The organism is Paenibacillus sp. Dod16 (assembly GCF_049893405.1).
Taxonomy (GTDB): Bacteria; Bacillota; Bacilli; order Paenibacillales; family Paenibacillaceae; genus Paenibacillus_AQ.
In genome coordinates this window covers 1-57,671 of sequence record NZ_JBNDYG010000010.1, presented here as the reverse complement: position 1 = coordinate 57,671, position 57,671 = coordinate 1, and the positions used below count along the sequence as shown (strand labels likewise).

General features: G+C 51.4%; 44 protein-coding genes and 1 pseudogene (1 of these 45 running past the window's edge). 7 read left to right on the top strand and 38 right to left on the bottom strand.

What is annotated here, in order from left to right:
- The 3 genes from ACPV3A_RS10340 to ACPV3A_RS10330 form a co-directional block, all read right to left on the bottom strand.
- Positions 1 to 456 carry the beginning of an ABC transporter substrate-binding protein gene (locus ACPV3A_RS10340; protein ID WP_426199428.1) on the bottom strand. 831 nt of this gene lie to the left of the window's left edge, so only the first 456 of its 1,287 coding nucleotides appear in the window; it begins with the start codon at positions 454 to 456; its stop codon lies off the left edge, out of view.
- A 68-nt stretch (positions 457 to 524) separates the two neighbouring features.
- Positions 525 to 1,364 (bottom strand): carbohydrate ABC transporter permease, encoded by an 840-nt coding sequence (locus tag ACPV3A_RS10335; protein WP_426199426.1) that lies wholly within the window; start codon positions 1,362 to 1,364, stop codon positions 525 to 527.
- On the bottom strand, positions 1,365 to 2,246 hold the full coding sequence (locus ACPV3A_RS10330; RefSeq protein WP_426199424.1) for a carbohydrate ABC transporter permease: 882 nt from the start codon (positions 2,244 to 2,246) through the stop codon (positions 1,365 to 1,367).
- A gap of 124 nt (positions 2,247 to 2,370) precedes the next feature.
- On the opposite strand from ACPV3A_RS10330, the gene ACPV3A_RS10325 reads away from it, so the two are divergent.
- Positions 2,371 to 4,215 carry a cache domain-containing sensor histidine kinase gene (locus ACPV3A_RS10325; protein WP_426199422.1) on the top strand — a complete coding sequence of 615 codons (1,845 nt, stop codon included), beginning with the start codon at positions 2,371 to 2,373 and terminating at the stop codon, positions 4,213 to 4,215.
- Positions 4,193 to 5,830, top strand: a complete 1,638-nt coding sequence (locus ACPV3A_RS10320) for a response regulator transcription factor (protein WP_220687309.1) — start codon at positions 4,193 to 4,195, stop codon at positions 5,828 to 5,830. The genes ACPV3A_RS10325 and ACPV3A_RS10320 overlap by 23 nt, the downstream gene beginning before the upstream one ends.
- A gap of 146 nt (positions 5,831 to 5,976) precedes the next feature.
- On the opposite strand, the gene ACPV3A_RS10315 is transcribed toward ACPV3A_RS10320, so the two are convergent.
- The 8 genes from ACPV3A_RS10315 to yicI all read right to left on the bottom strand — a co-directional run bounded on the left by ACPV3A_RS10315 (position 5,977) and on the right by yicI (position 20,550).
- Positions 5,977 to 8,010 carry a beta-galactosidase gene (locus ACPV3A_RS10315; RefSeq protein WP_194544627.1) on the bottom strand — a complete coding sequence of 678 codons (2,034 nt, stop codon included), beginning with the start codon at positions 8,008 to 8,010 and terminating at the stop codon, positions 5,977 to 5,979.
- 73 nt (positions 8,011 to 8,083) lie between these two features.
- Positions 8,084 to 10,459, bottom strand: coding sequence for a glycoside hydrolase family 95 protein (locus ACPV3A_RS10310; RefSeq protein WP_426199419.1), 2,376 nt, complete (start codon positions 10,457 to 10,459; stop codon positions 8,084 to 8,086).
- Positions 10,460 to 10,659: 200 nt separating this feature from the next.
- Entirely contained in the window at positions 10,660 to 12,372 is a 1,713-nt protein-coding gene (locus tag ACPV3A_RS10305; protein WP_220683859.1) for an ABC transporter substrate-binding protein, read from the bottom strand.
- A gap of 76 nt (positions 12,373 to 12,448) precedes the next feature.
- Positions 12,449 to 13,357, bottom strand: a complete 909-nt coding sequence (locus ACPV3A_RS10300; protein ID WP_194544629.1) for a carbohydrate ABC transporter permease — start codon at positions 13,355 to 13,357, stop codon at positions 12,449 to 12,451.
- Between the two features lie 14 nt (positions 13,358 to 13,371).
- Positions 13,372 to 14,334, bottom strand: a complete 963-nt coding sequence (locus tag ACPV3A_RS10295) for an ABC transporter permease (RefSeq protein ID WP_426199416.1) — start codon at positions 14,332 to 14,334, stop codon at positions 13,372 to 13,374.
- A gap of 328 nt (positions 14,335 to 14,662) precedes the next feature.
- Entirely contained in the window at positions 14,663 to 16,219 is a 1,557-nt protein-coding gene (locus ACPV3A_RS10290; RefSeq protein WP_426199414.1) for a response regulator, read from the bottom strand.
- A complete protein-coding gene (locus ACPV3A_RS10285) occupies positions 16,194 to 18,002 on the bottom strand; it encodes a cache domain-containing sensor histidine kinase (protein WP_426199412.1) in 1,809 nt (602 codons plus the stop codon). The genes ACPV3A_RS10290 and ACPV3A_RS10285 overlap by 26 nt, the downstream gene beginning before the upstream one ends.
- 220 nt (positions 18,003 to 18,222) lie before the next feature.
- On the bottom strand, positions 18,223 to 20,550 hold the full coding sequence (gene yicI / locus ACPV3A_RS10280; RefSeq protein ID WP_339294928.1) for an alpha-xylosidase: 2,328 nt from the start codon (positions 20,548 to 20,550) through the stop codon (positions 18,223 to 18,225).
- A gap of 171 nt (positions 20,551 to 20,721) precedes the next feature.
- Here yicI and ACPV3A_RS10275 point away from each other — a divergent pair, with 171 nt between their 5' ends.
- On the top strand, positions 20,722 to 21,600 hold the full coding sequence (locus tag ACPV3A_RS10275; protein WP_426199409.1) for an AraC family transcriptional regulator: 879 nt from the start codon (positions 20,722 to 20,724) through the stop codon (positions 21,598 to 21,600).
- Here ACPV3A_RS10275 and ACPV3A_RS10270 read toward each other — a convergent pair.
- Positions 21,595 to 22,998: a glycosyl hydrolase family 18 protein gene (locus ACPV3A_RS10270; protein ID WP_426199407.1), complete on the bottom strand. Its 1,404-nt coding sequence runs from the start codon at positions 22,996 to 22,998 to the stop codon at positions 21,595 to 21,597. The two genes, ACPV3A_RS10275 and ACPV3A_RS10270, sit on opposite strands and share 6 nt — an antisense overlap.
- Before the next feature lie 320 nt (positions 22,999 to 23,318).
- Positions 23,319 to 24,074 carry a YqcI/YcgG family protein gene (locus ACPV3A_RS10265; protein WP_426199405.1) on the bottom strand — a complete coding sequence of 252 codons (756 nt, stop codon included), beginning with the start codon at positions 24,072 to 24,074 and terminating at the stop codon, positions 23,319 to 23,321.
- A gap of 184 nt (positions 24,075 to 24,258) precedes the next feature.
- Here ACPV3A_RS10265 and rnjA point away from each other — a divergent pair, with 184 nt between their 5' ends.
- Positions 24,259 to 25,977: a ribonuclease J1 gene (gene rnjA / locus ACPV3A_RS10260; RefSeq protein WP_426199403.1), complete on the top strand. Its 1,719-nt coding sequence runs from the start codon at positions 24,259 to 24,261 to the stop codon at positions 25,975 to 25,977.
- 169 nt (positions 25,978 to 26,146) lie between these two features.
- Here the strand turns inward: rnjA and ACPV3A_RS10255 are convergent, their stop codons facing one another.
- Both ACPV3A_RS10255 and ACPV3A_RS10250 read right to left on the bottom strand, forming a co-directional pair.
- Positions 26,147 to 27,370: an MFS transporter gene (locus ACPV3A_RS10255; protein WP_426199401.1), complete on the bottom strand. Its 1,224-nt coding sequence runs from the start codon at positions 27,368 to 27,370 to the stop codon at positions 26,147 to 26,149.
- Positions 27,371 to 27,431: 61 nt separating this feature from the next.
- The gene (locus ACPV3A_RS10250) at positions 27,432 to 28,505 is read right to left on the bottom strand and encodes an ATP-binding protein (RefSeq protein ID WP_426199399.1); all 1,074 of its coding nucleotides are present in this window, start codon (positions 28,503 to 28,505) and stop codon (positions 27,432 to 27,434) included.
- 309 nt (positions 28,506 to 28,814) lie between these two features.
- Here ACPV3A_RS10250 and ACPV3A_RS10245 point away from each other — a divergent pair, with 309 nt between their 5' ends.
- Positions 28,815 to 29,435, top strand: a complete 621-nt coding sequence (locus tag ACPV3A_RS10245; protein WP_071219685.1) for a hypothetical protein — start codon at positions 28,815 to 28,817, stop codon at positions 29,433 to 29,435.
- 128 nt (positions 29,436 to 29,563) lie between these two features.
- Here ACPV3A_RS10245 and ACPV3A_RS10240 read toward each other — a convergent pair whose 3' ends face one another.
- From ACPV3A_RS10240 to ACPV3A_RS10170, 15 genes are all read right to left on the bottom strand, one after another.
- On the bottom strand, positions 29,564 to 30,226 hold the full coding sequence (locus tag ACPV3A_RS10240) for a YqaA family protein (RefSeq protein WP_194544640.1): 663 nt from the start codon (positions 30,224 to 30,226) through the stop codon (positions 29,564 to 29,566).
- Positions 30,227 to 30,487: 261 nt separating this feature from the next.
- Positions 30,488 to 31,300, bottom strand: coding sequence for a pyridoxine/pyridoxal/pyridoxamine kinase (pdxK, locus tag ACPV3A_RS10235; RefSeq protein ID WP_426199396.1), 813 nt, complete (start codon positions 31,298 to 31,300; stop codon positions 30,488 to 30,490).
- A gap of 381 nt (positions 31,301 to 31,681) precedes the next feature.
- Positions 31,682 to 32,428, bottom strand: a complete 747-nt coding sequence (gene map, locus ACPV3A_RS10230) for a type I methionyl aminopeptidase (protein WP_426199394.1) — start codon at positions 32,426 to 32,428, stop codon at positions 31,682 to 31,684.
- 842 nt (positions 32,429 to 33,270) lie between these two features.
- Positions 33,271 to 33,900, bottom strand: coding sequence for a hypothetical protein (locus ACPV3A_RS10225; protein WP_426199392.1), 630 nt, complete (start codon positions 33,898 to 33,900; stop codon positions 33,271 to 33,273).
- 168 nt (positions 33,901 to 34,068) lie between these two features.
- A complete protein-coding gene (locus ACPV3A_RS10220; protein WP_426199390.1) occupies positions 34,069 to 34,635 on the bottom strand; it encodes a class I SAM-dependent methyltransferase in 567 nt (188 codons plus the stop codon).
- A 319-nt stretch (positions 34,636 to 34,954) separates the two neighbouring features.
- On the bottom strand, positions 34,955 to 36,352 hold the full coding sequence (locus ACPV3A_RS10215; RefSeq protein WP_426199388.1) for a (Fe-S)-binding protein: 1,398 nt from the start codon (positions 36,350 to 36,352) through the stop codon (positions 34,955 to 34,957).
- A gap of 16 nt (positions 36,353 to 36,368) precedes the next feature.
- On the bottom strand, positions 36,369 to 37,838 hold the full coding sequence (locus tag ACPV3A_RS10210; protein WP_426199386.1) for an FAD-linked oxidase C-terminal domain-containing protein: 1,470 nt from the start codon (positions 37,836 to 37,838) through the stop codon (positions 36,369 to 36,371).
- A 127-nt stretch (positions 37,839 to 37,965) separates the two neighbouring features.
- Entirely contained in the window at positions 37,966 to 39,156 is a 1,191-nt protein-coding gene (locus ACPV3A_RS10205; protein ID WP_426199384.1) for an anhydro-N-acetylmuramic acid kinase, read from the bottom strand.
- A 3-nt stretch (positions 39,157 to 39,159) separates the two neighbouring features.
- Positions 39,160 to 40,338, bottom strand: coding sequence for a DUF1343 domain-containing protein (locus ACPV3A_RS10200; RefSeq protein WP_339294935.1), 1,179 nt, complete (start codon positions 40,336 to 40,338; stop codon positions 39,160 to 39,162).
- The gene (locus tag ACPV3A_RS10195) at positions 40,335 to 41,030 is read right to left on the bottom strand and encodes a hypothetical protein (protein ID WP_426199382.1); all 696 of its coding nucleotides are present in this window, start codon (positions 41,028 to 41,030) and stop codon (positions 40,335 to 40,337) included. The genes ACPV3A_RS10200 and ACPV3A_RS10195 overlap by 4 nt, the downstream gene beginning before the upstream one ends.
- 26 nt (positions 41,031 to 41,056) lie before the next feature.
- Complete coding sequence (locus tag ACPV3A_RS10190) at positions 41,057 to 42,163, bottom strand: ABC transporter ATP-binding protein (RefSeq protein ID WP_194544647.1); 1,107 nt, start codon at positions 42,161 to 42,163, stop codon at positions 41,057 to 41,059.
- A 14-nt stretch (positions 42,164 to 42,177) separates the two neighbouring features.
- Complete coding sequence (locus ACPV3A_RS10185; protein WP_009590118.1) at positions 42,178 to 43,011, bottom strand: carbohydrate ABC transporter permease; 834 nt, start codon at positions 43,009 to 43,011, stop codon at positions 42,178 to 42,180.
- Between the two features lie 33 nt (positions 43,012 to 43,044).
- Positions 43,045 to 43,962: a carbohydrate ABC transporter permease gene (locus ACPV3A_RS10180; RefSeq protein WP_071219698.1), complete on the bottom strand. Its 918-nt coding sequence runs from the start codon at positions 43,960 to 43,962 to the stop codon at positions 43,045 to 43,047.
- A gap of 131 nt (positions 43,963 to 44,093) precedes the next feature.
- Positions 44,094 to 45,488: an ABC transporter substrate-binding protein gene (locus tag ACPV3A_RS10175; RefSeq protein ID WP_426199380.1), complete on the bottom strand. Its 1,395-nt coding sequence runs from the start codon at positions 45,486 to 45,488 to the stop codon at positions 44,094 to 44,096.
- A gap of 46 nt (positions 45,489 to 45,534) precedes the next feature.
- A complete protein-coding gene (locus tag ACPV3A_RS10170; RefSeq protein WP_036643553.1) occupies positions 45,535 to 46,371 on the bottom strand; it encodes a MurR/RpiR family transcriptional regulator in 837 nt (278 codons plus the stop codon).
- 225 nt (positions 46,372 to 46,596) lie between these two features.
- On the opposite strand from ACPV3A_RS10170, the gene ACPV3A_RS10165 reads away from it, so the two are divergent.
- Together ACPV3A_RS10165 and murQ are read left to right on the top strand one after the other, a co-directional pair.
- Positions 46,597 to 47,553, top strand: coding sequence for a BadF/BadG/BcrA/BcrD ATPase family protein (locus ACPV3A_RS10165; RefSeq protein WP_426199377.1), 957 nt, complete (start codon positions 46,597 to 46,599; stop codon positions 47,551 to 47,553).
- 51 nt (positions 47,554 to 47,604) lie between these two features.
- Positions 47,605 to 48,516 carry an N-acetylmuramic acid 6-phosphate etherase gene (murQ, locus tag ACPV3A_RS10160; protein ID WP_339219982.1) on the top strand — a complete coding sequence of 304 codons (912 nt, stop codon included), beginning with the start codon at positions 47,605 to 47,607 and terminating at the stop codon, positions 48,514 to 48,516.
- Between the two features lie 150 nt (positions 48,517 to 48,666).
- Here the strand turns inward: murQ and ACPV3A_RS10155 are convergent, their stop codons facing one another.
- The 8 genes and pseudogenes from ACPV3A_RS10155 to ACPV3A_RS10120 form a co-directional block, all read right to left on the bottom strand.
- Positions 48,667 to 49,533 carry an SDR family oxidoreductase gene (locus ACPV3A_RS10155; protein WP_426199375.1) on the bottom strand — a complete coding sequence of 289 codons (867 nt, stop codon included), beginning with the start codon at positions 49,531 to 49,533 and terminating at the stop codon, positions 48,667 to 48,669.
- 454 nt (positions 49,534 to 49,987) lie between these two features.
- Complete coding sequence (locus ACPV3A_RS10150) at positions 49,988 to 50,950, bottom strand: MraY family glycosyltransferase (protein WP_071219702.1); 963 nt, start codon at positions 50,948 to 50,950, stop codon at positions 49,988 to 49,990.
- A 455-nt stretch (positions 50,951 to 51,405) separates the two neighbouring features.
- Complete coding sequence (locus ACPV3A_RS10145) at positions 51,406 to 52,707, bottom strand: pyrimidine-nucleoside phosphorylase (RefSeq protein ID WP_426199372.1); 1,302 nt, start codon at positions 52,705 to 52,707, stop codon at positions 51,406 to 51,408.
- A gap of 181 nt (positions 52,708 to 52,888) precedes the next feature.
- A complete protein-coding gene (gene deoD / locus ACPV3A_RS10140; protein ID WP_194544652.1) occupies positions 52,889 to 53,596 on the bottom strand; it encodes a purine-nucleoside phosphorylase in 708 nt (235 codons plus the stop codon).
- Between the two features lie 23 nt (positions 53,597 to 53,619).
- A complete protein-coding gene (deoB, locus tag ACPV3A_RS10135) occupies positions 53,620 to 54,798 on the bottom strand; it encodes a phosphopentomutase (RefSeq protein ID WP_426199370.1) in 1,179 nt (392 codons plus the stop codon).
- Positions 54,799 to 54,882: 84 nt separating this feature from the next.
- Positions 54,883 to 56,061 carry a NupC/NupG family nucleoside CNT transporter gene (locus tag ACPV3A_RS10130; protein ID WP_194544954.1) on the bottom strand — a complete coding sequence of 393 codons (1,179 nt, stop codon included), beginning with the start codon at positions 56,059 to 56,061 and terminating at the stop codon, positions 54,883 to 54,885.
- A gap of 79 nt (positions 56,062 to 56,140) precedes the next feature.
- Positions 56,141 to 56,806: a deoxyribose-phosphate aldolase gene (gene deoC / locus ACPV3A_RS10125; protein ID WP_071219707.1), complete on the bottom strand. Its 666-nt coding sequence runs from the start codon at positions 56,804 to 56,806 to the stop codon at positions 56,141 to 56,143.
- Positions 56,807 to 57,196: 390 nt separating this feature from the next.
- A pseudogene (locus ACPV3A_RS10120) lies at positions 57,197 to 57,655 on the bottom strand (sugar-binding transcriptional regulator); the annotation flags it as partial.
- Positions 57,656 to 57,671 lie beyond the last annotated feature (16 nt).

The window sequence follows — 57,671 nt, the reverse complement described above, 5'->3', positions numbered from 1 at the left end:
ACCCCATCCTTCAAGGTTCATCGGCATGCCATATACTTTACCGTCTTTGGTCATCGGCTCTTTCGCCATGGGCACCAGATCGTTCACCCAAGGCTGATCGGATAGATCCTCCAGGCGATCAATCCACATCTCCATCTCGGCGTCGCCGCCATTGGAGAAAATATCAGGCGCATCGTTGGATGCAAATTTCGTTTTCAGAGCAGCACCATAGTCTGCACCGCCGCCCACGGTTTGAATATCAAGCTTGATGTTCGGATGTTCCTTCTCGAATTCAACCTTGAGTTCATTCAGGCCGTCCACGATCTCGGTTTTGAATTGGAAAATCTTAACCGTCTTCACTTCGCCGGAAGCTCCATCCGAGCTTCCGCCTTGGCCCCCCTCCGACTTGCCGCCGCAGGCCGCAAGCAGCAGCGAGAAAGCCAGCAGCATTACGAGTGATAATTTCATTTTGTTCATCTTTACTACCCCCTAATATTGTTTATATATAAAGATGGAATAACCGATTTGGGTGAAGCCAGGCTGCCTTACCCCTTAACGGAGCCGGCAGCGACGCCTTCAACAATGTATTTCTGTAATGACAGGAAGAAGATGATGATCGGCGTAATGCCAAGCACGAGGGCCGGCAGCGCCATATCCCACTGCTTCGAATACTGCCCGAAGAAGGCAAATGTCGCAAGCGGAATCGTCCGCAGTTCCGGACTTTGCAGAATCAAGGACGGCAGCAGGTAATCGTTCCATACCCACAGACAGTTCAAGATGATGACCGTCACCATCATAGGTTTCAGCATCGGCAAAACGATACGGGCAAATACTCTGAACGGAGAAGCTCCGTCAACCGTGGCGGCCTCCTCGATTTCAAGCGGAATGCCTTTCACGAATCCGTGGAACAGGAAGACCGACAACGGGATGCCGAGCCCCAGATAACTGAGAATCAAACCTACGATACTGTTGTTAACGCCCAGGAAGTTAATGACCTGCAGCAATGGAATCATAATGGATTGAAATGGAATGACCATGGCCGATACGAACAGCATGAACACGATTTGATTGAATCTCGTATTGGACCGAACCATTCGGTAAGCCGCCATCGCACTCAGCATGGCGATGATTAGATTACTGATGATCGTAATGATGACGGAATTCGTGAAGGCTTCCGGGAAGCGGGTCATTTCCCAAGCCTTGCTGTAGTTGTCAAAATGAAAGGCGGTTGGCCAGTTGGCCGCGTCGACCATAATATCGCCCAGCGATTTGACCGAGTTCACCAGCAGGAAGTAAAACGGCGCCAGGAAGATCAGCGCAATAATGACCATCACAATCTGCAATACGATCGTGGAAGCCGACATAGGAGGTTTCTTCGATCTCATTTAAGCTTCAACCTCCTTCTGCTTCGTTAATCGGACTTGAATGAGCGTGATGACGGCAACGACCAGGAAGAAGATCAGAGACTTGGCCGTCCCGAGTCCATACCGGTTGTTCAGGAATGCCTCATTGTACACGTTCATGGCCAGTGACTCTGTGGAGCGGTATGGCCCGCCCTTGGTCAGCGACAGGTTCAGGTCGAACATTTTGAAGGACCAGGATATCGCCAGGAATAAACATACGGTGACCGCCGGCATGATAAGCGGAACGATGATGCTCTTGAGCACTTGAAACCGGTTCGCTCCATCAATCTCGGCAGCTTCCATGACTTCCTTGGACACATTCGTAATGGACGCGATGTAGATGACCATCAGATAGCCTGACGATTGCCATACAAAGACCATGACAATGCCCCAGAAGCCGGTCACTTCGTCTCCCAGCCACGGAAGATTAAAGAACGGAATCCCCGTAGCCTCGCCAACGGTGGCAAAGCCCTTTATGAAGATAAACTGCCAGATGAAGCCAAGCAGCAATCCGCCGATCACGTTCGGCATGAAGAAGATCGTCCGCAGCCAGTTGCGCGCCCTAATATTTTTCGTTAAGAAGTAGGCCAGGAAAAAACCGACCAGATTCGTTAAAAGCACGCCCACGACCGTAAACTTGGTGGTAAACCAGAAGGACTGTGCGAATGCGCTGTCATTTGTGAAAATCTGTTTGAAATTGTCCAGCCCGACCCATTCGACATTCCCCGAGACACCATTCCAGTTGGTAAACGAGTAATACATCCCCATCACAAATGGGATAATGATCGTAATGCCGAAAAACAGCAGCGCGGGTCCGATATAAACCAACTGCTGCGTCAAGGCAGCCGTTCTCTTGCTGTTCATGTAAATCCCCCTCCGCTTGTCCTATCGTTTCTCTATCCATTTCTCTATGATTTAATTATGCTAAGATGTAGACCTTGGGACTACCACAGGATGTGAACTAAATGGTATAGAAAATTGATCGGCGGTGAATTTATTGAACTGGAATCGGAACAGCATTCGCACCAAATTGATTACTTTCATGATCATGGCTACCATCATTCCGACCACCATCTCCATGATCATCAGCTATGTCATGACAACCAACTCGCTCAAGGAACGGGCCGTTGTTGAGAATATGAACCTTCTCTATCAGGGACGGTTGAATTTGGAGAGCTATTTGGAAGACATGAACCGTAATTCCCTTACGGTTTATTCGGATCCGGATTTTTTCCGCAGTCTCTATTATGGTCATGAGAACATCAATGCCAGCGGCAGGCAGTCCGCCACGCTGCAGTCCATTCAAAAAGCCATCAGCGGCTCCAGACAGGTCTATCTTTATGTCGACGGCAAAAGAGAGGCCACATTGTTCGCCCAGGATATCGCCAGAAAAACAAGTGACGTCAACCTCTATCCCGAAATTCCCGATCTTAGCAACGATACGGTGGTCTTGCAGCCGCCCCATCCCCTGCACACGTATGGCTTTCAGTTAGCTTATCCCTACGAGGCCGATAAACAAGTATTCACGATGTACCGGGTCATAGAACGCGTCCCTTCTACCGAGCGATTAGGCATTCTCGCCATCGATCTGGATATGAACTTCCTGAGCCGGATCAGCAATCAGCTGTTCCAGCCCGAACATGAGCAGCTTTATATTACGAATGAAGCCGGCTATATCATGTATGCCGGCCATGACGAGAGGCTTGGACAGCAGATTCAAACGGAATGGTACGACACCATCAAGCAGTCCGGCAAGAAGGAAGGCCATTTTGAGTATAACAACAAAATCTATCTGTATAACAATATCAAGACGTCGATCAGCGACTGGACGATGATTAAGGAGATTCCTTCCTCCTATATTCTGAGCAGCGCGGACAAAGCAGCCTTCGTCAATATTTTGCTGATCGGCGTATCCCTTATTCTCATCATCGCTGCCACGATCTGGATTTCGGTCTATGTTACGGCGCCGATCCGGGAATTGGTGGGCCTTATGAGCCAAGTCAAAAGCGGACGAATGAGCGTGGATATCTCCTCTAACCGCAAAGACGAAATCGGAACCCTCCACCGCAGGTTCGGCAGCATGATGGATACGATCAACAACCTCATCTTGCAGGAATACAAGCTGAAGCTGGCGAACCGGACCAACCAGCTCCGGGCGCTGCAGGCTCAGGTGAACCCGCATTTTATGAACAATGCGCTGCAAACCATCGGCACCCTTGCGCTTGAGCATGGCATGAAGAGGATTTACTCCCTGATCTCCGCTCTTGCCCGGATGATGAGATACAGCATGTACAATACGGACAAGCCGGTCACGCTGGCCACGGAGCTCGATCATATCAAGGATTACGCGGAGCTGCAGAAGGAACGATTTGAGAATCAGTTCGACTTCCGTTACGATGTGGATGAGTCGACTTTGCAGGTGTTGATCCCGAAAATGCTGGTTCAGCCGCTGATCGAGAACTTTTTCAAGCATGGCATGAACCCCTTGGCGGAAAACAATTACATCGCGTTAAAAAGTAAGCGCCTGTCGGCCTCCATCGTGCAGATCACGGTTGAGGACAACGGAAATGGAATGCAGGATGAGCCGTTTCAAACCCTGCAGGAGCAATTGCTTCGGATGGAAGAGATGGATCTGGAACAGCTTCAGGTTCATTCCGAAATGGAAACGGAAGACAGCAGCGGGATCGGACTCATCAACATCATGACAAGGCTGAGACTGTATTATCGCGGAAAATCCAAGTTCAGCATCGAAAACAACAAGCCGCATGGCTTTCGAGTTGTACTGACTATAAATGTGGAAGGTGAAACGGATGAAGGCATTGATCGTGGATGACGAGTCTCGCGTGCGTAAAGCCATACGACTGCTGGTCCAATGGGAGACGCACGGGATTACCGATATTGAGGAAGCCGCCAATGGCCTTGAGGCGATGGAGCTGATTCCGGCGTTCCGACCGAGCCTCGTGCTCATGGATATGCTGATGCCGCTCAAAAACGGCGTGGATCTCATGGAATGGATTCATAAAAATTACCCGGATATTAAATTCATTGTTATCAGCGGGCATGACGACTTCGAATTCGTACGCAACACCATCTGGTACAGCGGCACGGATTATATCCTGAAGCCCATAGAGGAAGCCGTTATCAACCAAGCGGTAGCCAAGGCGACTGCCGCCTGGAAAGCCGAGGAACGGGAGCGCCTTGCGGCGCGGCAGCAGCATGTTCAGGTGAACGAGTACCGGCCGGTCTATTCCGAGAAGCTGTTATCCAGCCTTATCGATGACAAAAGCGCCCATTCCCAGGTGGTCCATCGCCTCAAGGATGAAGGCATCGTACCGGAGCATGCGCAGACGATACGTCTGGCCGTCATGCAAATGGACAAGTCTGACCACGCGCTTTATAGCCGCTTTGGCCATCATCAGGACTTGCTTATGTTTGCCCTGCTCAATATTTGCAATGAATTTCTGCAAAAGGACCGGATCGGGATCGCTTTCCGTCACTTTGGTTCACCTCACCAGCTGGTTATTTTGCTGTGGGATCAGCTTGCCACACTTGCCACGCTGCTACAAGAGATCAATAACGGGATGCACCGCACCTTGTCGCGCCACATGCATTTTGGCGTGAGTCCCGACGGTCAATACCCGGCAGACATTCCGGAATTGTATGCCCGAAGCTCGTCCGCCCTGCATCAGCGCGATTTAACGGTGCTTAATCACTTTATCCATGATACAGAGGAGCAGCGCCGATCGGGGGTTGACCATCATAGAGGCTTGCAGTTCAGCGGATTTGAGGATACCTGGAAGCTCGCCATACTTAGCGGCCAGCCCGCTCCCATAACCGAAGCCGTAGAGTCATTCATCGCAGCTATTCGGAAAAGCGGCGTTCTCACGCCGGAACTTCTGGAGCGTTGGGACCGCGATATCGAAAGATTCGCCAATCACGTCATTCATGAAACGGCTAACCCGTCGTCTGAAGCTTTGTTGAAATTGTACAAAGAGGAAAGCGCCACCATCGAGCGGCCAAGCCCCGACAAGTATGTGTGCTCGCTGTCCGAGTGGCAGCAGTATTGGATTGAATTAATGAGCCTGCTGGCCTCGGCTGTCCAGTCTCAGAAGCAAACGGGTCAGGACCTGATCCATGACATTACGGCGTTTATCGAGCAAAATTATCAGAACGATGTCTCGCTGTATGATATTGCAAATCGATTTCACGTAAGCCGTGAGTACATTTCCCGCAAATTCAAGCAAAGGCACGGCATTAACATCCCGGAACATCTGAACCGCATCCGCATCTCCAAGGCCAAAATCCTGCTGCAAAACCCGGGCTTGAAAATGGCAGCGATTTCCGAAATGATCGGCTTCAAGAACGAGAAATATTTCAGTCTTGTCTTTAAGAAGCAAGAGGGCATTTCGCCGAAGGAATTCCGCAAGCTGCATGAGCAGGAAGCGTAGACTGGGCAGCGGTTTGCCGCTAAAGGCAAGCAGTCTGAGTTGGGCATATAAAATAAAGCAGAGAGAGCATGGGAATCCCCCGCTTTCTCTGCTTTTTTATGTGAACCCTTAGATTAATGCCTTCGCAGAAACTTCATGCACTCCTTCTACCCCTGCTGCTTCTCCAAGATCATGACTCCGCGTGCCGGCACTTCGCAGGAATCTCGATGCTCCTCTCCTGTCAGCAGGTCAACGTAGGTCTCCCCTGCCAATGGCACGAGTTTGCTCTCCGGCATGTGATTAAGTACAAAGGTGAACTCCACGCCCTCCTTCACGCGTTTTGTCACCTCAACGCCTTCCGGAGCCTTCAGGACGGGCTCAATGCCATGGTCATTGCATATCGTTTGCATCAGGTCCTTCAGGAATTGAGGCTCCGGACTTGTGGCCACATACCATGCCTTCCCCTGCCCGAAGGAATTCACGGTTAACGATGGCATCCCCTGATAGTAATCGGAGCCGTATTCGGCAACGACTTCCGCTCCTTCAGCATGGATCACGTCGCATAGAATGCCGCAGTCGTAGGTGCCCTCCAGTTGTCCCTTCCGGCCTCGCAGCACCATCTGATTCTGCTGGCCCGGAAGCAGCGCATCAATCTCCTCGGCCCAAACTCCCATCACCTTGCGCAGCTCGCCCGGATAACCGCCCAGCGTCACCAGATCATTCTCGTTCACGATCCCGCTGAAGAAGGTCGTCACAAAGGTTCCGCCTTGCGACACAAAGGCCTCCACGCGCTCTGCAAATCCCTGCTTTGCCATATACATCACAGGTGCGATGACAACGTCATACTTCCGGAAGTCCTCTTCCACGCTGATCATATCGGTCTGAATATGCAGCTGGTGCAGAGCATCATAATATTTATGGACCTCATTCACGTAATTAAGGGCAACGGTCGGACCGCTCGACAGGTCAATGCCCCATCGATTCTCCCAGTCGTAGATGATCGCGACTTTGGCGTCGGAACGGGCATCCAGGATTCGGTCCCCCAGCTGCTGCAGCTCCTTGCCCAGCTCCGCGCACTCGCGGAATACGCGGGTATGTTCATGCCCTACATGTTCGATGACCGCTCCGTGATATTTCTCGCAGGCTCCGATCGAACGGCGCAGCTGGAAGAACATCACCGTATCCGCGCCATGGGCGACCGCTTGGTAGCTCCACAACCGCATGACCCCAGGTCGCTTGGCCGAGTTGTACGGCTGCCAGTTCTGGACGCTCGGCGTCTGCTCCATGAGCATAAAAGGCTGTCCTCCCTTAAGTCCCCGCATCAAGGCATGCGCCATGGCCGTATAGCTGTATGGCGTATCCAGAGACGGGTAGTTGTCCCAGGATACAACATCCATCTCTTTGGCCCATTTGAAGTAATCCAGCTCGGGATAGAAGCCCATCAGATTCGTGGTCACCGGAATATCTGGTGTGATTCGCTTCAATTCATCCCGCTCCAGCTTATAGCAGTCCAGCAGGCTGTCCGACTGGAAACGGCGGTAATCCAGGGATATGCCTTGAAAATTGGTCCGATTACCGGACCACTCCTCGCTTAATGCGTTAGGTACGACAATGTCTTCCCAGTCGTAGAAGGTATGTCCCCAGAAGCGGGTATTCCATGCCTTGTTCACGGCATCCAGCGTGCCGTAGCGCTGCTCGAGCCAAGTCCGGAATGCCGCGGCGCAATTATCGCAGTAACAGTATCCGCCGTATTCGTTCGATACGTGCCAGATCAGGACGGCAGGATGATCCTTATAACGTTCCGCCAGCTTGCCGGCCATGATTTTGGCGTATTTACGGTAAGTGGGGCTGTTTGGGCAGGAGTTATGGCGACCTCCGAATTTGCGTTTACGTCCCTCGTAGTCGACGCGCAGCACATCCGGGTATTTACGGGCCATCCAAGCCGGATGGGCCCCTGTGCTGGTTGCCAGACAGATATATACCCCGTTCCGGTACAGCCGTTCGATCGTCTCGTCCAGCCAGGCAAAATCGTACGTATCCTCATTCGGCTGACTCAAAGCCCAGGAGAATACATTGATGGTGGCCACATCGATGCCCGCCAGCTTAAACATGCGGTCATCTTCCTTCCACGCTTCTGCATCCCATTGCTCGGGGTTATAATCGCCGCCATACCACATTTTGGGTAACTTTTCGTTAATCATTTAGGGTTCAGCTCCTTTAGCTTCTTAATTCCGAATCCAGTTCGCCATCAACAAAGCGTTCTACGTTGTACGATCAATCGTGTTCGCGGCTGCCTTCGGAAGTCGCTGGCTTGATCAGGTATATCGCCCCGCTGACCGTTTCAAATGAGCCCTGCTCATCCATCGTCACCGCACTTCCGTCTTCCCTTTTAACGGCGAGAGGCACGGAACAGCTAATTCTACAGACTCGGCCATGCGTAGAGATTACGCGCGCAGACGTTAGGATGCCTTTGCTCCATTCCATGTCCACAATAAACCCGCCGCGAGCCTTTAATCCTCTTGCGGCTCCTGCTGCCCACGCTTTCGGCAGCGCCGGCAGCAGCTGAATAGCACCCAAGTGGCTCTGGAGCAGCATTTCCACAAGTCCGGCCGTACCTCCAAAATTCGCATCGATCTGGAAGGGAGGATGGTCCCCAAGCAGATTAGGATGCATGGAACGGGAAATCAGCGTCCGGACATAATCATACGCCTTGTCCGGCTGCTGTAGCCGGGCAAACAGGTTGATCAGCCATACGCAGCTCCACCCCGTATGCCCTCCTCCATGGTCGATCCGCGACATCAGCGTACGATAAGCGGCTTCCGCAAGCTGCGGCGTATCCTGAAGGGTAATGTCGGAGCCGGGGTACAGCCCATACAAATGCGATACGTGCCGATGTCCGGGCTCCGCTTCCGGGTAAGGCTCGCTCCATTCCATGAGTTTGCCCTCGGCATCAATGGCGTAAGGCAGCAGCCTCGCTGCCGCTGCCCTCCACTCCTCCCGCAGCTCAGCATCCTGGTCCAGCAGCTGCGATGCTTCAATACAATTCTGGAATATATCCCGGATGATGGCCATGTCCATAGTGGAGCCTGCCGACACGCTGCAAGGCAGGCCTTCCGCGGTAAGGAACTGATTCTCGGGCGATGTCGACGGGCTGGTCACGAGATGCCCTTTCCCGTCTTCAATAAGCCAATCCAGGCAAAACAATGCCGCATCCCTCATCAGCGGATAAGCCGTTTCTCGCAAGTATTCAAGATTCGGCTGGAATTGGTAATACTCCCATAGATGCCGGCACAGCCATGCGCCGCCCATTGGCCAGAAAGCCCACATGGCCCTGCCATCGCTCGGGCTGGCCATTCGCCACAGATCCACGTTATGGTGGGCAACCCATCCACGGGCGCCGTAATGAATTTTCGCCGTCCGGGCACCGCTTACGCTAAGCTCCCGGATCATCTGGATCAGCGGCTCATGACACTCGCTCAGATGCGTCGTCTCTGCGGGCCAGTAGTTCATCTCCGTATTGATATTCGTTGTATAATCGCTGTTCCATGGCGGCTGTACATGCGGATTCCATATGCCCTGCAGATGTGCTGGCTGTGTACCTGGCCGAGAGCTGGCAATGAGCAAATACCTTCCGAATTGAAACATCAGCGCCTCTAGAGCAGCATCCTCCCGTCCTTCCCGGTACGCTTCCATCCGCTCATCGGTGGCTAAAGCTTCTATGGAACGTCCATTCTCTGAACGGCCAAGCTGAAGGTCCACGCGTCTGAACAAGGCTTGATGGTCTTGGACATGCCGTGAGCGCAATTCTTCAAAGCCACGCCCCATCGCGTCCTGAAGCCTTCTCCTGCATATACCGGACGGATCGGTTCCTCCAGAACCCGGAGAGCGATCGAAGCCTTCAAAATTCGTGGCAGCCGCAATCAGCAGCGTGACCGAGCCTGCGCCGTGAATACGTATACCGCTGTCATCCACCGTAACCTGCCCGCTATCCGTTAAGGCCAGCAGCCTCATTTCATACCGTATGCCAAGCCCGTCTTCATAGAGCACCGCCCCGGGGTGATCACCTCTGTAATTCTCAGCGATATGGGTGGGAGCGTGTCCGTACAACACCAAGGATCCGTCTTCTGCGCTGCAGGTACCATGCTGCAGCGGTGAACGAAGCCCGATCTCCAATTGGATGGTTCCAGCGTTCGTGGTCGTATAACGAATAACCGCTACCTGATCAGGCGCACTGATGAATACTTCCCTACTGAAGCGACCATCTGAGCCACCGGCTCGAAAGTGAGTGGATGCAATTCCTGTATCCAAATCCAGTTCGCGCCTATAGTCCGTCCAATCATCCCCAACACCGCTCTGTCTGATAACCAAATCTCCTAAAGGTAAAAAGGACTCCGTGCTTCTGCCGACCATCTTGCCCTCAATCAACTGTTCGGCTTCGGTATACTTTCCGGACGCAATCAGCTCTCTTGCCGATGCCAAATGCCGGAGAGCCTCATAATTATTCGTGTCCCGGGGAAACCCGGACCAAAGTGTATCTTCATTCCATTGAATGCGTTCTTCCTGTACGCCCCCGAACACCATGGCGCCAAGACGGCCGTTTCCAAGCGGAAGCGCTTCTTCCCACTTGGCCGCGGGCTTCCGATACCACAATGTTGAGGCCTGCTGCTGTACTGAATTCAGTGTAATCCCCCCTTATTCCAATTTGATAAAGGTCTTCTCGAAAAACACCTTAAATCCTTCATCTTAGGTTGTATTTATTCGAATAACTTAAGGCCCGCCGCTAGCAGCAACTGCCTTGAATAGCGGTAAAAGGGGCCGCATACAGCCGGCCCCTTCTATTCGCCTCTACCTTAATTATTCCAGAGTTCCACGCGTTCGCGTACCAATTGGGTGTATTCCTGCTCCATCTTCTCGGCGCCGGCATCATTCAGTTCTTTGATGAACTGATCATACAGCGCATCGAATTTCGCAGGATCGGCAAGAATGACTTCCGGAATCCGCTTCCGGGTAATCTCTTCCACCTTTTTGTACGTGATATTGATATTGGAGTCGCTCGGTACCGGAATGTTGTAAGCAACGCCCCACGGCTTCACTTCAAATTCTTCTTGTTTCGGCCACAGGTCTTTCCACATTTCCGCGCCGTACGCTTTCAGCGTTTCCTTCGCGGATGGCGTATAGTTCTCTATGATCGTCTCCGGGAAGTTCGTTGTGTAATAGTTGTCCGTCGAATCCTTCACGCCGTCGCCGTAACGAGGGAACATGGCGTTGTACAAGCCGATTCCTGTTTCCTTGGTGAAGTTGGCGTTGTCATAGGTTTTGCGCTCTTGGACATCTTCCGGAATGACGCGCTTGCCGTCCACCACGTTGTAATGCTCGCCTTCGATTCCCCAATTCATCAAAACTTGCCCTTCTTCAGAAGCCAGATAATCCAGGAACTTGATGATTCGAACCGGATCCTTCGCGGATGTCGTAATGCCTACGCCCCATCCGGCGACGTAACCCGTGTCTTGGAATGTTGCATCCTTGGTMGACTCATCCAGTTGGATCGGGAATCTCGCATAGGTGCGGTTTTCCTTACCGGAAGATCTTAGCGCGTTGGTTGCATTGCCGAAGCCCCACTCCTGATCGATGACGCCAAGAACACGGCCAGAGGAGATTTTAGCTTCGTATTGGTCCGTCTTCTGCACGAACGTTTCTTTATCCAACAAGCCCTCGGCGTTCATATGATTCAGCCAGCGGAAGTATTCCTTCTCTTCCGGCCGCTTGTAATGAAGCTTCGCCTCGGTTGTTTCCGGGTCGATATAGTACTCGCCGTCATCCGATACGCCTGTCGCGATAAACGCCGGGTTTGTTACCGAGATCATGATTCTCCATCCGTCCGCATTCAACGTCAGCGGAATCGTCGGCTGGCCGTCAATGGTCGGGTGTTTCTCGGCATACTCTTTCAGTGCGTTCTCATAATCCTTCACCGTTTTCAGTTCAGGGTAACCGAGTTCTTTCAGCACTTCATGCTGGATCTGGAACGTGCCGCCAGCATCAAGGGCCTGATGGTCCACCGCTGCAAGTGTCGGGAGGACATAGATGGCCTCGTCCTCATTGCTCCATTTCAGACGGCTCATATATTCTCCATACACCTTCTTGATATTCGGCGCATGCTCTTCGATCAGATCTGTCAGATCAATAAACGCTCCGGAATCCACAAACAAATTGGCGTCACCCTTGGCAAATACCAAGTCCGGATATTCCCCGCTCGCCACCATCAGCGGGAGCTTCTGATTGGAGCCATCCACCGCGTATTCGGCCTGGATCGTAATGCCGGTTTTCTCGGTCAGCTTCTTGCCGACCGCGTCCTGCATGTTGGCCCAGTTTGCATTGGAATCCGCGCTGTAATACGTCATGGTCATCGGCTCGAGCTTCTCTTCCTGCTGCGTATCGTTGCCGCTGCTTCCTTCTTCGCCGCCGTTTGCGCTATTGTTGCTGTCGCCGTTGCCGCATGCCGCAAGAACGAATGTGGCCATCATCATGATCGCGAGCAGCAGCGACAATCTCTTCTTATGTTTCATTGCTATACCCCCTAAATCGATTTTTGATCATCTATCGTATAACAGGACATGTTGCCTGCTGATACCATACTTGCGCTTAGCTTTTTACGGCTCCAAGCGTCATGCCTTTCACAAAATACCGCTGCAGGAACGGATAGACGAGCAATATGGGAACCGTAACCACAATCGTGATCGCCATTTTGATCGATTCCGGCGACACCTGCTTCACGATATCGGCCATGTTCTGCCCCGACATCATGCCGCTGGTTTGTCCCTGCGTGCTCTGCAGCACCTTCATCAGCTCGAATTGAAGCGTCGTGAGATGGGGTGCGTTGCCGTTATAGAGATACGTATCGAACCATGAGTTCCACTGCCCGACGGCCAGGAACAAGGCGATGGTAGCCAGTACGGGCTTACAGAGCGGAAGAATGATTTTGTAATAGATCGTGAAATCGTTGGCCCCGTCAAGCTTAGCCGATTCCTGCAGCGAATAAGGCAGGCTGTCGATGAAAGACCGGATAACGAATACGTTGAACGCGCTTACCATTCCCGGAATGATGTAGACCAGAAACGAATTCATCATGTTCAGGTCGCGGATCAGAATGAACACTGGAATCATTCCGCCGGAGAAGTACATCGTCAGCGCAAGAAAGGTCGACATGAACTTTCTTCCCTGAAAGTCCACCCTGCTGAGGACGTAACCCAGCATTGTGCCGCTTAACAAGCCCAAGAATGTTCCTGCCAGCGTACGGAGAATCGTAATTTTGGCCCCTGTAATCAAACCGTCGTATTTGAAGATCTGCACGTAATTCTCAAGCGTAAACTCCCGCGGCCAGAGATAGATCCCCCCACGTACTGTATCTACGGAATCGTTCAATGATATCGCAAGAACATTCAGGAACGGATACAGAGTAACGATCATGACCAGTGTCATAAAAGTAAAGTTAACAATATCAAACACGCGGTCGGAGAGCGTGGGCTTGAATGCTGTTTTAGTTCGTGCCATGCTGCTTCCCTCCCCTACATAATCGATTGCTTCGTGAATTTTTTGAATACGCCGTTAGCGATCAGCAACAAGAGGATACTCACAATGGAGTTGAACATCCCGATGGCCGTACCGAATGAGAAACGCCCCATCCCAAGGCCATAATTCAGCGCATACAGATCCAGCACCTGGGAATAATCCACCACCAGCGGGTTACCCAGCAGGAACTGCTTCTCGAAGCCGATGCTGATCAGATGTCCGATGGACATGATCATTAGAATTGCAATCGTAGGGGCGATGCTTGGCAGCGTAATATGCCATATTTGGCGAAGTCGGCTCGCGCCGTCAACCTTGGCTGCTTCGAATTGCTCCTGATCAATGCCTGAAATCGCTGCCAAATAAATGATCGCGCTCCAGCCCATTTCCTTCCATATATCGGAGCCCGTTACGATGTACCAGAACAGGTTCCCTTGAGCCATGAACTGTATGGGCTGATCAATCAACCCCAGCCACATCAGCAGCTGATTGACAGCGCCTCCATCTGTGGACAGCATTTTGGTCACGATACCGGCAACCACGACCCAGGACACAAAATGAGGCAGATAAGATATCGTCTGTAAGGTCCTCTTGAATACGCTTCCACGAAGCTCATTCAACAAGACTGCGAATAGGATCGGAATCGTGAACCCAACGATCAATCCCATGAAACTCATGGCGAGTGTATTCCGCAACACCAGATAAAACTTATCGTCCGCGAAAAGTGCTGCGAAATGGTCCAGGCCCACCCATTTTTGCTCGAATATCCCTTTGCCTGGCTTGTAATTCTGGAATGCCATCAACCAGCCCCACACCGGCAAGTAGCTGAAAATAAATACAATGACGATGAATGGAAGCGACATTCCGTACAGTACTTTCTGCTCTTTGAAAGTGGCCCAAAAGCCTTTCTTTTTCTTTGCGGCAGGTTGGATGCTACCTTCTGTCTTTGTTACCGCTTTCAAACCAACCCCTCCTCTCTTGTATATCCTGATGATAAACCAAGCTGGGGCAGGGAAGTACCCGAAGGATTGGCTTAAAAATCATATAAAAATTAGACATTAACGGGGGGAGAGAAATGCAGAAGAGCTATGTGCCGCTCCGTGTCCGGATCGTATCTCCGATACGATTCCGGCCCCTCCGCTCTATGCTTCGCAGCATTTGAATTCCCCGATAATGCCTTGGGGAAGGAAAGGGGGAAAACAAAAAGACGCGTACCTTAGTCGCGTCTAAAGGGCACGATATGAAAGTACTTATGTTTAGTCTGGTTGTAGGTGAGAATGTGACGACTGATTACAGGTCCAGCTCCTTACGGAAATTGGATGGAGAGGTACCGACGTATTTTTTAAACTTGCTATGAAAATAGTCGACATTCGTATACCCGACCTTCTCCGCAACCTGATACACCTTCATGCCCTGCTTCAAATAATCCTTGGCTTTGTCGATCCGGACCTTATCGAGGTACGTATTGAAGTATTCTCCTGTTGTATTTTTGAACATCTTCCCCAAGTAGGCGCTGTTGTAATTAAATACGGAGGCTAGTGTTTCCAGTTTAAGATTCTCATTATAATTACGCTGAATCAGATCCATGATCCGCTTCATCTCCTGATCCCGTCCGCCATTGCCCGCCTGCCAGATCAGCTCCTCCAGGAATTGGGACGAATGGCGGCACAAATCATAGGCCGTGCGCTGGCGGAATATCGCCGCAATCCGATCCGAGTATTCCTTTGTGCGGGACTGCAGCTCGGCGTGATGCTGCATCAGCTTGTTGTGCACCCCGGTCAGAAGCTCCACGAAGGCGCTTTTCATCCTATCCTCCGTGTAATCTTCATTCACCATGGCATACGCTGCAGCATGCAGCAGCTTCCGCTGCACCTCCACATTGCCCACATCCACGGCGTAATAGAGCTGTTCCATCAGCCGCTCCGGATCATAGGGCTGCCGTTCTTCATCCGTTATGCTGCCGGCAAACCGCTCGGATTCAGGGAATAACAACTCGCCGGGAGCATAGAAGAAGCGTTCGCGAATCCGTTCCTTGGCACAACGGTACGAATCCGCCACATCTTCCAAACGGTGGACCTGACGGCCCAAAGAGGCCGTTATCGACGTACCAGCCCGACTTGCGGCTTCCTCCACCAACTGCAGCAATTCTTTACGCCCACCTGCCGTCAAGACCGGCGTATGCATTAGGACGCCGAGCTGTCCATGCATGGAAAAGACCGCGCCGTGGCCGTTCTCTTCAAAAGCTTTAATCAGCTGATTTTTCAACCGATCGTCGGCCCCCTCAACGGATTCATCGTAGCCGTTACGATGAACAAGCAGCACTTGGTAATGGTTCCATAACAGTCCCGACCGCTCGGCCATATTCCGTAAAGCTGACGGATCGGGATTGCCCTCCGGGCTGAACCATGTCTGAATGAACTGCTCGCGGTTCATATCCGAGGCTGCTCTATTCAGTGCCTTCCTCTCCTGTTCCTGCTCGACGGCTTCTTTAATCTGAAGCAAATACATGCTCAGCTCGTCCTCATCCACCGGCTTCAAAAGGTATCCGTCCACGCGGTGGGACATCGCCCGCTTGGCATAATCAAAATCGGCATATCCGCTCAGGATGAGCAGATGGATCTCGGAATCCAGGCTTCGGATGGCTTCGATCAGCTGCAATCCGTCCATTCCCGGCATTCGGATATCAATCAACATCAAATCCAGGTCGTACATCCCGTGCTTCTCCAGCGCTTCGCTCCCGTTCGCTGCGGTTCCAACAACCTGATACCCAAGCTCGGTCCATGGCACAATGCTCTTCAGCCCTTCGCGCAGCTTGGGTTCGTCATCCACGATTAACACTTTCATCATCGCTCTCTCCTCCTGTCGGGATACTGAATTCAATACGTGTTCCTATGCCCGGTTCGCTGTAAATGATCAGACCTGCATCAGGGCCGTAGGTAAGCTGCAGGCGGACATGAACATTCCGAAGCCCGATCCGTCCTCCGTCCTTCTCATCGGTATCGTTCAAATAACCGTAGATCATCTGCAATCTCTCCAGGGTTATACCCGCCCCATTATCCTCGGTAATCACGTGCAGTTTTCCTTCACTTGCCGTGACCCTCACCCTGATGAAAGTGCCCTCTTCCTTGTGATCCATCCCATGTATGACCGCATTCTCCACAAGCGGCTGTATGATCAGCGGCGGGATTCTTACCCGATCGGCTTCGGGATCCACCAGCAGTTCATATTTCAGACGATCCTCATAGCGGAACTTTTGAATATCCAGATAACACTGCACCATCTCGATCTCGTCTTTTATCGTTGTTTTTCCGCTCCCGATCTCAAGATTGCTTCGCATCATTTTACCGAGCAGCCGCACAATCCGGGCGATTTCGTCTTCACCCTTGAGATGTGCTTCCATGCGAATAGACTCTAAGGCATTAAACAAAAAGTGCGGATTGATCTGACTGGCCATCATTTTGAATTTAATTTCGTTCTGCTTTTGCTCCATTAACCTTTTCTGTTCATTGGACTCCTGCACTTCGTTCATCAGGTCGTTAATGTTACCCACCATGGAGTTGAATTGGCGGGATAACTGACCGATCTCATCCTTACCGTCAATTTCCATGGCAACGCCGAGGTTACCGGTACCCACCTTCGTAATATGCTTGCTGAGGCGCAGCAGCCGGTTAGAGATCAATGAAGAGAAGCTATAGATCAGAAGAACGGCCAGCAGCAGGCTGATGATGATGACTGTCATCGCCAGCTTGCTGATTCGATTGGCTTCCGCCACAATGCTATCAATTGAAAATATGGAAATAATGCGCAGACCGTTAACCCCGGATTCCGTATTCAACGGTTCAATCAGCACCTTGGAGGCTTCCTCATGTATGACGGATTCATAGCTTCCGCTCGCATTGTAGACAACCCCGCTGGTATCTTGAATCTCGGCTAGCGTTTTCCCGTACAACTCCGGACGGTTAGCGGCGACAATATTGTTATTGCTGTCCACAATAATGGTGTCAAACGTTTCCTGGCTCAGGATCGTGTTCAGCATGCCCGTATTGACATTGATTACAAGCACGCCACGGTTGTCCTTGCTTCCAAGATCAACCCCCTTGATTAAGCTGAGGTACACTTTCTGATCGCGTTCATCCGTAATATAATCCCAGTAGATGACGCCGATATCATCCTCGGCTCGCCGATACCATTCCGTTCTCTTGATTTCCTCCTCGGGATAAAGGAATTCCCAATTGTTCAGCATGGTGGGGTTCTCGCTGTAGAAACGGATATTTGAAATTTCCTTGTACATCAGAATCGCCTGCTGTAAATCGGGATACTCCCTGTATGCTACGAACACATCGTATACGCTTTCATATTGTCGGTTGGCCAGATTTCTCAGACGCTCGTCGTAGGATAGCCGATAGGATAAATCGTCTGCCACGTTGATGACTTCGGTTGACCGTTTCTTGACCCGGTCCACGTTCTGGTAAGCTTGCTCCAACGCATTGTTGAAAGCAAATTTGCGGAGCTCGCCCGTAAGGAATATCCCCACGATGGCTACCGGGACAAAGACCACGACAACAAAAGACAATATCAATTTGTTGCGGATTTTCATGTCATTCACAAGTTGAATGAAATAAGATAACATCGGACCGTCTTCGCTCCTGTCCTTTAATCTTCGGCAAGCCCTTTAAAGGAAAACGGTTACAACCATTTGTGAATAAACCTGCCGCAGGCCTATTATATCAGCATTGCCTTTAGTCCAGGGCCAGCTAAAATATGGAAGAAGCCCGACTCCAGCATAAGGCTGGTCCGGGCTCATCTTCGCTATGCTTTTTTTCCTTATATCGAGCAGGCGTTCCCAGAGCTTACCCTTCCAGAGTTGCTGTGAAATTCACCGCTTGTTGTCCGGCTTCCACTTGAATGCTGCCTTCTTGCAGGCTCACTCCCGAGCCCTCTACAGATGAAACGGCCCCGGTGTCATGCAGCTTCACGGAGAATGGCTTGCCGCTGCCTTCCACCGTAAAGTCGATCCGACTGCCTGCACGGACCGCCCGCACAACCAGCTCGCTCTCCCCGTTCATGTTGCGAACGGTGACCGAAGCTTCGCTGCCGTCCTCCAATGCATACAAGCCAAGCTCAACTCCGTCGGCATAATCATATTCCGGACGGGTGTCGTTTGCGCCCAAAGCCAGGAACGAGTTGCCGCGTACAAACAACGGCAGCCCGAGGAAATCGTACGTTTCCTTGCGCCAAGTTCCGCCATCCACCGTTTCTCCGGTTAACAGATGCGTCCAGCGGCCCTTCGGCAGATAGTACTTCACGTCGCCCTTCTCGCTGAACACCGGTGCCACAAGCAGGGAATCTCCCAGCATGTATTGACGATCCAGCATTTCAACGGCCGGGTCTTCGGGGAATTCCAGGAACATGGCGCGCATGCTTGGCACCCCTTGCTCCGATGCCTGTACGGCGGTATGGAACAGATAAGGCATCAGACGGCTCTTCAGCTTCGTGAAGAAGCGCGTAACGTCCACAGCCTCCTCGTCGTAAGACCACGGCACCCGGTAAGAGCTGCTGCCGTGCAGACGGCTGTGGCTGGACAGCAAGCCAAATGCCAGCCAGCGTTTGAATACATGCGCCGGAGCCGTATTCTCGAAACCGCCAATATCATGGCTCCAGAAGCCGAAGCCGCCGAGACCGAGGGACAAGCCGCCGCGCAGACTCTCCGCCATCGATTCATAATCCGCATAGCAATCGCCGCCCCAGTGAACAGGGAACTGCTGTCCGCCTACGGTTGCGGAGCGTGCGAATACCGCCGCCTGATTCTTGCCAAATTTCTCCACCAGCACATCAAAGACCACTTTGTTATAGAGCTGGGTGTAGTAGTTATGCATTTTATGAGGATCGGAACCGTCAAAATACACAACGTCCGTCGGAATGCGCTCGCCGAAATCCGTCTTGAAGCTATCAACGCCCATATCTGCCAGCTCGCGCAGGTATCCTGCATACCATTCGCATGCGTCCGGATTCGTGAAGTCCACCAGCGCCATACCCGGCTGCCACAGATTCCACTGCCACACATCGCCATTCGCTTTCTTCACCAGGTAGCCTTTTTCACGGCCTTCCTCAAAGAGGCGCGAGCGCTGCGCGATATATGGATTGATCCACACGCAGATTTTCAAGCCTTTTTCTTTCAAACGCTTCAGCATGCCTTCAGGATCCGGGAACACCTCTTCATCCCATTGGAAGTCCGTCCAGTTGAGCCCCTTCATCCAGAAGCAGTCAAAGTGGAACACTTCCAGCGGGATATCGCGTTCCAGCATACCGTCGACAAAGGAGTTGACGGTCGCTTCATCATACTGGGTTGTAAAGGAGGTTGAAAGCCACAATCCGAAGGTCCATGCCGGCGGCAGTGCCGGTTTGCCTGTCAGGTTTGTGTATTTGTCCAACACGCCTTTCGGATCAGGCCCGTCAATAACAAAGTACTCCAGTGACTCGCCTGGCACGCTGAACTGCACCTTCTTCACTTTCTCCGAAGCCACTTCAAAGGATACGAGGTCCGGTTGGTTGACAAACACGCCATAGCCTTTGTTCGTCAGATAGAACGGAATATTTTTATAGGCTTGCTCGGAGCTTGTTCCGCCATCCTGATTCCAAATATCCACGACCTGGCCGTTCTTCACAAACGAAGTGAATCGTTCGCCAAGTCCGTATACCCACTCGCCTACGCCAAGATCCAACTCTTCGCGCATGTAGGTCTGTCCGCCATCTTCCACGATATGTGCCATGGATTTGGCTCTGCTGCCGGTTATGCGTTCTTCTCCTCTATAGAAGTGAACCGACCACTCCGGACCTTTCTTGATCACGACGCTCAAATTGCCGCTGCGAAGAACCGCTTCCTGATCGTTCTCTTCAATGACCGTATGGTCACCTTCCTGTTTGTACAACTCGAATGCAGGTCCTCTATCTCTTACGCCCGCATAGTGAACCAGCTTTACGCCGATGACGCCGGGTGCCGGAGAATGAAATTGCACGGTGATCAGCTGGGCGTTAATCGTTGCTCCTCTGCCCGGAATCGGGGCCGTGGAGGCATAGGCTGTCAACGTATCTCCTTTTACCGCAAAATCATAAGCCTGAACCGCTCCCGAAACGGAATATCCTTCCCGGATAAGCCAGTTGCCGTCTGTAAATTTCATTTTTTAATCCGCCTTTCTATATTATGAAAATTGAACTTTAAGATGAAAGCGTTATAATATCATTATACTGATCTATTTTAAGCCAATCTAACAGTATTCTATTGTTTTATAGCACAATTTTGATATAAGATGATATCATTCAAACGGCAATTCATTCCAAGGAGGTACTTCATGGATCAATCCTTTCGCCAGTCCTTAAAAGAAAGCACCGTTCACGGGAATGAACGCTTCCCGTTTGGTGCCTACTGGTATCAATTTGCCCCCGGGGCCCATGTGGTAGACTCCCATTGGCATAAGGAAGCGGAAATTTTCCACGTGCTGGAAGGCGAGGTTCTGTTTCAGATCGACTCGGAATACATCCCTGTCCGGGCGGGTGAAGCGATATTTATCGATGGAGGAGATCTCCATACCGGTCATGCCCGGGGCGACCAAGGGTGCAGCTTCTGCGCCATGGTGTTCGATCCCGGCATGCTTGCCAGCAGCAGCTACGATCTTGTACAAGAAGGAATGATTGTTCCCTTTCAGGAGCGAAGAGCCACCTTTCCGAGATGGATGACATCTGAAACCGATGAGCAGCTGCTTCAGGATATAAAGGAAATGACGCGGCTGTCGAAGCATAAACCTGCCGGTTATGAGGTCGCTATTAAGGGACATCTGTTTCTCATGTTGTTTCAGGCCGCATCCTCTGGCCGACTGGTCAACAGAAGCCGGAGCGAAGCAGCAGATATGGTGAGAACGGAACGATTGAAGAAAGTCATTCTCTACATCCAGAATCATTATCACCGTCCTATCCGGCTGAGTGAGTTGGCTGATCTGATCCCGATGAGCGAAGGCCAGTTCTGCCGTTTCTTCAAATCCATGACCGGGCAAACGCCCGTGGATTATATGAATTCCTATCGCGTTCGCCAGGCTGCTGAACTCCTTCGTCAGCCAGACAATAAAATATCCGACATCGCACTCGATGTCGGATTCGGGCATATCAGTTATTTTGTTCGGGTCTTCCGTAAGATCATGGACTGCACGCCTTCGGAGTATCGGAGAAAATTATAATTTCGGCAGGCTCGGTATGGTCTGATTGCAATCTCCCGGAAGCGGCAGGTTTCGGCATACGTACTGGCCCGCACTGTTCTCATTCGCTGCACCTGACGGGGCGGGCTGGTGAACGCGCTGTTTCCAGAGCTGCCACAGCATGAATCCATCATTCGCCCTTCCCTTATTTTTCATATAGTTCACCATCGTTTCTACATTATAATAGGATGTCGCGATATTATTCTGACCGTTCATCATGTCGGCATCGTATACCGTGCCCGGTGCGGCATTCAGTTGCAGGACGGCCCCGCCGGATCCCTCCGGCGCAATTTGCATGCCCATGTTGATAGGTCCATTGTAGATTGCCTTATACGATTCATAACCTTCACGCGGATCGTAATAAATACCGCCATCGTAGGACATCAGATTGATGAAGTCGATCTTGCCGCCATGATCCTTAACTACGCGGTACATGGTACCGCCAAAAGGAGATCCCCATTGAACCTTGCCTTCCTCAAACGGCGTTCCTTTCACGTAATAAGCGCCCGTAGACCAACCGGCGATGGAAATCTGCAGATTCGCGTTTCTTGCATGAATTTCATTATAGAGACTCGTAATAATACCCGCGATCTCTCCATCCTTGGTGCAGCTGAACTGGGAGGCTGTTCCTTTGTTGCAGCTGCTGCCGCTGGATTCCCAGTCAATATCGACTCCGGCAGCGCCAAGATCGAGAGCCAAATCCACAATGTTCTTGGCATTGAATCCGGACCACTGTGAACCTTGGCTGTATGACCAGCCTCCTACCGATAGGAACGCTTTCGTTCCGCGGGCTCTGAGAGATGCGATATGGTTACGCAGATCCTGAGACTGCTGGGCTGTAAATTTACGTTGACCGTTCGGGGTGGTCGCCCCTTCCACAAATTCCAAGCCCGCAACGGCTTGATCAAACGCGTAGGACCCTTGAATATACGTGGTATCCGGCCTTACGAATGCAAGATTGAGATGGGTGATGTAATTGGGAATGCTCGCGGTCGTCAGATCGTAAATACTGGTGTTCCAAGAACTCGCATAAGCGACATACATACGGTCACCAGGCAGCGGAGGATCTACAGGAGGGTCTACTGGCGGATCCACCGGGGGATCGACGGGCGGTGTCCCGGGAGTGCAATTTCCAAGGTCCTCCCATACACCCCATGGTCCGGTCGTTCCAGGCACCTCGCCCTGTGTCCACCATTTCGCTTTCCAGGCATGACCGTTGAAGGATACGATATTTCCCCCGCCATATACGGCAGAACTGCTCCATGCAGGCTCCGTACAGGCCTCAGCGGCTTGAGCCTTGTGCACAGGGAACATACCAAGCACCAGCACGGCGATGAATCCGAGAATCCATCCTCTCATCGTTCTGGACAACCTTGTCATTCATCAAACAACTCCTTCGCCAATGGATTTTGTTCATTAAAGCGGTTTCAAAGCTGGTGAAAGCCTCGTACCTTGCACACCTCCTAACACATATAGATGAAATGATATGACGCACTTTAAGTGTAACTTGGTCATTTTTTGTACAACAAGGATAAGATTTACTTATTCAGGGGCAAAATCCTATACCATGGCCACTCAGCACTTTTACGCAAAAAAAAGCTGTCACACTACGGATTACCGCGAATGAGGCAGCTCTTAAATAGAAAGCATGGTTAACCCTGACTCCAATTTAGGGTATGATGATAGCAACGTGTTATTTCTTATCGTTGATTGATCTCTTTGTGCCGCCTTGCAAACGGACATTTCGATAGTGACTCCGTGTTATCTCGCAATAAATATTGTTTCCATTCATAGTTATCCTCCGCCCCGTAGAGCTTTAAGTCAGGGTGCGGTGGTACGGGATCATATTGGGCCAATCGCTGACGAATCAATCCCTTGGTGTGTTCTGCTTGCCTTGTTCGGGCATTGAACTGCTTCAGAACCCAACGAGGCGTAAAAGCAAGCATCATGTAGGGAAAGTATCTGCTCTGGCGAAGTTCATGTGCCGGTGTAGCGCAATAAACAAAATAAGGCTCGCCTGCAAAACAAAATTCCCATAGATGATTCGTCGGTTCCTCCGGCAGATCCGCCGGCCAAGGTTCCGTATCATATTCGGTTGTTCGGCTTAAAAGCTGCCAGAACAAGCGCTCATAATACTGGACGCCTTCCAGGCTATCGCGGCCATGCTCCGTATAAATCATGACGACAAGTGAAGTATAGGGCCCAAAGTCCCTGGAGCCGAGCCCGAACTCGCGCAGCAGAGCAGCCAGCTGTTCCGCCGCAGCCTGTGATTCACCCTGATGAATAAAGCCGTATCTAAAATGATTCAGTGCATGTCCTTGCACAGCCGGAATACAGGGGAATTTGGCGTAACGGTCCGTCATTTTCTCGGTCAGCTTGGTTATCGCTTTCCGCTGCCATTCCTCATGCAATCCATGGACAGCATCCATATGATCCAACCTCAATAAACCGCTCATTACCAGTCCTCCTCTACTACAGCATATAAGAGTGAGTAAAAATAGGTGACTGTCACGAGCGAAAAGCACATGAATTTCGAAAAGCGTTTCCCAAAAGCTTGAACTTTCTGATATCTTAAGTAGAGAAGAAATTAAAATGACCAGGCTTATGCCTTAATTACCATAGAGAGGATTCTTTCACATTATGTCTAAACCCCTGCTAACAGATAAGATTCAAAGTGCCAAGCCCGCCAAAAAACCGAGGCCTTCCGCTCCACCTGTGCGCATCTTTGCGCTGGGGGGGCTTGGCGAGATCGGCAAGAACATGTACGGTGTGGAATTCAAAAATGAGATCATTATCATCGATGCCGGCCTGAAATTCCCGGATGCCGAAATGAGCGGCGTCGATTACATTATTCCAGACATTCGTTATTTACTTGATAACAAACATAAAGTAAAAGGTATGTTCCTGACCCATGGTCATGAAGATCATATTGGGGCTATTCCCTATGTGCTTCGTCAAATCCAGATGCCGATCTATGGCGGGGCCCTGACCATCGGCCTGGTTCGTGCGAAGCTGGAAGAGCATCGGCTGCTGGATCAGAGTGATCTACGAATCTTCCATGAAGACGAAACAATTGCATTCCGTCATCTTTCCGTTCATTTCTTCAGAACCACCCACAGCATTCCGGATGCCTTTGGGGTCGTAGTGGAAACACCGTACGGGCCGATCGTACATACCGGAGACTTTAAATTTGATTTTACGCCGGAGGACAAGCCCGCCAATCTGCATAAAATTCTGCATATCGGCGCACGGGGCGTCCTGGCCCTGATGGCTGACAGCACCAATAGCGAGCGGGACGGGTTTACCCCTTCTGAACGCACCGTCGGCGATTCCATCCTGCGTCTGTTCCGGGAATGTCCCGGACGGATCCTGTTTGCTACCTTTGCATCGAACGTTCATCGTTTGCAGCAGGTTGTTGAAGCTGCCATCCGGACAGGCCGCAAAATCGCCATCGTCGGCCGCAGCATGGAGAAGGTGTTTGTGATCGGTCAGGAGCTTGGTTATATTCGCGTACCGGACGGCATGATGATTGATGTAAAAGCCGTTAACCGTTATCGCGACGACCAGGTGCTGATTATTTGTACAGGCAGTCAGGGCGAACCTAATGCGGCGCTGACACGCATCGCTTCGGGTGCCCACCGTTCGATCCAGATTCATCCGGAGGACACCGTTATTTTCTCGTCTTCACCGATTCCTGGGAATACCCAGAACGTCAACCGCAGCATCGATCTCTTGATGCGGGCAGGAGCGGAGGTTAAATACGGCTCCATTCTCGATATCCACACTTCGGGTCACGGCTGCCGCGAGGATTTGAAGCTTATGATCAGCAGCTTGCGTCCCAAATATTTTGTACCGATCCATGGGGAATACCGGATGATGCTTAATCATCGTCACCTCGCCGTGCAGGTTGGGGTTCCCGACAGCAACGTTTACTTGATGAACATCGGGAATACACTGTCCCTATTCCGCAACTATGCGCGTAAAGGGCGGAACATCCCCTCCGGAGATGTCTATATCAACAATGGTGAGCTGCGTACCCATGAGAAGGAATTGCTCGAGGAACGAGTACAACTCGCTCACGATGGCGTTGTCATTGTCGCTATCACCATTAATCGCGAGACCCGCAAGCTGCTCTCCGGGCCTGAGCTGATTACCCGCGGATTTGTGTATATGCAGGACTCCAAGCCTCTTCTGCGCCGGGCTGAAGCGATGCTGCGCAAGCAGCTGAACAAAGCCGGTGAACAGCGTGAATACAACCGCGCTGCCTGGGAACAGATGACGAATAACACACTCAATCGTTATTTTAAAAGGGAACTGGGCCGGAGCCCGTACATTATGCCTTCCATTATGGAGGTATAAGTCTCATTGACTTTGAGCCTTAACTGTATCTCAAACATAAAAAGGGTGGATCCAAGGTAATTTGAACCTTTGGATCCACCCTTTTGTTCAGATATCAGAAAGCATACACTTCGAAGCATGTCCTGCTTGATTCGCAAGAAAAACGCCATCTAAACGGGGCTCTTTAGCCTTAGTCCGCAAGCTCCAGCCCTTTCGTTTCCTTGCCAAGTACCAGTACGCCGAGCGCACCGATCAGGATGGTCACAAAAAACATCACGAAAATGAATTCGATAGGGGTGCCATTTTGCTTCAGCACACCCACGAGCAGCGGCGCAATAACGCCGCCGATCCGTCCAAACGAAGTGGCAAGCCCTACCCCCGTTGAACGAACCTTCGTCGGATAGAGTTCCGGACTGTAGGCATATAAACCTCCCCATGCTCCCAGATTGAAGAATGACAAGGAAATGCCTGCTGCGAGCAGCGAACCTTCCGTGTTGGCGTAGCCAAACCAGATTGCGCTAAAGGCCGTTAGCACCAAATAGGTAACGAGCACGAATTTCCGCCCGAACTTTTCTATAAAATACGCGGCTGTAAAATAGCCCGGCAACTGGGCAAGCGTCATAATCAGCACATATTGAAAGCTCCTGACCAGACTGAACCCTTTATCGACCATGACGGTCGGAAGCCACAGGAACATGCCGTAATATGAAAATACGACCGTAAACCACAGCACCCAGAGCATAATGCTCGTACGCCGATGTTCCACCGACCAGACCGAAGCCACTCGCTGCCCGAAGGTCAGCTTACGGGTAACCTTGGCTTTCTGCTCGATATACCTTGGCGGATCCTCGATGGCACGCCGTAGATAGAGCGCATAAAAAGCAGGCAGAGCTCCAATAACAAAGGCTGTCCGCCAGCCGTAATCCGGAATGACGAAGTAAGCAATGAGTGCGGATAGTATCCAGCCTGCCGCCCAGAAGCTTTCCAGCAGCACAACCGCTCTTCCCCGTTCATGAACCGGCATGCTTTCCGATACCAGCGTGGATGCAACCGGAAGCTCTCCTCCGAGTCCGAAGCCGGCAATAAAGCGCATCAGACACAGCATAATAAAACCGGTAGCCAGCGCGGATAGACCACTCGCAATCGAGAATATGAGCAGCGTCCACAGCAGAACATTTTTCCGTCCATATTTATCGGCCAGGAATCCTGCCATAGCCGCGCCGAATACCATTCCGATCGATGTGGTGCTTGTCAGAATACCAACCTGCTGTGAGCTCAACGACCATTCTGCTGCCAGTGCCGCAACAACAAACGAAATCATGCCGACATCCATCGCATCGAACATCCAGCTGGCACCCGCACTGAACAGCAGCTTGCGCCGCTTCGGTTCTTTTAACAATTGCATATTGCCCATATTAGCCGCCCCCTCTCCTATATCTTTCTATAATGTAGAGCGAACCATACGTCTGGTCAAGCTAGATTATGCTGAGCGGCAGGATAACCTTTATGGTCGTTCCCACCTGAAGCTTGCTGGACACGTGAACCTGCCCCTTGTGGTCCTCGATCATTTTTTTGCTGATCATGAATCCCAGGCCATTCCCTTTCTCCTTCGTCGTGAAGAACGGTTCCCCTAGACGGGAGAGGATCGCTTCCGGAATCCCGCAGCCATTATCCATGAAGTAGATGGCCACGGTGTGGTCATCGCCTCTCTCCAGCCGAATGGTCAATTCCCCGCCACCCGGCATGGATTCCACGGCGTTTTTAATAAAATTGATGAACACCTGCTTCAGATGATTCACATCACCCTCCACATTGGCCTCTCGCTCTCCGAAATCCGTTATAATCTCGACGTTATGTATGATGGCCTGCGTATTTAGTAGCGTAATCACTTGGTCCAGGAGCTGCCGGATATCGGCACGCTCGAATTTCACGCTTTGCGGTTTCGCCAAAAACAGAAGCTCACTGACGATCAGCTCGATCCGTTCGATCTCCGAGGAGATAATATCGAAATATTCATCCTTCCGACCAGCGCCGGAGCGAATGAGCTGCACGAACCCTTTAATGGAAGTCATAGGGTTACGAATTTCATGGGCGATCCCTGCCGCAAGTTGACCGGCCATGGACAGCTTATCGGACTGGATCAGCCGCTCCTCTTCTTGATGGGCCGCCTTTTTCATGTCGGTAATATCCGTAAAATGCGCCACATAGCCGAGTGTAGTTCCTTCCCTGCTGCGAGCTGTGCTTAGCATACAAGATACCCACCTGATATCGCCTTGTTTATGTATCAGTCTCTTCTCCAATTGCAAAGAAGCGGTCTTACCCGACTTTAGCTTCTCCATTCTATCTTTGTCCTTATTCACATCCTCCGGATAAATCCAATTGTAATAGGGATGATGCAGACACTCTTCTGCCTCATACCCCAGCATGACGCAGGCAGCGGGATTAATTTTGATAATGCTCCCCTCTGAATCGATGAATACCGTTCCAATCGGCGCTACTTCAATCGCTTGGACCATAAAATCATAGCTGAGACTTTCACTATTCATCATCGTTTGGAGATCCTCCTGTCTTTCATTGTTCCATCGTTTTACCTATTTCGAGATATCGGATTGCTTCTCCTTTCCTATCGCCTATTGAAAAATATAAATAAAGCAAACCAAAGGATAATTTGGACATGAAGCGAATATATTGTTATGAGGTTTCTAATTTTTGGTGGCAATCCCAGCGCTATTCTAGTGAAATTGAGAGAAAATGGTTTTTTTTGACTTGAACGCTATGGCTTTTTCGTTTATTGTGAAAGAAAGCAAGTCATTTACAATTGCTAGTCGTTAGGACCGTTAACAAAGGAGTTTGCGAGTATGTACACGGAACAAGATATTTGGATTGTGCTTACAGGCACGGGCACCTGGTTCAGCAGAATGATCCAATATTTCACGAAGGCCCCACTCAACCATGCATCCATCGCGTTTGATTCCGAATTACGCGAAGTGTACAGCTTTGGGCGAAAGAAGGCGAACAATCCGTTTGACGGCGGTTTAGTTCGCGAAAATCTGCGCGACCCCTTCTTCTACACTTCGGAATGCGCGGTTTATCACTTCCGCGTTAGTAAGGAAGACTATCAACGCATGCACAACCTTGTCAAAGAGATGATGCGTGATCAGGACCGCTACAAATATAATCTGCTAGGGCTGCTGGGTATATTGTTTCGGATTCATATTGATCGTGACGATGCTTTCTTCTGCTCCCACTTTGTTGCTACGGTGCTGGAGCAAGCAGGCCTGCGGCCTGTAAACAAGCCTTGTCATCTCGTAACGCCGGAGGATTTCTCCCATTCACCGCAGTTGAATGAAGTCTACCGTGGACCTCTCCACGGGTATCTTGCTCAAGACATGACATCCCCGCTATCCCCATCACCGACGTTTACTCCTGTGACAACGAAAGGCCGAGGCAAGTTCTTCAGATTCGGAAAAACGGGTTAATACCGAAATATTTAGCTATTATATAAATATGTTTCTCTGATACCTTGGAAAAAAGCAGCCGGGCTCTCACCCGGCTGCTTTTTTATATGATTCTCGCGGGAGGGTAGCCCCCACGTCAATGTTCAGCGTTAAGCCGATGGAGTCTGGTCCGACGTTTGCTCCAGTACCGTCTTTTCGACCACAACAGAACTAGGTTCACCAGCAGTTTCAGCGAGCTTTTCCTGCTCCATCTTCTTGCGCTTGCGTTTGCGGTTAAAGTACACACCGATCAACAGAAGCGGAACGGCAATAAGCGCAATATATAACGATACGTCCTTAACCATGCCTTCAGCGGCGTTACCGTACAGGTAAAACAAGGTACCTACAACGTAAAACTTGGTGGCTCTGCCTAAAGCGGCATAAGCCAGAAGTCTCCACAACGGGAAGTTCAAGCACCCCGATAGAATCGTGAACACCTTAAAGGGTACCGGCGTGAAGGAACCAATCAATATCGCGGCCTCGCCGTTTTTCTGAAACATGTTCGTTGCAGCGTCAATCCACTCTTTTTTCAAGATCTTGTATAGTACCGACTTCCCAAGCAGCTTTCCGATTAAATAACCCAGCGGCGTCCCCAGCAAGCACCCGATAAAACCGTACGTTGCGAGCCATAGCGCATCCTGCGGATGCATGATGCTAAGCGAAACCTGCAGAAAAAAAGCGGGAACCGGAAAAATTACAGCATCAGCAAACGAATGAATAAACAATCCCCATGGACCAAAATTTTTCAAAAATTCCAAAATGTCCTGAAACATGTCTCAACCCCTAAACATTTTCTTCCTTCTACTATCAGACCCTTTATAAATTATAGCACATAATTATACTGGAAAGGACCTAAGCGGCTCTATCCCTGTGTAAAAACCGCGTAAAACGAAGCATGCCTTAGCTCCTATACACTATATGCAGCGAGTTCAACTAACAACAAAAAAACCTTTCTTCTTGGAAGAAAGGTTTTCGTTCACTCCCTGCAAGCCGAATTCGATGCATGAATAAGCTTGCAAAAAAGTGCATTTGGTTTAATTTGCAGATAAACTGCGGTGCGCGGAATGTCTTGTCGGACCTACGAATTCATTCAGCTGGAAGCCATTGGAAATGGCTTGGGTAATGAATGCCTTCGCTTGCTGTACCGACTCGCGGACGGTCAAGCCTTTGGCAAGATTAGCTGTAATGGAAGCGGATGACGTGCAGCCCGCACCATGGGTGTACTTCGTTACAATGGTGTCGGCCTCGAACCATTCAAAGCTGTTTCCGTTATAGAGCAGGTCCATCGCTTTGCCTTCGCGGATCTTGCCTCTGTCTTTAATCAGCACATTCTTCGCGCCGCGCTCGTGAATGATGGCCGCCGCCTCCTGCATTTGATCCAGGGTCGTGATCGGGCCGGACTTCGCCAGCTGGGACGCCTCGAACAGGTTTGGCGTTACCAGATCGGCGCGCGGGAGAAGGAACTCCAGCATCGCTTCCGTATTTTCCGGCTGCAGCACTTCATCCGTGCCTTTGCAGACCATCACCGGATCGATGACGATCCGCTCCAAATTATAGCGGTCGATATACTGGGACACGAGCTCGATGATCTCTACGGATCCGAGCATGCCGGTCTTCATGGCGTCGATGCCAATGCCCTCAAGCACGGTTTTCAACTGGGTTTCTACAATATCAAGCGCCACCGGGAAAACTTGATGATCCCATGTCTTTGGTTCCATGCAGACAATCGTGGTCAGTGCGGTCATACCGTATACGTCAAATTCCTGAAACGTCTTCAGATCAGCCTGGATGCCAGCGCCCCCGCTCGTGTCCGAGCCGGCTACGGTTAGTGCTTTTCGTATCGTCATGTTCCATGTTCCCTTCGCTTGTAAAATGATTACTCTATTATAAGAAAAACTGGGAGTGGCGTCTATTCATTGATCGCGTATTCGCAGATGTCGAATCGTAGTCTATTCAAAGACGAATTCTGAGCTAATGCATCACTCCGCATGCGGATTGTTCTTCCGATCGCTGTTGCCCCCAGATTTTCACTGAATCACGATATATATCGTTGAAATCCGGGGGCAAAGGCGAACGCTGCGCTTCTACAGAACAATTCCGCCTGCTCCGTTGGAGTCTTACTGTAGGCACAATCTCGGATGCGTATGTATACGCATTGCCTGAACACAGCCTCGAAGCTTGTACATCCGCTTACCTCCATAGGAGCAACGCCCCTACGGAGTCGCATCTTATTGTTCTGTCAAGATCACCGGGCCATCCTTGGTAATGGCAAGCGTATGCTCATACTGCGCGGACCATTTGCCGTCCACCGTTCTTGCGGTCCATCCGTCTGAATCGATCTTGCATTGATACGTGCCAAGATTCAGCATCGGTTCAATGGTAATGACCATGCCTTCTTTAAGACGCGTCCCGCGGTGGGGCGGGCCGTAATGCGGCACTTGGGGCTCCTCATGCATATTTTCGCCGATGGCATGCCCTACGAAGTGGCGGACGACCGATAAATTTTGGGATTCCGCATAGGTTTGAATCGCATGGGAGATGTCTCCGATTCGATTGCCGATCACCGCTTGCTCAATGCCAAGATACAGGGATTTCTTCGTTACGTCCAGCAGATGCTGCGCTTCCTCGGACACGTTGCCGACCGGATAAGACCACGCGGAATCAGCGAGCCAGCCATCATACTTCACCACCATATCAATGGTAACGATATCCCCGTCCTTCAATGGCTCCTTGCTCGGAAAACCATGGCAAATCACATCATTAACCGACGCGCAGGTGGCATATGGATATCCGTGATACCCCTTCTGCTCCGGCGTCGCGCCGCGCTCTGCCAGAAACCGCTCGACAAATTGATCAATCTCCAATGTCGTCACGCCCGGTTTAATCATCTTGGCAACCTGCCGGTGGCATTCGGCGAGAATGTCCCCTGCCTTATTCATCTTGGCGATTTGTTCTGGTGTTTTAAGGATTATCAATCCTGCTCACTCCTTCTCATATGGCTGTTATCTCCTATTCAAATCAAAAAGCCTTAGCTGACCGAAGATTCTGAAGGACAGGCATCTGCCTCTCCCCACTCCCCGGCCAATAAGGCTGATTCACAATCACAAGGTGTATCTGCTTTCTTCTGGTCTGTATCCAAAAAAAGAAAAGCGAAAAGCGCCCTACCTCATCTTATTCTACTCCTAAGCCAAAGGAACCTCAATCATTTCCATTAGGAATGTCTGCCTTTCGGTTTACACGCGGGCAGGCAAGGAAATGGAGGCGTATGCTTGTTGCATCCTCGGAGGCAGCTTCAACTCGGCTGTAACCCAGAAAGTTATATGACTCTCAATGACCATGAACAGAATCAGGGCACGCAGCATTTTATCTAACTTCGAACTTCATTTATCCAATGACAATCGTTTCTCCTCATATCATAAATATAATGTAAGGTTGCGCAGAAACGATAATTTTACACGCGAGATCACAATTCCTTTCTTTTTTTCCTATGTTCATTATATCAAACGGACCGTTTCTTTAGCTTTCCACTTGTTTCCGGCAGCGTCAGCGCAGGGCAACGACAGCCAAAGCCACATCAACTGCAAATGTAATATCGCAAGCTCTACCTTTAATACGAATCCAAAGGCAGAAGGAAACAAAAAAACCTTTACCCCGTTTATCGGCGATAAAGGTTCCATCTTATCAGAAATAGCCGAAAGACATGTTCGTGCCACGAAATGACGACTGTGCTGCATCTGCTACTCCCCTTCACTTGAATTACAATAGTTACAGCAGCTGTTTAGCCGCGCCAATAGACTTGCAGAAATTTATACATTCCCTATATATTTCTCTTATTCTTCCTCCAAAAATAGAGCCATCCCCCCGCTGCCAGCAGCACTGCTGCAGCTATCCACAAGACGGGCTTCAGTAAGAATGGAGATTGACCTGCGCCGTGACCTTCATCTGGAGGGACGCCCTCAGCAAGTGTATCGGGCCCTGATTCACTCGGAGCAGATGCATCTTCTGGAGGATATCCATCTCCAAGCTCAGTTAGCTCTTGGCCTGCGGTCAAGAGGAGCTTCGTACCATCGCACATCCCTGTTCTCAGCTGACCCGATTCGGCAGACGCGAACACCAGGAATTCGCTTCCTACGGCAAACTGATCATAACCGCAGCTGGATGATGACACCGCCGTTGTAAGCTGCGTCATTCCAGCTAATTCGCCCTTCCATACTTCGGTTACCTCTAACGTAACATGGACCGGATCTGCGGATGACATCACCAGCTTCGCCTTCGGGCCAACCAGCTTGGTCACTTTGCCTGCAAATACCGCTGCACTCCGTTCCAAGCCCTCCTCAACCGTAGGCGGCCCCGCACAGGAGCAAGCAAATACGTTGGCTGGTTTGACCGTGTACAGGCTCATGAGCAGAAACAAGCAGCTTAGTATGATAGCCATGGATTTTCTCATCAATGAATCACCTCAACCCTTAGACGGCCCCCTCCCCTAAAATGTTCCAGCTGGGTATCCATAAATACACCCAATCTGGGATCTACCTTGCAGATCACGGTGAGGCGGCGCTGGACGGCAAGATCCAAAGTGGAGAGGGCATCCAGCAAAAGGCTCCATCGTCATTGGCTATTTACTGGCGATGATCAGATAATGACGCTCCGTAGGATACTCGATGCCTTGCACATGCAGCCCTGCTTGCTCCAACAAAGCCTTCATCACATATGGATCAACCCGGTTCGGACGGGGAACCCGCTTCTCGGCTGGGTCCTCCTGCCACTCCAGACACAAGCATCGTCCTCCTGGCCGCAGCACCCTTGCCATCTGGCGGATGGATTGCTCCAGCTGATCGGTGATATGAAGGATCAGGGAGGCAATGACTCGATCCACAGCTTCATGCTCGAAAGGAAGGTTTTCCAGCATCCCTTCCATCACCTTAACATTCGCAAGTCTCTGTTCCTGTGCACGCCCCCGCATCATGTCCAGCATGGCCGGCTCGGTATCCAGCGCGTAAACCGTCCCTGTCGTTAACGAGGCTGCCGGTATGGAAAAATAACCGGTACCCGCCCCGATGTCAAGGACATCCACCTCGCCGCTCACTTGGAGCTTCTCCAGCAGCGAAGATGCCGGTAACTCCTTCTTCCTTTCCGGACTTTCCAATCGGTCTATGAGTGACGGATCAAAGCTCTCTTTCATGGTATCGCTCTCCTCCTCGCATGATTGCATTTTGCTCATATGTACGTTTATGAATCCTGTTAGGGGAAAAAACCCTCTATCGATCTACCATACCGTTGATAGGCAATGATGTAAACCGGTTCGTCGCTTAACCACTGTAACATCCATCTATCACTATATCGATCCTTATATGACAGTAGTACTGATAAGATTTACGCTGTTTGAGAACCATTATATATAATAACTGATCGTAAAGAACACGCTGAATGATGATAAATCAGACTAAAAAGGCACCACCACGATCCTAATGACCATGAAGCTGCCCCATTTGTACCATTCGTCACGGCTTATCCTCAATCCGCACCTGCTCTGCCAGAAAATCCGCAAGATGAACGGCCTCTACGCCATTTTGCATACCGGCACGCTCGATCCCCCACTTCATCTGCAGCAGACATCCCGGGTTCGAAGTCACGATGACCTTGGCTCCGGTAGCCTCCACATGTTCCATCTTGTGATCCAAAAGCGTGGTCGACATTTCCGTCTGCGTGAGATTATAAATGCCGGCTGAACCGCAGCATACCTCAGCCCCCTGCAGCTCGCACATCTGTACGCCCGGAAGCTGCTGCAGCAGCTTGCGCGGCTCTCCTTGCACCCGCATCACATTGCGCAAGTGGCAGGAGTCCTGATAGGTGACAGTTATGGCCTCGTTCTGTTCGCTTTTCGCATGAACCGGCGTAAGCGGCCTACCGAGGCTGTGCAGCAGCTCGGAAATATCCTTCACCTGATCTGCAAAAAGAACAGCCGCTTGCTGAAGCCGCTCATCCGGTTCGGCATGCATCAGATGATCATATTCCTTCAGCAGGGCGCCGCAGCCACCCGCATTGCTTGCAATGTAATCCACGTTCGCTTCCCCAAAAGCCCATATGTTCCGGCCGGCCAGCTGTTTGGCATCGTCCATTTCACCGGCATGGGCATGCAGCGCACCACAGCATACCTGCTCCTCCGGAATGACAATCTCAAACCCGGCCTGACGCAGCAGCCGTACGGTGTTCACGTTCGTGGATGCAAACATGACGTCCATAATGCAGCCACGGAACATGCCGACCCGGCCGACCTTAGATCCGGCCGCAGGGATAACCATAAGCCCCGAACCGCTGTCTGTCTTCTCGCGGCGGTAGGGCAAGCCAGCCTTGCTCCACAGCTCTTCCAGGCCATCGCCTGTTACGTCAGGCAGCGCCTTTTCCAGCTGCTGAAGATGGTCGGGAAACAGCCTCATGGCCCCGGAGCTGCGCGCAAACTTTTGCAGCCCGGATTTCTGATAGAACGAAAGCGTCTTGCCGATCAGCTTCAGTCTACCGCGATGCGGGAAAATCCCTTGCAGGAACGTCTTACGGACGACTCGTACCGGCAGCGAATAAGGCTTCTCCGCCGCAATGGCCGCCCGGGTCTGCTCGATCAGCTGACCATATTTCACATCGGAAGGACAAGCAGGCTCACAGGCTCTGCAGCCCAGACAAAGATCCATCTGGCTACGAAAGCTTTCATCCGGTTCCATCAAACCATCCACAACCGCTTTCATAAGCGCAATCCGCCCGCGCGGGGAGGCAGCTTCGAGCCCAGTCTCAAGGAATGTCGGACAGGCGGTCTGGCAAAACCCGCAGCGCATACAGTTCGTCAATTGATCCTCATCCAGCGTCAGCTTCAGCGATTGTGCGAGCTTCTCATGGGTTGGATTCATGCGCTATCGCCCCCTCTCACGATGTTTCGATCTTCTGATCCTGATCCGAGATCGAGCCCCGCTCTGCCTGCTCCGTCCGCTCCTGGAAGACAATCCGCTTCCGGGTTTCCGCAAACAACTTGCCGGGATTCATGATCTGATGCGGATCGATCGCATCCTTAATGGATTTCATCATTTGGATGCCGGCTTCGCCCACCTTCCATTCCAGGTAAGGGGCCTTCACGATACCGACGCCATGCTCGCCGGTAATGGTGCCCCCCATGGCAATCGCAGCCTCGAAAATTTCGGCGAATGCCTCCTCCACACGGTGAATCTCTTCCGGGTCACGGGCATCCGTCATCGCGGTCGGATGCAGGTTGCCATCTCCGGCATGGCCGAATGTGCAAATCTGCACGTCGTATTTCTGTGCGATACGCTGAACTTCAACCACCATGTCCGCAATCTTCGAACGAGGGACCGTCGCGTCCTCCAAGATCGTGGTCGGCCGCAATCGGGACAGCGCCGCAAGCGCGCTCCGCCTTGCCTCCATTACCTTCGCCCCTTCTTCCGGTGTCTTGGCGATGTTGAGCTGAACCGCCCCGGAGGCGAGACATATCTCTTCCAGCTTCTTCAGATCCCGCTCCACATCATCGACGCTGCCGTCCTGTTCGATCGCCAGCATCGCTTTGGCGTGTACCGGCAGTCCGATTTTGGCAAAATCCTCAACCACCTGGAGAGTCGGCTGATCCATAAATTCCAGGGTACACGGGAAAATATGATTCGCTATAATATTCGAAACCGTTCGGGCCGCCGCGTTGAGATCGTCATAGACGGCAACCATGGCCTTCCTGTAAGAAGGCTTCGGAATCAACTTGACCGTGGCCTCGGTCAGAATGGCCAGCGTACCGCCCGATCCTACCAACAGTCGGGTCAAATCGTACCCTGCGGCGTCCTTCACCAGCTTGCCGCCTGTGCGCAGGATGCTCCCGTCCGGCAATACAGCCTCCAAGCCGAGTACGTAATCCTTGGTCGTTCCATACTTCAAGCCGCGCAGGCCACCAGCCCCCAGAGCGATGTTGCCGCCCATCGTGCAGATAATCATGCTGCTTGGATCCGGAGGATAGAATAATCCCGTCCGTTCAACCGCCAGATGAAACTGCTTCGTATTCAGACCCGTCTGGAAGGTCGCGGTAAGATTATCGGCGTCGATCTCCAGCAGCTTATTCATACGGGTCATGACCACGATCAGGCCGCCCTGAAGCGGAATGGTCCCGCCGCACAGATTGCTGCCTGCGCCCCGCGTAATCACGGGTATGCGATGTTTTGAGCAAATTTTGACGATGTCGGAGACCTCCTGCGTACTTCCGGGAAAGATAACCCCGTCCGGCATCGCTTGATATAACGGCGTAGCATCATAACTGTAAGAAACGAGGCTCTCCGGATCATCCTTGAACCATTTCCCCCCAACCACGGCGGCCAGCTGCTCGCGAATGACAGATTCCAGCATGTTGTTTCTCCCCCTCCCCTATAGGTTTTGAGTGTAATAAAGATAATCCGCTACTTAACAAATCGGTTCCAACATTATCTACGAACCATCGCTTGGCTCTTCCGTTTGCTGGGCTTTAATGAATGGTTTATGGCAGTGCCAGCTTCCCCATAACGGTCGGTCTGTTCGCTCCGGTAGCTGCCGGCAAATTGTTAGGAACGCCGAGCATGAAGTCATTGCCCAGCAGTGCAAAAATCACGGCTTCCTTGGCATCGTCATCGAAGCCCAGCGCCTTGGAGGTCATGACCTTCTGCTCCGGCAGCAGTTCCCCTAACATCGAGAGCAGCGTCTTGTTATGGGCCCCTCCGCCGGTTACGATCACTTCATCGATTGAGTGGCGTGGAAACACGTATTTCACATAGCTATCCGCAATGGAATGTGCGGTAAACGCCGTGGCCGTGGCCATCGTATCCTCATCCGAGAGGTTCCTGAGCCCGGCTTGCTCCAGAAACGAAACCGCATAGTTGTGACCGAACAGTTCCCTGCCCGTTGATTTCGGCGGTTCTGCATGAAAATAGGGATGCGCCAACATCTCCCTTAACAATTCCTGATCCGGGTTGCCTCGGGCAGCCCATTGTCCTCCGTTGTCATACGAAAGCTGCCCTCCGGACAGCATATGAGCTGCGGCATCCATGATCATATTGCCGGGTCCGGTATCAAAGGCCAGCACATCCGAAGGATCCGCCCCTGCGGGCAGCGCCGTGCAATTACCGATCCCGCCGATGTTCTGCAGCAGTCTTCCCCGCTCCGGGTGCCGGAACAGGATCAAATCTCCGTAAGGGGCAAACGGGGCCCCTTGCCCCCCAACCGCCATATCCGCCGGCCGGAAGTCTCCTGCCGTAAGTTTGCCGGTATGCTTGGCGATAACGGAAATATCGCCGATCTGCAGAGTGGAAGCGACAGCATAAGGATCCCCTTGTTCGGGTATGGGCTGATGCCAAATCGTCTGTCCATGAGAGCTTACCAAATCCACCTCATCGATTCGCATGCCGGCATCGGCAACCGCTTCCAGGACTGTCGCTCCAAACTGATACCCCAAGTATGCATTCATACTGCAAACAGCAGCGCTGTTGGAATTCTCCTCACTGCACAAATCGCGCAGCCGCTGACGGAGTTCCGGTTCGTAAGGCTTGTTATAGTAATGCAGCAGCTCAAGCGATGCTTCGAAACCGCTGCCGTGAATGCGGACGATGGCCGCATCGATGCCGTCAAGCGAAGTGCCCGACATCAAGCCGACCACAACGGTAGGCCTTCCATCCTTCCATGGCGAGAACAGCATGTTTTACGCCTCCCCGTACAGCAGATAAGGAGCCCGCATCGTTCTCCACTGCTCCGCATCCTTGCCCCACTCGGCAATCATGCGCTGAAGTCCAGCTTCTTCGTGGATATGCCGTCGAACTTCCTCGCTGCCCGTCAGCAAATCAATAAAGTACCGATTACGTCCTTCCGGTGGGCTAAGCCACTGGAACTGATCCGGGTACATCCGGCTGACCAGGTGCAGCAGCACAAGTCCTGTGCGCACAGCCTCCACTTCTGCCGGATGAGTGACAAAGAGCATCACCCCGCCGCAGCCTTCGCCCTGATGCTTCGAGAAGGTAGGCGTCATGTACATGGAATGGGCATGAACGCCTGTCAGTCCGTACGCGTTGAACGCCTTCGCCAGCTCTTCGCCATTGACCCATGGAGCGCCGATCCATTCAAACGGCCGGGTCGTCCCCCTGCCTTCCGAAAGATTGGTCCCTTCGAAGAAGCAGGTCCCGCTGTACAGTCGTACCGTATCCATCGTGGGGATGTTCGGCGACGGCAGTACCCACGGCAGGCCCGTGTCGGTATATTCCATACCGCGCGTCCAGCCTTCGAGCCCAATAACATCCAGATCGCAGCCTGTTCCCCGCATGTCATTGGCCATGCACGCGAATTCGCCGATGGTCATCCCGGTGCTAATCGGAATCTGCCATCCGCCCACCATGGATTCATATCCCTGCTTAAGGAAACCTCCTTCAACTCGCTTGCCGCCCAGCGGATTCGGCCGATCCAGGACAAGCAGGCTCTTCCCATGCTCGGCGCAGGCCTCCATGACGTACAGCAGCGTTGTCATATACGTATAAAAACGCACCCCAAGGTCTTGTATATCGAAGATGACCGTATCCACGTCCTTCAGCATGTCGGCGTCCGGTTTACGCCGTGAGCCATACAGGCTGTACACCGGCACGCCGAATACCGGGTCCACTTCATCATCGACGTGCTTGCCTGCCTGCAGTTGGCCGCGCAGCCCATGCTCGCAAGCGAATAAAGCCGTCAATTCCGATTCGGGCAAACCTGCAATCACCTCGATAGATGAACGAAAATCCGACGTGAGCCCCGTCGGATTCGTAATGACGCCAAGGCGACGACCCGTGATTTTCTCATGCTTGATGTCCGGCAGCACATCAATTCCGCTTCGTACGTTACCTCTTGTCATATGCTTACACCTCCTGCTTTCGAGGCTACGACACCGTCCTCCGCCGGTTTGGCCTCTTCCGGATTCAGTACATTATACGTAACCTTATGCTGGTATATGGCCCACATGCCGTTAAACAAAAATCCGAAGCCAACGACCGTAACCATCAGAGGAATCGCAACGCAGAAGGCTTGAAAGCAAGCGCCCAGCGTATATGCCGGAAACTTCAGGAACAGCTTCACGCTGTGGGCCATGGCCTTGAAGATGCCCATCCCTTCCTGAATGACAAGCTGAAAGGTGTAGAATTGGGAGATGAGCGCCATGATAACAAAATAGGTCTGGAACACTCCAATCGTAAGATAGCCGATTCCCTCTTTGCCCCCGTAGTACCACCAGGTGGACCACAAGATGAGCACCATCACCACGAAGAAGAAACCCATGACTACCGCAGGTCCAAATCCCTTAAGCGCACCTTGAAACACATCCTTGAGTCTCGACTTGCCCCGTTCCGTTCTGCGGTGATACGCATAACAAACTCCGTAAAACAACGGCATGTACAGAACCGGCAGCAGCACCAGCGCCGTCCATAGCGGAACGAACATAACCACCGTAACGAGCACCAGCGAGGTAATCATGCTGTATAAGGCCACCGCCGTAATCTCACGGTAAATCTCAACCCCGGTCTTCTTCAACACATCATTCAGCTTGCGCATAGCTTTCCTCTCCTCTTCGTCGTTGTTTACCAATCGATACGCTGCTCCGTCTCAGGATCGAAGAAATGCACTTTATCGAAATTGAAAATGAAGGTTTTGTCCATGCCCGGATAACCCGTCGTTTCCGGGTGAACCTTCGCCGTAACCGTCCGGTTCCCTACGCGGAAGTACACCAGATTCTCCGAACCCAAATGTTCGACGACCTGGACCTTCGTGGAGTACTTGTAATCCAGATTGGTTGTGCCCGGCATATCCTCACCCGTAATATGCTCAGGGCGGATCCCCAGGATAAGGTGCCCGTTATCGTATTTGCTCAGCGCACCCGCCATCGAATCCGGGATGGTAAATGTGCCGCCTTCCATCCGGAGCACGTTCCCTTCCTTCTGCACATCGATGAAGTTCATCGGCGGGGAGCCAATAAAGCCGGCTACGAACATATTTTGCGGATTCGCATACAGCTCGGTAGGAGATGCAATCTGCTGGATAATTCCGTTGTTCATCACGACGATCCGCTCACCGAGCGTCATCGCTTCAACCTGATCATGCGTGACGTATACAATGGTGGCTTCCAGGCGCTTGTGCAGCTCGGACAGCTCCACCCGCATCTGCACGCGAAGCTTCGCATCCAGGTTCGACAGCGGCTCGTCAAACAGGAACACCTGCGGATCGCGCACGATGGCCCGCCCTACCGCAACGCGCTGACGCTGTCCGCCGGACAGCTCGCGCGGCTTTCGATCAATCATCGACTCCAGTCCGAGAATGGCGGCTGCCTGCGATACCTTTTGCTCAATATAAGCCTTGGGCTTCTTCAGGTTCTTTAAGCCGAAGGAGAGATTCTCGCGAATGGTCATATGGGGATACAGCGCATAGTCCTGAAACACCATCGCGATATCACGATCTTTCGGGTGAAGATTGTTTACCACTCTGTCGCCGATGATGATATCCCCGGACGTTTGGCGCTCCAGCCCGGCAATCATGCGCAGGGAAGTGGTTTTGCCGCAGCCGGAAGGACCGACGAAAACAACGAACTCTTTATCATGGATCACAAAGTCCGACCCCGCTACAGCGGTAAACGTCCCTTTGTTGTCGTCTACAAATTCTTTTCGTATATTACGGAATTCTACGCGTGCCATAACTTTGCCTCCTTCTAGCCTTTAACGGCTCCAATGGTGATGCCTTGCAGGAAATAGCGCTGAAGCGAGAAGAACAGGATCATCATCGGCAGTGCCGCGACGGTTGCTCCAGCCATAAGTGCGCCGAAATCGGTCGTGTCCGCATAGACGAAGGAAGCAAGACCGACCTGAATCGTCCTCATCTCCGTCGAGTTAGTCACGAGGAAGGGCCAGAAGAAATCATTCCAGGATGCAACAAACGTGAAAATCGCCAGCACGGCGAGACCTGGTTTCGCCATCGGAAGAATAACCTTCCAGAAGATGCCGAATTCGCCGCAAGCGTCGATACGCGCTGCATGAATCAGAGAGGTAGGCAGTGATGACATGTACTGCTTCATCAAGAAGATGTTGCCCACACTTACAATGCCGGGAAGAAGAATAGCCGTATATGTATTCCCGAGATCAAACACGTCAATCATCAAAATATAGAGCGGAATCAGCGTCACCTGCGCCGGGATCATCATCGTACTGAGCAAAATCCAGAATACCGCTTTGTTCCCCGGAAACTTCAGCTTCGCAAAAGCATAACCTGCGAGCGAAGCCAGGAATACGTTGGTCACCGTCAGGATGGATGAGATCAATAAAGAGTTAAAGAGCCACCTCATGACGTCGGTTTTGCCAAAAAAACGCTCGTACGGGGCTACGGAGAATACCTCCGGTATCATTTTCGGGATAAACGATGCTGCTGACTTGGTGTCCTGCACAGAACCGATCAGCATCCAGTACATCGGAATGATCGTCAGAACGCTCCATACCACCAGGATGACCGAGGCCACAATCAGCATGATCACTTTTGATCTTGATTTCATAGGTGCACCCCCTTTTAGCTTCAGAAATAAACGTTAGTACTCCACGTCGGACGAGAAGTACTTGAACTGAATGATGGAAATGACAATAATCAATGCAGCGAGTACAAAAGATTGCGCTGCCGCGAGTCCAAACTCGTAGAAGTTGAACGCCGTGCTGTAAATCAGATAGGCGATCGTTGTCGTCGCGAAGTTCGGTCCGCCCTGCGTCATCAAATACACGGAGATAAACACCTGGAAGGATGTTATGACGCCCGTCACCAGCAGGTATAATGTGGTTGGTTTCATCAGCGGCCACGTAATGCGCCAGAATTTGGACCAGCCGCTGGCATGGTCGATGTCCGCGGCTTCATAGAGCGATTTGGGAATCCCGCCCATGGCGGCCAGATAGAGAATAATACCTGCACCATGCGAACCGAGCCAGTTCATCAAAATGAGTGAGAAGAGCGCGGTGTTCGATTTACCGAGCCATATGACCGGGTCCAATCCGAACAAACCGATAAAACGATTCAACAGCCCGGCATGCGTCGGGTCGTAAATCGCGAGCCACACGACCGAAATGGTGACGCCGGAAGCAACGGCCGGCAGGTACATTGTAGCCTTGAAGAACGTTTGCCATTTGTTCTTCATCTGAAAAATAAAAAAGGATAACGCATACGTAATGACAATGTTGACCGGAACCGTGCCGATCGTGAATATGACTGTATTCTTCATGGATTTCCAGAACACTTCATCCTGTACCATCCGTGTGTAGTTGTCCGTTCCAATCCATTCGGAGCCCATTACGCTGTATTCCTGGAAGCTCATCAGAAAAGCCGAGGCGACAGGGTAAAGCGTAAATATCAAGAACAACAAGACTGGGGCCAGAATGAATAAATACGCCCATCCATATTCGCGTAGGTACCCCTTCATGGGGGGACGTGATGGCCGGGCTTGCGCCGGGGCAGTCTGCATTTGATTTCCTCCTTTGCGCACAGGTGAAGTATTTTCATGAAGCCCTTATAGAGCCTTTAGCGATTGGTTTAAAAAGGGAGTGCCCCGATCGTTCCTGCTAAGGACAACGGGACACCCCCTTATAACTTCAATTACTGTCCTAAAATTTGTTTGCCTTTGTCCTTGAAGTCTTGTGCGATCTGCTCCGGCGTCTTCTCACCCGAGAACAGCGCTTGGATATTCGGCTTCACCACTTGCTCCTTAAACTTCTTCTGATTACCTGAAGCTTCTGCATCAAGGTTCAGAGTCACCGGAATTTCCTTGAAGTTTGCGAAAATTTCCGCTGCCTTAATTGTAGATTCCGTACCGAGTCCTTTACCTTCATAAAACTCCGCCTGGGATTTACGTACGAAAGGCAATACCAATTCGTTGGCGGAATTACCGGCTTTCGCCCCGCTCAATCCTTCCATGATCAGGAATGTGTTCTTTGCATGCTCTTCGCCTTTATCCTTCTTCTGCTTGAACGCTACATAACCTTCACCAAACATGGATGTCTTCCGCTCAGCCCCGTCATTATGCGGAACCGGCAGCAGAACGAAGTCGATTTTCGCGCCTTGGACCGTACCGCTGTCGATATCCTTCGCACGGTTCTGCAGCATCACGTCATAGTAAGGGATCGCCTTGGACACGATCGCGGCTTCCTCGGCGTAGAACAGGTCCATCCGTTTTGCCGGCGTAATCGCGGCAGTCTCGGCAGGCAGATGACCGGCTTTCATCAGATCCGACACGAAGGTCATCGTATCCAGAATCCGTTCGTCGTTCCATTGGAACTCGCCTTTATCGTTCAATACGTCCGGCATGCCGTTGCTGCGCGTCAGCATTTCCATGAAGTCCAGCGAAGTGCCGTCCGTTACGAGCGCATATTGCGTATTGCCATTAGGAAGCTTCTTGGTCAGCTTCTCGGCAGCTGCCTTGAACTCGGTCCAGGTCCAGCCGTTCTCTTGAATGGCCTTCCAGTCGATTCCCGCTTCTTCGAGGATCTTCTTGTTGCCGCCCCAAGCCCAAAGGGATTGGTACAGCGGAAGCCCATACTGCTTGCCCTGGATTTGACCCAGCTCAAGCGTTCCCGGCAGGTAGTCGTTTTTGATCTCGTCCGTAATATAAGGGGTCAGTTCCAGTGCCAGGCCTGTATCTACATAAGCGCCATCCACCGCGTGGAAGTAAAGATCAGGCGGGTTACCGGCATTCAGGGCCACGTCGAACTTCTTCGGACCTTCAGCCCAGGAGAGCACTTCGGTTTGGACCGTAATATGCGGATATTTTTCTTTCAGATCCGCTACATGCTCTTTCAACTCATCTTCGTATTTACCATGTACCGGATAAGTCCAGACGACAACCGTATCCTGCTTCGGTGCGGCTTCACCGTTTCCTTCCGAAGTGGTTCCTGTTCCGCCTTCCGGAGTCTTCGCCCCGCCGRAACCGCCGCAAGCTGCGGTAAACACGAGCATTAAAGAAGCCAACAATGTAAGCCAACCTTTTTTCTTCATGTACTACTCCCCTTATCATTTATATATTTGTGGTTTTCGCTATGAACTACAACCGCTTGATCGCTTGCCGGCTCTCATCCAGGTATTTCACTGAATTCTCGTAATTCCGGCTGGCGACGCCAAGATATAAAATATCGATAAGATTAAGCTGCGTAATACGAGAGGACATCGCGCCACTGCGAATCTCGTTCTCCGTGGAGGAAGTGTACAAGGGAATGTCCACCGATCGGCTCAGGGTAGAATCGCCGTATTTGGTAATGCCAATCGTCTTGCATCCCTTCTCCTTCGCAATCGCTGCTGCGCGGATTACTTCATCCGTTTCACCGGAGTAGGAAATGCATACGGCCGCATCATCTGGAGTCAGCAGCACCGCCGAGGTGAGCTGAACATGAGGGTCCGGAAAAGATATGCATACCTTATTAATCCGCAAAAATTTCTGTTGGGCATCCATCCCGATCAGATTTGAAGCCCCTACCCCGAACATGAAAATGCGCTTCGACTGATCGAGGGCCAGAACGGCCTCTTCCACCTTCCCTTCCTCCATAATCTTCATCGTATCCCGAATCGATTGAATGTTGTTGTTCGAGACGTTCTGTATAATTGCAGAAATGCTGTCATTGGGCCGGATATCCTGATACCCGGTGGCTAATGGCTCCTGCAAGTCTCCGGCTACCTTCAGCTTCAGATCCTGATAGCCTTTGAAACCCATCGTTTTGCACAGGCGTACAATGGCAGCCTGACTGGAACCGCTTCGGACTGCAAGATCCGCGACCGACATCTGTATCATCTCTGCCGGTTCCTGCAAAATGAAGGCTGCAACTTTGCGCTCGGACGGATTTAATGAATCATACACCTCACGCAATCGAACCAATCCGCCGTTCATTTCTTGCCCCCCTTTACAAATCATCCTCTGACGGTCACTACTATGTAATATTACTTTACACATCTTGAATGAAAGCATGACTGGTATCGCTTTCAACATCAGTGGATTGAGTTCATTATAAATTGTATGAAATTATATTTCAATACTTAATTCATGATTTAAAATTTTATTTTACAACACTTCGGTTTTCTCCTATACTGGATATAGAAAGCGAAGTGGTTCAATATGGAAATTTTTATCGGTGTTGATGGTGGCGGTACCAAGACTGAAGCAACCGCTATCAATAGCGCTGGAGAAGTGTTGTCCCGGTATACCGGAGGTTCCACCAATCCTTATATTGTAACCTTTAATAAAGCGATGGAGGAACTCCGAACGGTGTTGGATGGGCTTCTGGCACCTCTTTTTGATAAGTCATTATTATTCACATCAATATGTCTTGGAATGTCAGGTGTGAGCTCTGCAGATGAACGACGCCAAGTTCAGTCTTTCCTTCATTCCTATCTCCAGCAGCGGCAGCTCTCGATGCATATTTACATGCGCTCGGAAGCCGAAATTTCATTAATGGCCGTACTGGAACGACAGTWTGGAATCCTTGCGATCTCGGGAACCGGATCCAATTCCTACGCTATAACCAAATCGGGAGACATTCACCGCGTCGGTGGCTGGGGACATCTTCTTGGAGACGAAGGCAGCGGTTATCAGATCGGACTTCAAACTCTGAAAACCGTCATTAAGAGCCATGAGGGCATTTTGCCACCCACCATCATGAGCAGCCTGATTGTTGCAGCCTATCCTCTCCAGCATATTACCGATCTCAAATCTTACATTTACCAGCCCGCTATAACGAAACAGGATATCGCTTCCTTCGCCCGCTGCTGCATAGAAGCAGCCGAAGCCGGTGATGAAGCGGCAGACCGTATCCTCCGGCAGCAGGCAGCAGAACTGGCCGATACAACAAGCGCTCTCATCAGGCAGCAAGCTGAATTCGCTGAGAGTGAACTCGTACGGATCGGCTCGATCTTCAAACATTCGCCATTGTTTCGGGAAACGTACGCCGGCATTCTGCTATCGCGTTATCCCCGCCTCCGGTTCCCTGAAGGAAATCGTGAACGTACACCCGCCCATGGTGCGGCTCTGTTAGCCTGCAAGCTATTTACAGACGGCGTCTCTGACTTGCTGTAGCTTTACATCAGTGCCCGTCCATATTCCAAGGCAAAAAAGGAGACCTGTCTCATGACGAATATTCTAAGTCAATTGACAACCGAACAGCCTCATGAAAATACGCAGAACATTGATCAGTTGAGCTCAGAACAAATTATGATCCTCATCAACAGCGAGGATAGCCTGATCACTGATGCGATCCGCGAGCTTATTCCTCTTATAGCCAGAGCTGCAGATCTCGTCGTGGAAGCTTTCCAGAAGGGCGGCAGATTGTTCTATATAGGTGCCGGAACCAGCGGCCGAATCGGGATTCTGGACGCCTCCGAGTGTCCGCCTACCTACGGAACAGACCCTTCCATGGTGCAGGGATTGATCGCAGGTGGTTTCAGAGCCGTGAAGGAAGCTATCGAAGGTGCCGAGGATAGCGAAGAGTTAGGTGAACAGGATATCAATGAAAACGGTATCAACGAAAAGGATGTTGTCATCGGCATCGCTGCAAGCGGCCGAACGCCCTACGTTCTTGGGGCGATGAGACGTGCCAAAGAGCGTGGAGCCGTTGTCATCGGACTCTGTAATAACTACGAATCGCCGATGCATCAGTACGCGGATTTTGTAATTGAAGCTGTTGTCGGACCCGAAGTAATTATGGGCTCCACGCGCATGAAGGCCGGTACTTCGCAAAAGCTGATTCTGAACATGCTGACAACGACCGCCATGATTCGAATCGGCAAGGTGTACAAAAACCTGATGGTCGACCTCAACCCGTCCAATAACAAGCTGGTGCACCGCGCCAAACGCATCATTACCCTGGCAACCGGAGCATCAGAGGATGCTGTGGAAAAGGCGTACCATGAAGCCGGCGCCCACGTCAAAACCGCTATCGTGATGCTGCTGGCTAATGTCAGTGCCGCGGAAGCATCCAAACTGCTTGACGGCACCAGCGGATTTGTGCGCAGCGCGATCGATATGAAAACGACGAAGTAATTTCAGGTGTGAGCTTCTATGGCCTATGATGAACATCTAACGTAAAATGAAACGGGATATCCTCAGATCATGTTGATCTGGAGATATCCCGTTTATTCGTTCGCCACTATACTTGTAGTCGTGGAGCCGGGCCATTTGGAACGCGTAAATTCATCGACCCTGGTCCGACTTCCATCCTACCTGTTGTTCACTCCACTCCCACAGACGAGCGGCCAGCTTCGGATCCCTTGCCTTCTCGGTGATTTTGGCCGGTTTGCATTTGACGTAGTATTCCCCCGTCACATGCTCCACTTCAGGACTTGAAGCCAAGTATATCGCTGTCCGAGCTCCTTCAAGGGGCGTTAAGAAGAACGGGCGAAGCATCTTGTGAACCGCATTGCCAAAGCCTGTATCCCTGTTTACGCCAATGCTGGTGCTGACGGCGCCAGGATGGAGCGTATTGACCGTGACCCTTGTCGGCTGCAGCCGACGCGCCAGCTCCTTCGTGAATAGAATATTCGCCAATTTGGACTGCGCGTACCCTTTGGCCACATTAAATCCCTTATCGAGATTAGGGTCATCAAAATGGATGCTGCCCACTTTATGCGCGCCAGAGGATACGTTCACGATCCTCCCCTGCCGGGCATGCTGAAGAGGCTCCAGCAGTTCGTTCGTCAGCAAAAAATGCCCCAGATGATTGACCCCCATCATGGCCTCATATCCGTCCTGCGTCAATTCCCGCTTGATGGTGACCACACCCGCGTTGTTCACCAATACATCGAGTCTGTCATATTTGGCCTTAAAGTCGGAAGCAAACGCTCTGATGCTATCAAAAGACCCCAAATCCAGCGTCATCAGCTCGATGTTCGAGCTGCCGCTCTCCTGCAACGCTTGCCGAAGAGCCGCTTCGCCCCTCGATTGACTACGACAAGCCATGATCACATGCGCTCCGCTTTTTGCCAGCTCCACTGTCGCAGCCAAACCCATGCCGGAGTTCGCCCCTGTTATCATGACGATTTTGCCTGTCATATCATTCATGCGCAACCTCCTGTTCGTACCCTTCTACCATTGTAATAAGAAAAACGACTATCGACGTACTTTCTAGGAAGACAGACCRCATTTAGCGGAAGTTTTTCTTGCGATATCAGGAAGGTCCATGCTTCGAAGTTTATACTTTCTGATATCTAAAGAAAAACGACTATCGACGTACTTTCTCAGGAGACAGACCGCATTTAGCGGAAGTTTTTCTTGCGATATCAGGAAGGTCCATGCTTCGAATTTTATACTTTCTGATATCTAAAGRAAAACGACTATCGACGTACTTTCTCAGRAGACAGACCRCATTTAGCGGAAGTTTTTCTTGCGAGATAAGGAGGGTAAGCCTCTGAAGTTTATACTTTCTTATTTCTAAAAAAAGCCCCGCCACCAACATCCATTTGGAGACGAGACTTCAATAACGCACCGGAAAAAGCTTATGTCAGGCTTATACGCCTCAGGCGGCGCCATTCATGGCAAGTATGATGGCAGCCAGACCGAAACAGAGATTCAGCAAGCACAGAAATACCAATGTCTGCTTCTGATTGAGCCCTGTTGCCAGCAAACGATAATGCGCCTGCGATGCATCGGCCTGATAGATCGGCTTGGACTGAAGCATTCTTCGGATGACCACAATGATATTATCGAAGATCGGTACGCCCAGTGCGAAGATCGGAACGAATAAGGACGCCAGAGTTGCACCTTTAAACGCACCATCCAGGGCAATGATCCCGAGTATGAACCCGAGGAAGGTTGCACCGGCATCCCCCATAAACACTCGGGCCGGCGGCTTATTATATCGTAAATATCCCAGCGCAGCACCTACAAGAATGACGGCCAGCAGCGCGGATTCGCCTCTGCCCAGCGTAATCGCAACAACAAACAGCGTGCCTCCGGATATGGCGGAGAGCCCTCCAGCAAGACCGTCGATGCCATCCGAGAAATTAATAACTGTCGTTACACCAAAAATCCACAAAATCGTTAAGATGAGCTGCAGCCATTCCGGCAGGTTAATATACTGACCCGTAAACGGATTGTTGAATCCTTCAAACGCGATGCCATAGCTGTATACAACAACGGCTGCGCTGACCTGTACAATGAGCTTCGGCAGCGAAGCCAGCTCCTTGCCCTGGGACTTATACCAATCATCCACAAGTCCGATGCCAAGAATAAGAGCACTACCGATAAAGATGCCTACCGCTTCCCTTGAAATGGCGCCGGTAAGCGCAAAATAAGTGATGAAAAATCCGATAAATATGGCGACCCCCGCCGTCAGCGGTATCGGCTCGCGGTGTATTTTCCGCTCGCTGTCCGGTCTTGGCTTGTCCACAAAATCAAGCTTGATCGCAAGTTTACGAAATGGCGGAATCAGTACCAATACCAGCACCATGGATATGACAAACGCTGCAAAATAGAGCATGGTTTCCTCCCAATAAATGATGAATAATGGAGAACATTGCATTCTAAGTATATGACTTATATCGAACTCTATCAACCTATCAAAAGAAAAAGACTGCTGCATCAGTAGAATTTCTACTTAGCAGCAGCCCTCCCGGACTCACAGGTTAAGACTCCTTCTTCACCGCAAGTCCAATGATCATAACGATAAGTGCCAGCAAAGCAATCAACTGATCGATGGTCATGGCCAAAAGCCTCCTTCAAGCAGGATGGCTCTTGCCCGGGCTACACATCTCCCTCTCCCGTTAAATGCCTTACGTTTTCCCCACTACCATCTTATGAGGGCCCCTACCCGTTTTATGACGGGACCGCCAAAAAAACCTGCTCCCGTTCATAAAACACGGGAGGGCAGGTTGTATCGGCATAGCTTGGAAAATGAGCTGTTCCGAATATGACTCGCTACGGATTAGGCTTCCCTTACTCCGTCACGATGTCATAAATCAATACAGGCGCATCCGCATGATCTGCAATCCGAATGCTTTCATACAGCTTCTGCTTCACGTCATCCACGTTCTCGCGGTTAGCATGAATGGTTACAAGGGAATCACCCTTCTTCACGGCATCGCCGACCTTCTTGTTCAGCATCAGGCCTACAGCCAGATCAATCTCGGATTCCTTCGTCGCGCGGCCGGCTCCAAGCAGCATCGCTGCGGTACCGATCTCATCCGCTACCAGCTCGGCGACAACGCCGTCCTGCTGTGCAGGAAGCTCAATCAGATATTGCGCCTTCGGCAAACGGTCCGGATGATCCACCACGGACGGGTCTCCGCCTTGGTTCTGAATGAATTCCTTGAACTTCTCCAGTGCCTTGCCGTTGCGGATAACCTCTCTGAGCTTCTCTTCGGCATCTTCAAGCGAATCTGCCTTCTGCGCAAGGTAAACCATCTGCCGGCCCAGAGCCAGGCACAGCTCCTCCAGATCCTTTGGTCCCTCGCCGCGAAGTGCATCAATCGCTTCCTGCACCTCCAGCGAGTTGCCAATCGCGGCGCCAAGCGGCTGGCTCATATCGGAGATGACTGCCATCGTTTTGCGGCCTACGTTGTTGCCGATGCTGACCATGGCGTGTGCCAATTCCTTGGCATCCTCCACCGTTTTCATGAACGCGCCTGCGCCGGTTTTAACGTCCAACACAATCGCATCCGAGCCAGCGGCGATCTTCTTGCTCATGATGGAGCTGGCAATCAGCGGAATGGAGTTGACGGTAGCCGTCACATCCCGGAGTGCGTACAGTTTTTTATCCGCCGGCGTGAGGTTTCCGGTTTGGCCGATGACGGCGATTTTATGTTGATTCACAAGGTTCACAAATTCGTCTTTGCTGATCTCCACATGGAATCCTTCGATGGACTCCAGCTTGTCGATCGTTCCTCCGGTATGACCGAGGCCGCGTCCGGACATCTTCGCTACCGGAATATCCAGAGCCGCTACGAGTGGAGCCAGTACAAGCGTCGTCGTGTCGCCTACGCCCCCGGTGGAATGCTTATCGACCTTGATCCCCTCAATTGCGGACAGATCAATCGTTTCGCCGGAGTTTACCATCGCCATCGTCAAGTCCGCCCGCTCCCGGTCGGACATGTCCTGGAAATATATCGCCATGTTCATGGCGCTCACCTGATAGTCGGGAATGTCTCCCTTGGTATATCCGTCGATAAAGAAATTGATCTCTTCTGTTGTCAGTTCCTTGCCGTCGCGTTTCTTCGCAATTAAATCAACCATTCTCATCGTACATTCTCCTCACTGTTTGCGATGATTGTATTCCTTCCACGGGCATCACTACAAATGCGGATCCGATCGCTGTTGCCCTCAGATTCCTTATATTGTTAATATTGTTGGAATCCGTGGGGCAAAGGCGACCGCTTCGCTTCTCCAAAACAAACCCGCTTTCTTCGTCGGGGCAGTTTCCTTACAGCGAAATCGCCGTATCCAGAGCCACTTCCATCATCTCGTTAAACGTCGTTTGCCGCTCCTCGGAAGAAGTCTCTTCCCCTGTGAGCAAATGATCGCTTACGGTCAGGATCGTCAGGGCGTTTACGCCGAAACGTGCGGCAATCGTGTAGAGCGCCGTTGTCTCCATTTCCACGCCGAGCACGCCATGCTGCATCAGCTTCTCCACCACGGATTTGTCCTCGCGGTAGAACACATCGGACGTGAACACGTTGCCGACATGCATCTTCAGGCCTTTCTCCTTGCCGCGCTCATACGCGCCCAGCAGCAGCGGGAAGCTGGCGATCGGGGAGAAATCATAACCGTTAAAGTGGTGACGGTTCATGCCGGAATCCGAGCACGCCGCCTGGGCCAGAATGACGTCGCGTACATGAACATGCTCCTGCATCGCGCCGCAGGTTCCGACACGGAACAAGTTTTTCACGCCATAATCCCGAATGAGTTCATTGACATAAATCCCGATGGAAGGCACGCCCATGCCCGAACCTTGCACGGAGATGCGTTTTCCTTTGTAGGTTCCCGTAAATCCGAGCATGCCCCGCACTTCGTTGTAGCAGGTCACATCCTCCAAATACGTCTCGGCAATAAATTTAGCCCGCAGCGGGTCGCCTGGCAGCAGAATCGACTCGGCGATATCTCCCGGTTTCGCTCCAATATGTGTACTCATGTCCCATTCCTCCACTTATTCGATTATTTCAAATCATTCAAAAAGCTGGTTCCGTGCTCCGGCAGCTTCACGCCGAAGTTGTCGGCAACCGTGGCGCCAATGTCGGCAAAGGTTTTGCGAAGCGGCAGCTCCTTGCCTTCCGTAAAGCGAGGAGAATATACGAGCAGCGGCACGTATTCACGCGTATGGTCCGTGCCCTTGTAGGTAGGATCATTCCCGTGGTCGGCCGTGATGATCAGAAGATCATTCTCCGTCATTTTCTCAAATACCTCGGGGAGGCGATGATCGTAATCCTCCAACGCTTGGCCATATCCTTGCGGATCGCGCCGATGTCCGTACACGGCATCGAAATCCACGAGGTTCAGGAAGCTCAGACCCTTGAACGGTTCACCTAGGGTTTGCACCATTTTATCCATGCCGTCCATATTCGATACGGTTCTGACCGCCTTCGTAATGCCTTCGCCATCATAAATGTCGGAGATTTTTCCGAGGGCGATGACGTCAAGACCAGCATCCTTCATCTCGTTCATCGTGGTACGTCCGAAAGGCTTCAAGGCATAGTCATGCCGATTCGCCGTACGCTTGAAGCTCCCCACCTCGCCTATGAAAGGACGGGCGATGATCCGGCCAAGCATATAAGGATCCTCCAGCGTGATTTCGCGGCAGAACTCGCAGATTTCGTACAGCTCTTTCAGTGGAACGATATCCTCATGCGCAGCGATTTGAAGCACGGAATCCGCCGAGGTATAAATGATCAGCGCTCCCGTTTTTACATGCTCTTCGCCAAGCTCTTCGATAATCTCCGTTCCGCTGGCCGGCTTGTTGCCGATGACCTTGCGTCCGGTCTTCTCTTCAATGCGCTGGATCAGCTCGTCCGGAAACCCGTCCGGGAATACGCGGAATGGCGTATCAATATACAAGCCCATGATCTCCCAGTGGCCTGTCATGGTGTCTTTGCCATTCGAAGCTTCCTGCATCTTCGTATAGTAAGCCCGAGGTTGATCCGCAGCAGGGATTCCCTCGATTTCCCGAATGTTGGACAGACCGAGCGCAGCCATATTCGGCATGTTGAGCCCGCCGCATTCGCGGGCAATATGACCCAGCGTGTCGGATCCGATATCGTCAAAATCAGCCGCATCCGGTGCTTCGCCGATACCTACAGAGTCCAATACAATTAAATGAATTCGATCAAAACGTTCCATATCCAAGTGATCCCCCTCATATAATGAGTTTTTACATCAAAACTATCCATAAGGCTCGCTTGTTGTTATCCTTCCATGCCTTGCTTACAGGAACAGTCCCGCAATCGTTGCCGACAGCACGCTCACCAGCGTTGCGCCGTACAGCAGCTTGAGGCCGAAACGGGCAACCACGTTCCCCTGCTTCTCGTTCAGGCCTTTGACCGCGCCGGCAATGATGCCGATTGAGGAGAAGTTGGCAAAGGATACCAGGAATACCGATACGATTCCCACAGTGCGTTCGGACATATCCGTGAAGTTGGCCAGGTCTAGCATCGCTACGAACTCGTTCGATACCAGCTTCGTAGCCATGATGCTGCCTGCATCCACTGCCTCTTTCCAAGGTACGCCCATGACAAAAGCAAATGGGGCAAAAATGAATCCCAACAGCTCTTGGAAGGTAATCCCGAAAATCATATCAAAGATGCCGTTGATCATCGCAATCAACGCAACGAAACCGAGGAGCATCGCAGCAACGGTAATCGCTACCTTGAAGCCGTCCATGATGTATTCACCCAGCATCTCGAAGAAGGATTGCTTCTCTTCCTCCTGCACCTCCAGGATATCCTCTTCCTTCTCTACCTTGTAAGGGTTGACGATGGAAGCGATGATAAATCCGCCAAACAGGTTAAGCACAAGCGCGGTCACCACATACCGCGGCTCGATCATGGTCATGTATGCCCCGACGATCGACATCGATACGGTGGACATGGCGGAAGCACACAATGTATACATCCGATGCTTCGGAATGAGGGCAATCTGTTTTTTTACCGAAATAAACACCTCGGATTGCCCCAGAATCGCGGAAGCTACCGCATTGTAAGACTCCAGCTTGCCCATGCCGTTGACTTTACTCAAGACGAGACCGATATATCTTACGATAAACGGCAGTACCTTAATATATTGAAGTATACCAATCAATGCGGAAATAAACACGATCGGCAGCAAGACGTTCAGGAAGAACGGACCCGCACCTTCATTGGCAATGCCGCCAAACACAAACTCGATCCCGGCTCCGGCATAGCTCAGCAGCGCTTCAAACGTATTCGCTATCCCTTTAACAAGATACTCGCCGAAATTCGTGTTCAGCAGAAAAAATCCAAGGATCAGCTGCAGCACAATCATGACAGCCAGCGGACGGTAACGGATGTGGCGCTTATCATTGCTGATAAGGAACGCAAGACCGAATACGACCAGCAAACCTAGTATGGCGATTATATATTTCATCGTCGTTGTTCCCCCATAGGTGTTTTTTTGATATGACACATCTACCGAATCATCGAAAACCGGATATTTGCAACTTCATTTAGTAGGAAGAGCTGGATTGACCGCCCTCCATAATTTTCACGCCGGAGCTGGCACCGATACGCGTTGCGCCCGCTTCGATCATTCGGTCCATATCTTCCTTGCTGCGCACGCCGCCGGAAGCCTTCACGCCGGTGTTCTCGCCAACGGTTTTGCGCATCAAGGCTACGTCTTCCGGTGTGGCTCCGCCCGTGGAGAACCCTGTTGACGTCTTCACAAAATCCGCTCCCGCTTTCACGGACAGCTGGCACGCACGTACCTTCTCTTCTTCTGTCAGAAGGCTTGTCTCAATAATAACCTTGACCAGGGCTTTGCCCTTTGCTGCATCCACTACAGCCTGAATATCGTTCAGCACAAGCTCATCGTTACGATCTTTGAGCGCACCGATGTTAATGACCATATCAACCTCCGTTGCCCCGTTAGCGATTGCATCCTTCGCTTCAAAAGCCTTTACTGCGGATGTCGTAGCTCCCAGAGGGAAACCGATGACCGTGCATACTTTGACGTTGGTGTCCGCTAGCTGCTCAGCACAGTAGGATACCCAAGTCGGGTTCACGCAAACCGAAGCAAATCCGTACTTTTTGGCCTCTTCCGTAATTTTCGCAATCTCGGCTTGGGTTGCATCCGCCTTCAAGAGCGTGTGGTCGATCATTCCTGCTATATTCATCTGGTTAAAACACTCCTTAATCTGTTTTTTTAGTGATTTGTAAAAGCGCTATCATAACACTTAATCCTTTAGACGGGACCATCATATCACAGCCTTGAACATATGTAAAACACATATTGAAAATATGTTCATTCCGATTTATGGCAATGATATTTATCATTGTTAACTAAAACGACAAGCCCTCATTCAGGAATAATCTAACAATTCCCTCCGTTTACTATGCTCTATACCCGATCAGGGTAAACAGAAACAAAGAATCGGCCTCCTATTAAGTTAGGGTCATCAATTATCTGCGCACAAAAAACACCCCGTCCAGGTAAGTTTGAAGCCGTAACCGGTTCGAATCTCCCTGAACGAGGTGCTGTAAATTTTGACAATATGTCAAACTTTTTATGATAACAAAGCTTGCGCCGTAAACTGGTCCGTCACCAGGATGTTTGCATATTTGCCGATTAGCGCGGCTCGAATGGCATCTACCTTACGCTGCCCGCCTGCCACGAGAATGGATTGCTCCTTGTGGCGCAAATCTTCCAAATCGATGCCCACTGTACGGTTGTTAATATCCTCGCTGCACACCGTGCCCTCCGCATCAAAAAACCGGGAGCAAATATCGCCCGCGCCGATCCGCTGCAGCAGCTTCTGTTCCTCCTTGCTAAGATACCCAAGTCTGAACAGAAGCGCATCCTCATGAACGGTACCCACCGTGAACATGGCGATGTTCGCTTGTTTGCCTAATTGGATAATCCGCTGGATATGCCGGTCCCTCTCCACCATCTCTTTCAGCTCGGTGGTGTCAAAGATGACGGGCAGCGGCAAATATCTCGCCATCGTGTGGTACGCCTCGGCAAACTACGCCTCGGCAAAC

Excerpts from the sequence above, each read along its gene's own strand:
- ACPV3A_RS10335 (WP_426199426.1), bottom strand. The coding sequence starts at position 1,364 with ATGAGATCGAAGAAACCTCCTATGTCGGCTTCCACGATCGTATTGCAG.
- ACPV3A_RS10330 (WP_426199424.1), bottom strand. The coding sequence starts at position 2,246 with ATGAACAGCAAGAGAACGGCTGCCTTGACGCAGCAGTTGGTTTATATC.
- ACPV3A_RS10320 (WP_220687309.1), top strand. The coding sequence starts at position 4,193 with ATGAAGGCATTGATCGTGGATGACGAGTCTCGCGTGCGTAAAGCCATA.
- ACPV3A_RS10315 (WP_194544627.1), bottom strand. The coding sequence starts at position 8,010 with ATGATTAACGAAAAGTTACCCAAAATGTGGTATGGCGGCGATTATAAC.
- ACPV3A_RS10300 (WP_194544629.1), bottom strand. The coding sequence starts at position 13,357 with ATGGCACGAACTAAAACAGCATTCAAGCCCACGCTCTCCGACCGCGTG.
- ACPV3A_RS10290 (WP_426199414.1), bottom strand. The coding sequence starts at position 16,219 with ATGATGAAAGTGTTAATCGTGGATGACGAACCCAAGCTGCGCGAAGGG.
- ACPV3A_RS10285 (WP_426199412.1), bottom strand. The coding sequence starts at position 18,002 with ATGTTATCTTATTTCATTCAACTTGTGAATGACATGAAAATCCGCAAC.
- yicI (WP_339294928.1), bottom strand. The coding sequence starts at position 20,550 with ATGAAATTTACAGACGGCAACTGGCTTATCCGGGAAGGATATTCCGTT.
- ACPV3A_RS10275 (WP_426199409.1), top strand. The coding sequence starts at position 20,722 with ATGGATCAATCCTTTCGCCAGTCCTTAAAAGAAAGCACCGTTCACGGG.
- ACPV3A_RS10270 (WP_426199407.1), bottom strand. The coding sequence starts at position 22,998 with ATGACAAGGTTGTCCAGAACGATGAGAGGATGGATTCTCGGATTCATC.
- ACPV3A_RS10265 (WP_426199405.1), bottom strand. The coding sequence starts at position 24,074 with ATGAGCGGTTTATTGAGGTTGGATCATATGGATGCTGTCCATGGATTG.
- rnjA (WP_426199403.1), top strand. The coding sequence starts at position 24,259 with ATGTCTAAACCCCTGCTAACAGATAAGATTCAAAGTGCCAAGCCCGCC.
- ACPV3A_RS10255 (WP_426199401.1), bottom strand. The coding sequence starts at position 27,370 with ATGGGCAATATGCAATTGTTAAAAGAACCGAAGCGGCGCAAGCTGCTG.
- ACPV3A_RS10250 (WP_426199399.1), bottom strand. The coding sequence starts at position 28,505 with ATGATGAATAGTGAAAGTCTCAGCTATGATTTTATGGTCCAAGCGATT.
- ACPV3A_RS10245 (WP_071219685.1), top strand. The coding sequence starts at position 28,815 with ATGTACACGGAACAAGATATTTGGATTGTGCTTACAGGCACGGGCACC.
- ACPV3A_RS10240 (WP_194544640.1), bottom strand. The coding sequence starts at position 30,226 with ATGTTTCAGGACATTTTGGAATTTTTGAAAAATTTTGGTCCATGGGGA.
- pdxK (WP_426199396.1), bottom strand. The coding sequence starts at position 31,300 with ATGACGATACGAAAAGCACTAACCGTAGCCGGCTCGGACACGAGCGGG.
- ACPV3A_RS10225 (WP_426199392.1), bottom strand. The coding sequence starts at position 33,900 with ATGAGAAAATCCATGGCTATCATACTAAGCTGCTTGTTTCTGCTCATG.
- ACPV3A_RS10220 (WP_426199390.1), bottom strand. The coding sequence starts at position 34,635 with ATGAAAGAGAGCTTTGATCCGTCACTCATAGACCGATTGGAAAGTCCG.
- ACPV3A_RS10215 (WP_426199388.1), bottom strand. The coding sequence starts at position 36,352 with ATGAATCCAACCCATGAGAAGCTCGCACAATCGCTGAAGCTGACGCTG.
- ACPV3A_RS10210 (WP_426199386.1), bottom strand. The coding sequence starts at position 37,838 with ATGCTGGAATCTGTCATTCGCGAGCAGCTGGCCGCCGTGGTTGGGGGG.
- ACPV3A_RS10205 (WP_426199384.1), bottom strand. The coding sequence starts at position 39,156 with ATGCTGTTCTCGCCATGGAAGGATGGAAGGCCTACCGTTGTGGTCGGC.
- ACPV3A_RS10200 (WP_339294935.1), bottom strand. The coding sequence starts at position 40,338 with ATGACAAGAGGTAACGTACGAAGCGGAATTGATGTGCTGCCGGACATC.
- ACPV3A_RS10195 (WP_426199382.1), bottom strand. The coding sequence starts at position 41,030 with ATGCGCAAGCTGAATGATGTGTTGAAGAAGACCGGGGTTGAGATTTAC.
- ACPV3A_RS10190 (WP_194544647.1), bottom strand. The coding sequence starts at position 42,163 with ATGGCACGCGTAGAATTCCGTAATATACGAAAAGAATTTGTAGACGAC.
- ACPV3A_RS10185 (WP_009590118.1), bottom strand. The coding sequence starts at position 43,011 with ATGAAATCAAGATCAAAAGTGATCATGCTGATTGTGGCCTCGGTCATC.
- ACPV3A_RS10180 (WP_071219698.1), bottom strand. The coding sequence starts at position 43,962 with ATGCAGACTGCCCCGGCGCAAGCCCGGCCATCACGTCCCCCCATGAAG.
- ACPV3A_RS10170 (WP_036643553.1), bottom strand. The coding sequence starts at position 46,371 with ATGAACGGCGGATTGGTTCGATTGCGTGAGGTGTATGATTCATTAAAT.
- murQ (WP_339219982.1), top strand. The coding sequence starts at position 47,605 with ATGACGAATATTCTAAGTCAATTGACAACCGAACAGCCTCATGAAAAT.
- ACPV3A_RS10155 (WP_426199375.1), bottom strand. The coding sequence starts at position 49,533 with ATGAATGATATGACAGGCAAAATCGTCATGATAACAGGGGCGAACTCC.
- ACPV3A_RS10150 (WP_071219702.1), bottom strand. The coding sequence starts at position 50,950 with ATGCTCTATTTTGCAGCGTTTGTCATATCCATGGTGCTGGTATTGGTA.
- ACPV3A_RS10145 (WP_426199372.1), bottom strand. The coding sequence starts at position 52,707 with ATGAGAATGGTTGATTTAATTGCGAAGAAACGCGACGGCAAGGAACTG.
- deoD (WP_194544652.1), bottom strand. The coding sequence starts at position 53,596 with ATGAGTACACATATTGGAGCGAAACCGGGAGATATCGCCGAGTCGATT.
- deoB (WP_426199370.1), bottom strand. The coding sequence starts at position 54,798 with ATGGAACGTTTTGATCGAATTCATTTAATTGTATTGGACTCTGTAGGT.
- ACPV3A_RS10130 (WP_194544954.1), bottom strand. The coding sequence starts at position 56,061 with ATGAAATATATAATCGCCATACTAGGTTTGCTGGTCGTATTCGGTCTT.
- deoC (WP_071219707.1), bottom strand. The coding sequence starts at position 56,806 with ATGAATATAGCAGGAATGATCGACCACACGCTCTTGAAGGCGGATGCA.